The organism is Bacillus cereus (genome assembly GCF_002561295.1).
Classification (GTDB): Bacteria; Bacillota; Bacilli; order Bacillales; family Bacillaceae_G; genus Bacillus_A; species Bacillus_A cereus_S.
This window is the reverse complement of the sequence record NZ_NTUG01000030.1, coordinates 1-57,671: the sequence shown is the minus strand read 5'-3', so window position 1 is coordinate 57,671 and position 57,671 is coordinate 1. Positions and strand designations below refer to the sequence as shown.

The following is a 57,671-nucleotide window of genomic DNA, read 5'->3' as shown; positions in this document are numbered from 1 at the left end:
TCCTCCTTTATCCCGCATTAACGGGCAGTAATACCCCCACCTCAAAATTCGGCGGGAGCACAGAAGTTAGGTGGGAGATAANNTTAAAGTTTCACTTTATTACACACCTTTGTATGCTTGCATATACACTTCTTTCAACTCCGAAATAAGCGGTAATTTGGGGTTTGCTGTTGTACACTGATCTTCAAAAGCTCTCTCTGCTAGCGTACCAACAACCTCTTCGAATACTTCTTGTTCTACACCTTGTCCAGCAATGCTCATATTAATATTTAATTCTTTTCCAAGCGCAATAATCGCCTGGACGAGTGATTCTACTCCTTCTTCCACTGTGCTCGCTGGAAGCCCCAGCATTCTTGCAATATGAGCATAACGTTCATCAGCAACAAAGTGCTCGTATTTTGGGAATAATGCATGTTTTCTCGGTTTAATTGCGTTATAACGAATAACATGTGGCATTAAGATTGCATTGGCACGTCCATGCGGAATATGAAATTCCGGGCCGATTTTATGTGCCAAGCTATGGTTAATGCCAAGAAATGCATTGGCAAACGCCATTCCAGCAATCGCAGAAGCGTTATGCATTTTCTCACGCGCCTCTTCGTCATTGCCATCTTTATATGCTCTCGGTAAATATTTGAATACGAGATCAATCGCTTTTAATGCTAAACCATCTGTATAATCATTTGCCATAATAGACACGTATGCTTCAATTGCATGCGTTAATACATCCATTCCGGTGTCTGCAGTTACATGTGGCGGTACTGTCATAACAAATTGTGGATCGACAATTGCTACATCTGGTGTTAACTCGTAGTCAGCTAACGGGTATTTTATGTTATTCTTTTTATCTGTAATAACTGCAAATGGTGTCACTTCTGAACCTGTGCCTGATGTTGTTGGAATCGCAACAAACTGCGCTTTGTTCCCAAGCTTTGGATATTTACATGTCCGTTTTCTTATATCTAAAAACTTTTGCTTAATCCCAAAGAATGTTGTTTCTGGGTGCTCATAGAAGAGCCACATTCCTTTTGCTGCATCCATTGCCGAACCACCACCAAGGGCGATAATCACATCTGGCTTGAAGCTTCTCATCATTTCGGCACCTTTAAATACCGTTTCATCTGATGGATCTGGTTCTACTTCAAAGAATACTTCTACCTTTACATCATTTGTATGTTTACGTAAATAGTGCGTTACTGTATCGACATAACCATGCTCAACCATTCCAGGGTCCGTTACAATAAATGCGCGTGAAATATTCGGCATATTTGCTAAATATCCTGTCGCATGTTTTTCAAAATAAATTTTAGGTGGTAATTTGAACCATTGCATATTCTTTTTTCTACTTGCAAGTCTTTTTATATTCAATAGGTGTGTTGCCGTTACGTTTTGAGAAACAGAGTTCTTTCCATATGAGCCACATCCAAGTGTAAGCGATGGAATAAACGCATTATATATATCACCAATTCCACCTTGTGATGATGGTGCATTTACAATAAGGCGGCATGCTTTCATACGTAAACCAAATTGTTTTTGTACTTCTTTATTTGTAGAATGAATAACCGCTGAATGCCCTAGGCCACCTAGCTCCAACATTCCTTCACAATATGCAAATCCTTCTTCAAGTGAATTTGCTTTTACACAAGCTAATACTGGACTTAACTTTTCACGAGATAGTGGATAATCCGCACCTACACCTTTAATTTCAGCAACGAGCATTTTTGTATCCTCTGGCACTGTAATTCCGACTAATGCTGCAATATAATACGCTGATTTTCCAACGATATCACTATTAACTACACATGTGTTTTCATTAATAACAAGCTTCTCTAATTTTTTCCGTTCATCTTCTGTTACAAAATAACAATTATTCGCTATCATTTCTTCTTTCACATCACTGTAAATTTCTTTGTCCACAATAATTGCTTGTTCAGAAGCACAAATCATACCGTTATCAAATGTTTTTGATAAAATTAAATCATTAACAGCACGTTTCACATGTGCCGATTTTTCCATATAACAAGGTACGTTTCCTGGTCCGACTCCTAGAGCTGGTTTACCAGTAGAATACGCTGATTTTACCATCCCTGCGCCTCCAGTTGCCAAAACGAGTGCAACACCTTCATGGTTCATTAATTGCTTTGTCGCTTCAACAGAAGGTTTTCCAATCCATTGAATACATCCCTTTGGTGCACCAGCCTTCACTGCTGCATCATATAACGTTTTAGCAGCTGCGACCGAACAGTTTTGTGCTGATGGATGAAACGCGAAAATAATTGGATTTCTTGTTTTTATTGCGATTAACGCTTTAAACATCGTTGTTGAAGTTGGATTCGTGACTGGTGTTACCCCAGCAACTACACCAACCGGTTCTGCAATTTCTATGATTTCTTCATGAGGATCTTCATGAATAATTCCTACCGTTTTGTCTTTTTTCATACTATGCCAAATATATTCAGTGGCAAAAATATTCTTGATGCATTTATCTTCATATACACCGCGCCCTGTTTCTTCAACAGCCATTTTTGCAAGTGGCATATGTTGGTCTACACCCGCAAGTGCCATTTCATGTACAATGTTGTCAATTTGCTCTTGTGTAAAATCCTCTAATGCTTGTAAAGCCTCCTGACCGTTCTTTACTAACGTATCAATCATTTCTGTTACTTCCTGCATTTCATTTACAACCTTCTCTTTGACTACCATGTGAATTCCTCCTATTCTGCTATAGGGTCTATAATTGTCCCTAAGGGTCTAAATAAGTCCCGATTAGCGTAAAAAAATAGAGTTACTTTTCCTACATGAATCCCATTTTTTGTGAAACATTTCACAAGCTTGTGTGTGAAGCATCATTTCTTGATTTCACTATACACGAAATATTTTAAATTGTGTGTGTCTAATTTGTGAATAATTTCATAAATTATATTTTAAAGAAAGGCACTGCCTTAGCAGTGCCTTTCCATTATGCCAATGCTTGCGCTAAGTCTTCAATTAAATCTTCGCCATCTTCAATACCGACAGAAATACGAATTAATGTATCTGTAATTCCTAATTCTCTGCGGCGATCCGCTGGAATGGATGCATGTGTCATTTGAGATGGAATAGAAATTAAACTTTCTACTGCCCCTAAACTTTCTGCTAGTGTAAAGTATTGCAGTTTCTCAAGTACTTTATTTAACGTTTCTTCACTATCTACATCAAATGAAATAATTGCACCATATCCACCAGCTTGTTCTTTTGCTAATGCGTGATTCGGATGAGATGTAAGACCCGGATAATATACTTTATTAATTTTCGGATGATTGTTTAAAAACTCAGCAATTGCGCGTGAATTTGTTTCATGTTCTTCCATACGAATTCCTAAAGTTTTCAAACCGCGAAGCAACAAGAAGCTATCTTGTGGTCCAAGAATACCGCCTGTTGAGTTTTGAACAAAGTGTAGGTCCTCTGCTAATTGCGCATTGTTTACAACGACTAAACCAGCAACAACATCACTATGTCCACCTAAATATTTTGTTGCACTGTGCAGTACAATATCTGCACCTAAAGAAATTGGTGACTGCCAGTATGGCGTCATGAATGTGTTATCAATAATTGTTAGTAAACCTTTCTCTTTTGCAAACGTGGAAATTTGCTTAATATCAGTAATTTTTAATAGTGGGTTTGTTGGTGTTTCTACATAGATTGCTTTCGTATTCGGACGAACTGCTTCTGTGACTTCATCTAGATTTGTTGTATCTACAAATGTATGTTCAATACCGAATCGATTCAATATTTTTGTAATCACACGATATGTTCCGCCGTACACGTCATCTGTTAAAATAACATGATCTCCTTTAGAGAATAGCATAATCGTTGCTGTAATCGCAGCCATCCCTGAACCAAATGCAAATCCTGCATGACCGTTTTCTAATACAGCAATCATTTCTTCTAATGCTGCACGCGTCGGATTTCCTGTACGTGAATATTCGTATCCTTGATGTTTTCCAACTGCTTCTTGCTTGTACGTACTTGTTTGATAAATCGGCACGTTTACAGATCCAGTTGAAGGTTCTCCTATGCGAATACCATGAATTAACTTTGTCTTTGCTCTCATTTTTTATTCCCACCCTTTGTATATATCTTTACTTAAGTAACGTTCACTACTATCTGGAAAAATCGTTACGATATTTGTACCTGGTTTTGCCTTTTCAGCTTCTAATAAACTGGCATGAAATGCTGCTCCTGAAGAACTACCAACAAGAAGTCCCTCTTTCTGCGCTAACTCTTTTACACGTTTAAACGCATTCCGGTCAGAAATCGTATGAATTTCATCAAAATACGACGGTTTTAAAAATGGTGGAATAAATTCTAAACCAATTCCTTCTGTTTCATGTGAACCTGCCTCACCACCATTTAAAATAGAGCCTTCTGGTTCTACAATCACCGTTTTTATTTCACGATTTTGTTCTTTTAAATACGATGCAGTCCCCATAAATGTACCGCCGGTACCTGCACCTGCGACGAATATGTTAATCTCTCCATTTAGCGCTTCCCACAGCTCTGGTCCTAGTGTTTTGAAATAAGCGCGTGGATTTGCTTCATTTGCAAATTGACTTGGAGAGTATGAGTTTGGAATTTCTTTTACTAATTCTTTTGCCTTCGCAATTGCACCTGTCATTCCTTGTGCAGTTGGTGTATGCACTACTGTTGCACCAAGTGCTTTCATTAATTCCTGTTTCTCAACACTGAATTTTTCTGGTACACAAACAATAACGCGTAAATCATGTTCTAGCGCAGCAAGTGCCAGTCCAATTCCAGTATTCCCAGCAGTTGGCTCAATTAGTGTCCCACCTTGTGTTATAAGCCCTTTTGCTAGTGCATCTTCAATCAGTTCTCTTCCTAAGCGATCTTTCACGCTTCCACCTGGATTATAAAATTCAAGCTTTGCAAATAAACGAACGCCCTCTGGAAGTGAAAAACGAGTAATTTCTACAATCGGTGTATGACCGATTAATTCATGAACCCCACGATACACCTTCATCGTGTTCTCCTCCTTATTTGCCAATAAAGAAAAGGCAACTGTATGTATTTTCTTTATATGAGACAGTTGCCTTTTTGTTACATTACTTTAACTCTTCTAGTACTTTTACAATAAAGTTTGTAGAATGAAGAGCTGCTTGATCTAAAAATTGATCAAATGAAACGTTTGACTCTTTACCAGCAATATCAGAAAGTGCACGAATAATTACAAATGGAACTTTATATTGATGGCAAACTTGCGCAACCGCTGCTGCTTCCATTTCTACTGCGTAAAGATTTTCAAATTTATCACGGATTGCTGCAACACGGTTTGGATCGCTCATAAACGAATCACCTGTTGCAATCATTCCTTTTACAACTTGAATATTCTCTTCTGCCTGCATGCATTTTTCTGCTAATGTAACTAATTCTTCGTCAGCTTTAAATCCTGGCGGCATACCTGGCACTTGACCATATTCATAATCAAATGCAGTTACATCTACATCATGATGACGAACTTCTGTTGAGATAACAACATCACCAACATTTAGAGATTGGTGGAATCCACCAGCTGAACCTGTATTAATTACTTTTTCAGGCTTATATCTCTCTAATAAAATTGTCGTTGACATAGCTGCATTCACTTTACCAATACCAGATTTTAACAAGATCACTTCATGTCCTGCTAACATACCCTTCGTAAATTCACAACCTGCAACAGTTTCTGTTTCTGCCTGTTCTAATTTGTCACGTAAAATACGTACTTCTTCTTCCATTGCTCCGATTACAGCAATTCTCAATCTAATCCCTCTTTCTATTGCTTAGTTGCCTCCATTACCCACACAAAATGATTTAATCTCGTAAATGTTACATGGAAGCCATTGTTTTCAAAAATAGATTGCATGATCGGAATACGTGTGTAGTATTCTGTTTGCAAATCGTTGGCTAACTGATGAAAACCTCTTTGTTTTGCAGTTTCAACAGTTTTATCATACGCTTCTTGATCTGCAAATATCGTATCAGCAAACACTATTTTACCACCTTTATGAAGCAATTGACTATACTTCGCAATTGCCACATTTTTTTCATCATCTGTTAGATGATGAAACGCATAGGTGCTTACAATTGTATCAATAGAACCCGGAACATCAAAAGAAAGAAAATCTCCTTCTGTAATTGAAAATCCTTCTGGCAACTTTTGCTTTGCGATTGTACGCATTTCACGTGATGGCTCTATTCCATAAACAGTATGGCCGGCAAGTAGTAACTTATTTGTTAGATTACCAGTACCAACACCAAATTCTAATACATTTCCAAATGATTTCTTTACTACATCCTCTAAAATTTCCTCATAATGGGCGAAAACTTCTTTATATTGTATATCTTCGCCTTGTACGAATGAATCGTACGTATGAGCCCACTCATCAAATAAACCGTTAAATTCTGTACCCATGTGAAATTCCCCTTTTTCTTATCGGTTTTATCAGTATGATATGCTTTCTTTTCAAAAATGTCAATTGAAACGAAAATGGTATTTCCTTCTTTTCTTTGTTACACTTAACTTGATTATATGGAGAGGAGCGTTTTTTGTGTCATTTACATTTGAAATGCTAGAAGACAAAGTAGAATTTTTTGAAGCACCAAACTTAGTTTCCTTAGAAAAGAAAATTAACGAACAAATCGACAATAATAAAGCACTTATGCTTGAAGTTCATCATATTTCTCATCAAATGGTTATGGATCCCGAGAGCAAAAGACCATATTACAGCGCGGTTGTTCATTTCAAACTTAAAAAATTGCGCTAACTAAAAAAGAGAAAGGTTNNAACCTTTCTCTTTTTTAGTTTAGAGTTTGAACAAGCACTGGTTTCCAGCCCTCATTTTCTACCCAATCAATATTTACGTAATATTTTTTACCGGTTTGTTTATCTTGTACATTACCGTATGCTTTTTGCTGACCGTTGTTTCCAATGCGGTGAATAACCAACTGTTCCACTGGAATTTCAATCGCAGTGGAAATTGCTTGTTTCATCTCATTCCAATCTGCTGTCCCTTGTTGAAACGTCATCGCTGGTGTTGCGCCTTGCGTTGTACCAATCGGCTTCCAAGAAGATTTTGTATAAGCATCAGTTGCTTTAGGCTGTGTTTTTTCAGCTGGTACTTTTTCATTCGCTTTCGCTTCTTCCTCAGCTTTTTTCTTCTCCTCTTCAGCCTTTTGCTTCTCTTCTTCCTCTTTTTTCTTTTGCTCTTCTAGTTTTGCTTGCTCTTCTTTATCTTCCTTTTTCTCAGCTTTACTTTCTTTCTTCGTTTCCTGAGATACTTTCTTTTCTTGAGAAGACACTTGCTCTGTTGTATTAGGAACAAATAGTTGATACGCAACAATAGCTACTGCTAGTAATACGATAGCTATTGCGATATTTAAAACACCGTTTTGACGACGTTTTTGTTGTTTCTTTTGAAATCTAGATCCTCCTGCCATTCTTCAAACCTCCATGCAGTTTTTGCTACTTGCTATTGTAACATTAAATCTTAAAAGGTTGAACAACTACAGTAATATTTTCATGAAATGAAAACATTTCATAATAAATTGCAAGATTACTTTTTGTTTTCCAAACGGGAAATCTCTTCTACAAATTCTTTAAAAATCGGTGTTACAGTATTTTCTTTATGATTCGTTTCTAAATCAACAACTACTAGCGCATATCTTGGGTTTTCGTACGGAAAATAACCGGCAAACCAACGATTTACACGATCCTCTTTTCCTGTTTGTGCCGTCCCAGACTTTCCAGCAACCGATAATGGTAATGACTGAAACCCAGCACCTGTTCCATTCTCCATTGTTACTACCTTTCTTAATAATGATTGCACCTGTTTCACTGTATGATAAGAGAGTTGTTGACCTTCCAATTTATGGTCTTTAAAACTGAAAAATTTCGTTCCATTTTTGTAACGTATTTCTTTTACAGCTTTTACTTCCCTCTTTTCACCATTCCTCGCAATCGTCGCCATCATATTCGCCACAGCTAAAGGGGATATTCTTACATCTTTTTGTCCAATCGCGGTTTGCGCAATTGCTTTGTGACTTCTCTTGTTTTCTTCCTCATTCCAAACGATTGCTTTTTTTTCTTCTACTAATTGTTTAAACATAGGTGTATGAAACACTTGCCCTTTCCATCCTACCGCCCTACTTGCTCCTAACGCCTCTAAATACGTTTCTATTGCATCTTTGTCCTTTTGTATTAATTCATTACCAAGCACGGCAAATGTCCTGTTACAGCTCCTAGCAAAGCTCTCTGTAAAGCTTAACTTCCCCATCATAACCTGAGGGGTATTTTCACCATATGGATCTGTATCACAGTTAAACTTACGATTTGGTTGAATCATACCATTATCAATTGCAGCAGCCGCAATAACTGTTTTAAAAACGGAACCAGGAAAATGCGGTATCAGCATTTGGTTTTCCATTCTTTTTTTATATGTATTTTGATTATTCATCTGCAAGGACGGTTTACTCACTATTGCTACAATTTCACTTTCCTTTACATCAAGTAATACTAATCCCCCTTTCTTGATCCCATGTTTCTGCACAAGTTCTTCTGCTTTTTGTTGTAACGACTTTTCTATCGTTGTTTGAATCGTAACGGGATAAAAGGGATTTCCAGGAGATGTATATTTTGCACGTTTTCCAAAAATCGGTTCTCCTTGCCTATCTACTTGATACAATACTTTCGTGTCACCATCGGTCATTAAAAATTCATCAAAGGATTGCTGTAACCCTGAAATACCCACAGGTGTTTGACTCGATATTTTTTGTAGTTTCTCATATCTTTTTTTAAATTCTTTCTCATTTTCCCCAACTACACCGATAAGATGTTCTGCTTCAGATGGTTGCTTCATTCTTACTTCGGTTGCCACTATACCTAACATATCAGCACGATTTACCTTTTCCATCTGTTCTTTCGTTAATTGAAACGGTTTATCACCTCTTTGAAATATAAATGGTTTTCGCTTTTTTTTCATTTGCAGATTTATGTCTTGCCTTGACACACCAATGATATGCGATATTTTCTCTAACATGTCATTTTTTATTTGTAGGAATGGAAAAATAATTAAAACTGGGTATCTTTCTTCTCCAAGATTTTCTCCATTCCGGTCAACAAAATGTCCCCTACCATCATCCACTATGACTGCTTGTGTACGCTGGGTGACACTCTTTTCAATTAAATTTATATGTCTCTTCGTAAATGATTCCGTGGCTATAAGTTGTATTTGTGCTAGCCTGCCAAGTAGTAATAACATAATACATGTAAAACAGAGTAAAATAATCGTAATTCTCCGCTTCATTTTCATCACAACACCTCGTCTTTTCAGTTTAGACGAGGTGTTGTTCCTTTTATACAAAACGTATATATTCCGCATGAACGGAGGAAAAGAAAGAACTCAATAAAAAAAGTTCACCCCTAGGAGTGAACTTTTTTTATTATTTTACAGAGATAATCTCTACTTGCATTTCTCCGCCTGGTGTTTGAATTGCTACTTTTTCACCAATTTGCTTACCTAATAAGCTTTTTGCAATTGGAGAGTCGTTAGAAATTCTTCCTTCAAATGGATCAGCTTCTGCACTACCTACGATTGTGTAAGCTTCTTCATCCCCATCTGGTAATTCTTTAAACGTTACAGTTTTACCTAATGTTACAACTGTAGATTCTTCGCCAGTATCTTCAATGATTACTGCGTTACGAATCATGTTTTCTAGTTGTGTAATACGTCCTTCTACGAATGCTTGTTCATCTTTCGCTGCATCGTACTCTGAGTTCTCAGAAAGATCACCGAAGCTACGTGCGATTTTAATACGCTCTACTACTTCTTTACGTCTTACTGTTTTTAATTGCTCAACTTCATTCTCTAGCTTTTGTTTTCCCTCAAGTGTCATAGGGTATGTTTTTTCTGTTGCCATGTTTTCCACTCCTTTTATATACCAATCCCCCGAAAAAAAGAGGAGTTCAATATGAAAACTCCTCCGCTGTGTTAAATAGCGGAGGTTTCTAGCGTAATCACACACCAGTGGAGTTGTCACACACAACCCCGTTTTTTCCAATTCCTCTTTCTATAAAGAAGATATGTATGGAAATTTCATATAAATATGCCCCCACCTAACATTAGGTGAGGTTGCATGTTTCATTGTATTCGATAAGAAGGGAAAAAATCCCTTCCTATCGTATATCTTTTACTATGCTATTACAAATTCACTTTTTCTTCAAGAATTGTTGCAATTTTTGTAACCATAATATCAATTGCAACGTGGTTTTGTCCACCTTCTGGGATAATAATATCCGCAAATTTCTTAGAAGGCTCAATAAATTGATTATGCATTGGACGTACAACATTTACATATTGCTCAATAACAGAATCCATTGTACGACCACGCTCTTTTATATCACGTTGCATACGACGTAAAATACGAAGGTCAGCGTCTGTATCAACAAACACTTTAATGTCCATTAAATCGCAAAGACGTGGGTCTTCTAAGATGAGAATCCCCTCTAAAATAACTACATCTTTCGGTTCTACTGGAATAGTTTCTTCTGAGCGTGTATGCAATGTATAATCATATACGGGTTTCTCAACCGGCTTATATGCAAGCAACTGATGTAAGTGCTCAATTAATAAGTCATTATCAAACGCTAATGGATGGTCATAATTTGTTTTTAAACGCTCTTCCATTGGCAAATGGCTTTGATCTTTATAATAATAATCTTGCTCCAAAATTAAAATGGAATGACCTTGAAATTGATCAAAAATCGATTTTGTTACACTTGTTTTACCTGATCCTGAACCACCAGCAATTCCAATTACAACCGGCTTATTCGTCCCCATTCGACTACCACTCTTTCTTATTGATGTATGCTTTTTCGCATCATATTATTCACATACACTGGTTGATCCACTTTGAATTTCACGATTTGCAACGGATGTCTCGCCGCATCTAATTCGTTTCCATCCTCATCCCAAATTTTCTCCACCGTTTGTGTAAAGTTTTCTATTTCTGGTCCAAAGAACTCGACTTCATGACCTGGCTTGAAGTGGTTACGTTGTTCGATTGTGACAATGCCCGTTTCTTCATTATAATCTAACACTAAACCAGCAAAATCATACGTTGTTTTCTTACTATGATTCCCGAACATTTGCTCTTTGTATCCTGGCACGCCTTCAAAGAATGCAGGAGCTGTATCACGATTTGCACATTTATCAAGCTCATCTAACCATTCTTGTTTAAACTCAAAGTTATCAGGGTCGGCACAATATGCATCAATTACTTTGCGGTATACAGTTGCTACTGTCGCTACGTAATGAATAGATTTCATGCGTCCTTCAATCTTCAAGCTATCAATTCCAATTTCGATCATTTTCGGAATCGAAAGAATCAAGTTTAAGTCTTTTGGACTCATTGCAAAGTGTGCATCGCCTTCTTGGAATAAAGGAAGTTCTTCTGCTTCTTTATGCTGTGATACTGTTTGAACTAAGTCATAATCCCAGCGACAAGACTGACAACAACCACCACGGTTTGAGTCACGTGCTGTCATATGGTTACTTAATGTACATCTTCCGGAGTATGCGATACACATTGCCCCATGGACAAACGCTTCAATTTCAATATCAACATTTTCTTTAATTTCCTTCATTTCTTCATAGCCGACTTCACGAGCTAATACAAGACGATGTAGACCTTCTTCTTTCCAATACTGCGCTGCTTTCCAGTTAGAAAGAGACTGCTGTGTACTTAAATGTACCTCAACAGAAGGTGCTACACGTTTACATGTCTCAATAATAAGCGGATCTGCAACGATAATACCAGTTACACCTGCTTTTTCAATCCCTCTTAAATAATCTTCTAATCCATCCATGTTTTCATTATGTGCAAAGATATTTGTTGTTACATATATTTTCGCGCCATATTTTTTTGCAAACTCTACACCTTCTGCCATGTCTTCTAGCGTAAAGTTCCCTGCATTTGAACGAAGACCAAATTCTTGTCCACCTAAATATACAGCATCTGCACCATAATGAATAGCTATCTTTAATTTTTCTAAATTACCTGCAGGGATTAACAGTTCAGGTTTTTTCACAATCACGCGTTTTCCATCGATTACTCGTGAAATTTCTTGTACAGTCATATCCTACACCCTCCTCATTTAATAAACCGTTTCTTTAAAGAAGAATCCTGTATCTAACGGACGATTTACTGGTTGTATTTCTTCTATCTCTTTATATAAATCATCTTTCACGTCATAATACGCATCGCGATCTTCTACACATAAATCAATAGCTTTACGATATTTCTTTGTTACCTCGATAATGTATTCAGAGCTTTTTAACACACCGTCAATTTTCAAGCTATCAACTTCAGCATCGATTAATTCATCTAACTCATCAATGAAACAAATATCATTTGGACTCATAATATGAGTACCATTTTCATCCTCATAAATTGGATATTTATTATTACGCTCCGGATCATGTAAGAACATATTCTCTTCATGCTTTTTCTTTTCAATTTCCAGATTACGATCTTGATACTCGAAGTAGTTTCCTACTAATGAACGCTTTGATTGGAACATGCATGTCATACCATGAATTTGTACTTCTACTTCAACTTCAGCGTTTTCTTTTAATTCCACAATTTCATCTAAACTTAATTCACGGGCAAGAACAGCACGTTTTGCACCTTTTCGACCCCAATAGTTACATGTGAACCAGTTTGTTGCTGTCGTTTCTGTATTCCAGTGCATTTGCATGTTTGGTGCTACTTCACGCACAGTCATTAATACTGCTGGATCTCCAAAGACAACGGCATCTACATGCACATCTCGCAGAAATGCAACGTAGTCTTTTAATTCTTCTACTTTGTCGTTATGGAACATAGCGTTCATCGCTACGTATACTTTCATACCATTTTCATGTGCAATGCTCACAGCTTGTGTTACATCATCACGTGAAAATTCCCCTGCTAAACGTAAACCAAATTTTTGTTCACCGATCATTACAGCACTTGCCCCTGCTTTTGCAAGAGGTTCAATATCCGCTACAGCTCTTGGCGTTACTAACAATTCAGGTTTTTTCATACCTTTGTCATCCTCTCTTTTTACTCACGGCTACTCCATCACCAATCGGGAAAATGGTTGTATCATATCCTTCATGATTCATAAGCCATTCATTGTACGTCTTAATACGACGAATCAAACCACGCGTACGTCTATTTTCAATTTTCTCTTTCGTCGTTACAAGTCCGTGATACATAACATTATCTGAAATAATGACACCACCTGGATTTAATAAAGGTTCATATAAATCAAAAAAGCGACGATATTGTCCTTTTGCGGCATCAATAAAAATAACATCAAACGTTCCATGCTCTTTCACTTGTTCACCTGTTTCTAATGCATCACCATAAATAACGGAAATACGTTCTTTTACAGGAGAACACTCTATATATTCAAGTGCTTTTTCATATCGGTCGCTATTGCGTTCCACTGTTACAATTCGCGAATTTGGAATAGCTTGCATCATACGAATACTAGAATAACCGATTGCTGTTCCAAGCTCTAATATACTTGTCGGTCCAATTAAACGTAAAAATTGCAACATAAATTCCATTCCAAGACGATCCATAATTGGCACATGATTTTCACTTGCATACTGTTCCATTTCAAGAATCAGTTCATCTTTTGGATCAATAAATGATAATAGATATTCGTTAACTGCATCCTCCATAAATAGTCCTCCTTATTTACATGGAGAAGTGCCTCTATGACGTGTCAGTCTTTATCTTTTCACACATAGAATGCAATAAAAATACAAGCCAGCTTCACCCTTAGCTTGTACGTCCCGTTTTGATATTAAAAACGATTCTTCTGCCAGTTTTTAACCCGATATATTTTATCATAAAAAAGAGGGATATGCGACCCTTTTCGCTCTCCCTCCTATTTTCATTTCTTTTGTGTAATATATTTTTGCTTTAATGCATTATGCTCTTCTAACGTTTTCGCATAATATACTTCACCGCTTGGCGCTGCTAAGAAGTAATAATAATCTGTTTGCGCTGGTTCTAACGCCGCTTGTACAGAATGCTTACTAGAGTTAGCAATCGGACCAACAGGTAATCCTTTTACAACATACGTATTATAAGGTGAATTCACCTTTAAATCCTCATACAATACACGTTGTTTATGCTTTCCAAGTGCATATAATACTGTCGGATCTGTTTGAAGTGGCATTCCCTTAGCTAAACGATTGTAAAAGACACTAGAAATTTTTTGACGATCTGTAAAACCTGTAGCCTCTTCTTCAATAAGTGAAGATAATGTTAAAAGCTGGTGAACATCCCAGTTCTTCGCTTTCATTTTCGCCTCGTTTTGAACAATGATTGCATTCGTTTTTTCAAGCATTTGCATTACAATTTCTTCTAAAGTTGTATCTTTTTTGTAGAAAGAATATGTTGCCGGATATAAATAACCTTCTAATGGATATTTAATGTTGGCATCAAAAATTTTGTCTGTTAATAATTTCGGATACTTCTGCTGCATCTTTTGAATAAATGCTTTATCGTTTAATTGACGCACGATATCATCTTTATTCCATTTTAGTTCTTTCGCAATGATATCGGCAATTTCAACAACTTGTGCACCTTCTTTAATCGTCATTTTATAGGCAACTGGACGATGTACGTTACCAGATGACAGTTGTTCCATTACGTCGTCCACATTCATTGAAGGGTTCAATAAGTATGTACCAGCTTGTAAATTTTTAGATTTTACTTTTGCATAAAAGCTAAATATTGTGCCGTTTTTAATCGCGCCTTTTTCTTCTAAAATCTCTCCAATTTTACTTGTAGATGAACCTTTTGGAATCTCTACTTCAACCTCTTTTTTATTTCCGCTATCAACTGGTCCTAACGCCGATGAAATATACGCATAGACTGACCCGCAGACTACGAGTAACGCAATAATCGCAATTAGAAAAACGCGTCTACGCTTCTTCTTCACTTGATTCTCTATCAAAATTCTTCCTCCTTATTCCATTGTAGACCATATGTACTCCCTCTATACAATGCCCTACAAACCTAAAGCAAAACTCATTCATTTGCAGATAGTTTTTTTATTTTATACAATCCGTCTCATTATACTATAAACAATTATGTAGTTTCGACAAAAAATCTGTCATTTTTCACGAGAATACAAAAAAAGATGGACTGTATGTACAGCCCATCTTTTTCACATAAATTACTCTGCGCCCTCTTCTTCTTCAGCAAGTGTGTTAAACATTTCTTGTACCATTTCCCACTCTTCTTCAGATTCGATTGGAAGTAATGTTCCACCTGACTCTTCTTCGTTTTGTTCGAAAGCCATCGCATCATAAATTTGATCGCCATCTTCGTCAACCTCACCGACTGGAGAGAAGACTACATAAGATTTTTTGCCAAATTTTTCAGCATCAAAAGTGAAAATAATTTCACATAAATGTTCATTTCCTTTTTCGTCTACAATTGTAATTTGATTTTCTTCCATTTTGGTCACCTCTTATTTACTGTCTAAATATCCTTGTAAAATCACGACTGCAGCCATCTTATCGATAACTTGCTTTCGCTTCTTCCGGCTCACATCAGCCGAAATAAGAAGACGTTCTGCTGCCATTGTTGACAGACGCTCGTCCCATAGTATCACTTCTAGTTGCAGAAGTTCACGCAAGCTTTCAGCATATTGCTGACACGCTTCACCACGCGGACCGATTGTACCATTCATGTTTTTCGGCAATCCTACTACTATCTTGTCCACATTATACTGTTTTACTAACTCAGAAACCCGATCAAAGCCAAAGATTTCTCGTTCTTCATTGATCTTAATTGTTTCTAAGCCTTGTGCTGTCCAGCCCATTTCATCGCTAATCGCAACGCCGACTGTTTTTGTTCCAACATCTAAACCTAATATCCGCATAAACTACTCCTCACGATGTTGTTTCAAATAAGACTTCACAAGTTCTTCAATTAGTTCATCACGTTCTAACTTGCGAATAATGCTTCGTGCATCTTTATGACGTGGTATGTATGCTGGGTCTCCACTTAATAAATAACCGACAATTTGGTTAATCGGATTGTAACCTTTTTCTTGAAGTGCATCATACACAGTTAAAAGTACATCATTTACATGGACACTCTGTTTTTCATCTTGAAAGTTAAATTTCATTGTTTTATCAAAACCGTCCATTTTAAGCACCTCACTTATAGGTAGTAGGTATAGGGAGAAGTATTTCTCCTCTCCCTACTATTGTACACTACTCTCTCTTTATTTTGAAACAGATTTAACGTACTCTTCTACAAATGATAAAGCTTCTTCAACTTGCGCTGGATTTTTACCACCTGCTTGAGCCATATCAGGACGGCCACCACCGCCACCGCCGCAGCGAGAAGCAACTTCTTTCACAAGTTTACCTGCATGGTAACCTTGACTAATTAAATCTTTCGTTACACCTGCTAGAATATTTACTTTATCATCATTTACAGCTGCTAATACAACAACCGCAGACTCAAGTTTATTCTTTAAGTCATCCATCATTGTACGCAGGTTATTCATATCTGCAACATTTACTTTTGTTGCTAATACATTTACTCCGTCCACTGTCACAACTGAATCTGTTAAGTTTCCAGCTTCGATATTGCTTAACTTCGCAGCAAGAGATTCATTCTCTTTTTGAAGTTGTTTCACCTCAGCAAACAGACCATCTACTCTTGTTAAAATATCTTTCGGATTTGTTTTCATTTTGCCTGCAGCTTCTTTTAATAGACCTACTTGGTCGTTCATTAATTCGTATGCAGATTTACCTGTCACTGCCTCAATACGACGTGTTCCTGCTCCAATACCAGACTCAGCAACGATTTTGAAAATACCGATAGATGCTGTGTTATCAACGTGACAACCGCCGCAAAGCTCTAAGCTATAATCGCCTACTTGAACAACTCGTACAACATCTCCGTATTTTTCACCGAATAATGCCATTGCACCCATTTCTTTTGCTTCTTCAATCGCTTTTTGAGAAATCTCAACATCAATACTTTCCCAAATTTTTTCGTTTACAATACGCTCAATTTTTTCTAATTCGTCAGCTTGTACTTGACCGAAGTGAGAGAAGTCAAAGCGTAAACGTTCTGATGTTACAAGAGAACCAGCTTGGTTAACGTGTGTTCCAAGCACATCTTTTAATGCTTGATGAAGTAAGTGAGTCGCTGTATGGTTTTTCACAACACTGCTACGATTTTTCGTATCAATAATAGCTTTTACAGCTGCTTCTTTTGTTAACGTTCCTTCCTCCACAACTACTTTGTGTAAGTTTTGACCATTTGGTGCTTTTTGTACGTCTTTTACAAGAACTTTCACACCGTCAGCAAGTAAGTAACCACGGTCTGCGATTTGCCCACCGCTCTCAGCATAGAATGGTGTTACATCAAGCATTAAGTGCCCTTCTTCGCCTGCTTGTAAGCCATCTGTGTACTCGCCATTCTTCACAAGTGCAACAACATTACTTTCTGTCGCAACTGTACCGTAACCAACGAACTCGCTCGCTACTTTAATTTCTCCAAGTACGCCGCCTTGAACTTGCATAGAATCAACGTCTTGACGAGCAGCACGTGCACGTTCACGTTGTTTTTCCATCTCCGCTTCAAAACCTGCATGATCAACTGTCATACCAGCTTCTTCTGCATATTCTTCTGTTAATTCAATCGGGAATCCGTATGTGTCATATAGACGGAACGCATCTACTCCAGAAATAACAGTTGTTTTTTCTTCTTTCGCTTTTGCAATAACCTCTGCTAAAATTGCTTCTCCATCATGAAGTGTTTCATGGAAACGCTCTTCTTCATTTTTCACAACTTTTGCAATGAAGTCTTTCTTTTCAAGAACTTCTGGGTAGAAATCTTTCATTACTTCGCCAACAACTGGTACTAATTCAAACATGAATGGACGGTTAATATTTAATTTCTTTGCATAACGTACAGCGCGGCGTAATAAGCGACGCAATACATAACCGCGGCCTTCATTCGAAGGAAGAGCACCATCACCTACAGCGAATGTTACTGTACGGATATGGTCAGCAATTACTTTAAACGCCATATCTTTTTCTACATCGCCATTACGATATTTCTCACCAGAGATTGATTCTGTTGCACCAATCATTGGCATAAATAGGTCTGTATCAAAGTTTGTAGGTACATCTTGAACGATAGATGTCATACGCTCTAGACCCATCCCTGTATCGATGTTTTTCTTTGGAAGTGGCGTATATGAGCCATCTGGATTATGATTAAATTGAGAGAATACAAGGTTCCATACTTCTAAATAACGCTCATTTTCTCCACCTGGATATAATTCTGGGTCACTAAAATCGTTTCCGTAAGCTTCACCACGATCATAGAAGATCTCTGTGTTCGGTCCACTTGGTCCTTCCCCGATATCCCAGAAGTTTTCTTCTAAACGAATAATGCGCTCTTTCGGAACACCCATTTTCTCATTCCAAATTGTAAATGCTTCATCATCTTCTGGATGGATTGTAACAGATAGTAATTCTTTATCGAACCCAATCCATTTGTCGCTCGTTAAAAATTCCCAAGCCCAAGTAATCGCTTCTTCTTTGAAATAGTCACCAATTGAGAAGTTTCCTAACATTTCAAAGAACGTATGATGACGAGCTGTTTTCCCAACGTTTTCAATATCATTTGTACGAATTGATTTTTGTGCATTTGTAATACGTGGATTTTGCGGGATTACACGCCCATCAAAGTATTTCTTTAATGTTGCTACACCACTGTTGATCCATAAAAGAGATGGATCCTCATGCGGAACTAATGATGCACTTGGTTCAATTGCATGCCCTTTTTCCTCGAAAAAGTCTAAAAACATTTGACGAATTTGTGCGCCTGTTAATTGTTTCATCTATATTTCCTCCTTTAAGAAATTCCATAAAAACAAAAAACTCCCGTCCCTATAAAAGGGACGAGAGTTAACTCGCGATACCACCCTAATTATGAACCGATCTTTATAATCTCGATTCATCACCTCATGGTGCCGTAACGTGGCAAGACGGCAGGGATTAGCTGCTCTCAGGATTAGCGTTCTGTCACCCTTCATTTAAAACTTCTTTCAGCCTTTGGAAGTTTCTCTCTAGAAATGGACTGTGACATACTCGTTCCGTCATCAATTTAAAATCATATACTATATACATTTATTATATAAACTTATGTAAGTTTATGCTATATGCCAAAATTGTAGCGAATCCGTTTCCATTTGTCAATGTTTCCATAGTGGCTTTATATGAACAATAACAGTTCGAATCACCGCTAAAATAGGAACCGCTATTAAAAGACCTACGATGCCACCTATTTCTCCTCCAATCAACAGAGCTAGCATAATAATAACAGGGTGCATACGTAACGATTTCCCAACAATATATGGAGAGAGGATGTTACTTTCAACAAATTGCAAAATAGCAAGTGCAATGCCTGCTTTAATGAACAGATTTGTGGATATCGTAGCTGCGATCATCAATGCCGGAATCGCTCCTAAAACCGGCCCAAAATATGGGATGATATCAGTCACTCCAACAATAATGCCAAGCAGTAAAGGATACTTCATACCGATAAACCAAAAAGCAAGTACGGACACCCCTCCTAAAACTAAACAAACGAATAACTGTCCCCGAATATAACTCCCTAACGACTTATCAATTTCTTTTGCTAGCACTTGCCCTGTGCTACGCCATTTATTTGGAACCATCTTCCAAAAGATATGATAAAACTCTCCGTAATCTTTCAGTATGTAAAATACAATAAACGGGATTAAGAAAATAATGAGCAACGAATCAAGTACACCACGCGCTGTACTCATCACTTTGTCTAAAAGTGTTTGTATCTTCATTTCAATGCCGGCAAATATTTGTTTTACTTTCTCATGAATAAACGATGGAAAATTGTCAGTCTGCTGTGTCACACCGTCCATCCACGAATCATACATTTTCATAAACTGCGGAAATTGCTTATTAATTTCTTGCAACTGGCTAATAACAACCGGTGTCCCTTTATAAATCCCATATCCGATACCACCGAAAAATAGAATATAAATAAGCAAAATAGCAAGTGTACGCGGCATCCCTTCTTTATGTAATTTTTCAATTAAGGGATGCAGTAAATACGCAATGAAACAAGCAATAAAAAACGGTGTAATCGCTACTTTAAAAACAAATATAATCGGTGCCCATAATGGTTTGATTTTTAAAAAAACGAGTAAACACAGAAACACCAATAGCAATAATCCTAATCGATAGATCCAAATAATTTTAAGATTCTTCACACGAAAAACCTCCTCCCTCCTTATTTTGAAAAGAAATAGAGAAGGTTATGTGCAAAACTTTCAAAAAAATAACCGGACTAAAATAAATTCATACAGACCATACTGTTTTAAAAAAACTTACATATATTTAACATCATATGGACAAGCATTTTGGTGAGGAGGGAGAAAATGGTTTGGTTCATGTTAATTCTGTCAGCTCTTTTTATGATACTAGAATGGATTTGCATTGGCTTTGGTATTTGGAAAGGTTTTTTCACACGTTCAGCGCGGAAGGAACGCGCGAAACAGTTATGGTATTACGGCATTCTCGGCGTTGGTTGTTATGGACTTTCTTATCTTTTTTCTGAAATTGGGCTCTTTTATTTATATACGGGCACATAAAAAAACTCCCTAGAAAAGGGAGTTTTTTCACTTTATAGAAAGAATTATAGATAAGACTTAATCATTTTACGCGCTCTTTTCATATTGCGTTTTGAAAACACATCTTGCTTACGCGCATATTGATATGCCGCAGCTCCGATACCTAATGCGATTAATGAATTGCGTACGTTCAAAGTAAATCCCCCTTTTGATTATCCGATGGTTCGTTCATTCTCATCAAATAAATCATCAAGAGAACTAAGCGAGCCATCTTCTTCTACTTGATGTGTATGGATTTTCCCCTTCGAAACCGATAATTCAATATAACAGTTCCAGCAATAAAATTGGTTGACACCTATTTTCCCAATGTCTTTCCCTTTGCAATTTGGACAACTGAACATATGGCTTTCATCTCCTTACAGTCTCCCAAGATTCTATTCGCCATTATGTCCAAACCGCATTCATTTATACCTACTAGAACCCCCTTACACTTTCAACATAACGCTCTCTATATTGAAAGTTTCACTATATAATCTCACCTTGCTACATAAAATCATACGGTGAAATGTTTTCCACATCCATCTCTTGTCCATCAATCGTTACCATTTGCACTTCTCCTTTGGATTCCTGCAAGCGACCAGCTAACGTCGTTTGCCGCATCGAATCATCAAGGCGATTCACACCAGATTGAAAAGCCGCTTCTTCCCCGCAAATAATTAAAAACTTTTTACTCCTCGTAATGCCTGTATAAATTAAATTCCGGCGCAACATACGATAATAACTCTTTACAATTGGCATGATTACAATCGGGAACTCACTCCCTTGTGACTTATGGATTGAACAACAATACGCATGTGTAATTTGATTTAAATCCGGCTTTATATACGTTACTTCAATTCCATCAAATGAAACGATAATCATATCTTGTTTCTCGACATTTTCTTTTGCATAAAAGACAGAAACAATTTCTCCGATATCACCATTAAACACTTGGCTTTCCGGCTGATTCACAAGTTGCAGCACTTTATCGCCCGTTCGGTACACAACATCACCGTAAGCAATTTCTTTACTCTTTTCTTTTTTCGGATTAAATACTTCTTGGAGTGCTTCATTTAACACATTAATCCCTGCTGGTCCGCGATACATAGGCGCTAACACTTGTACATCTCTAGCGCTAAATCCTTTCGTCTTTGCGTTTTCACATACTTGCTTTACAACTTCAACAATTTGAGCACCTGAGCAACCAATAAACGAACGATCTTGTTTATTTTGTGCTAAGTCTGGTGGAAGCGTTCCTTTTTTTATCGCATGAGCAAGCTGAATAACAGATGAGCCTTCCGCTTGACGGTAAATTTCTGTTAACTTCACTGTTGGAATCGCATGAGCATCTAATAAATCTTTTAATACTTGTCCAGGTCCTACAGACGGCAATTGATCTTCATCACCTACAATGATAACTTGAATATTTGTTGGTAATGATTTAAACAATTGATTCGCAAGCCAAATATCAACCATTGAAAATTCATCGATAATAAGGAGTTTTCCTTGCACAGGATCTGTTTCATTTCTCTGGAATGATCCTTCTGGCGTCCAACCAAGCAAACGATGAATTGTACAAGCAGAAAGCCCTGTAGACTCGCTCATTCTCTTCGCAGCTCGCCCTGTAGGAGCAGTTAAAAGAATCGGAAATGGATTATCATCACTGTAATCTTTTGGATTCAATGATAAACCATGCAAAGAGGCATACATTTCAACAATCCCTTTAATTACAGTTGTCTTCCCTGTACCGGGTCCACCTGTTAATAACATCATCGGTTTATGAAGTGCAGTTTGAATCGCTTCTTGCTGCAGCGGTGCATATTGTACTTTTAGCTGTTCTTCAATTTTCCCTAGTGTTAATAGTACTTCTGCTTCAGGAAATGAAGGTGTCTCTTCTTGATTCATGAGACGACGAATTGATTTGACAACACCCTTTTCAGAATAAAACAAAGAAGCCAAATAAATACGCTCATCTTCAATAATAACTTTTCCTTCTCCTTGCATCATTTCAATACACTGCACAATATCTTCTTCTGTCACACCGCCCTCTTGCTTATTTAAAAGTGACATCGTTTCTTGAACAAGTTGCTCTCTTCCCATAAATACATGCCCATCCTGCAGTGAAACATTCTCTAGCGTATAGAAACATCCAGCACGTACACGGTCATTATGATTTCCTGATATACCAAGCGCTCTCCCAATATCATCTGCTCTTCCAAATCCAATACCATCCACTTCCTCAATCAGCTGATACGGATTGTTTCGAATTACTTCAAGCGTCATTTCTTTATATTGTTGATAAATTTTAATTGAGAGCTTCGTACCAAAACCGTAACCATTTAAAAAGCTCATAACCTTTTCCAGACCTTGATGTTCAATAATCGTGTCGTATATTTCTTGCGCTTTCTGCTTATTTACAACACCTTCTAACGCTGATGGATCGTCCATAATTTTAGAAATCGCATGCTCCCCAAGGTGATCAACAATCTTTTCTGCGGTCCGTTTTCCAATTCCTTTAAACAAATCACTTGCTAAATATTGCACCATACCTGTTTTTGTTTGAGGTAATTCTTTTTTAAACGTTTCAACTAAATATTGCTTTCCATACTTTGGGTGGTCTTTAAAGTGACCTGTCAATGTAAATACTTCATCTTCATGCATACGGGGAAAGTGACCGTTTATCATCACTTTTTTTTCGTCGTATGTTTCATTTGTTTCAATGATTTTCATACTGACAACGGAATAGAGGTTTTCTTCGTTGTGGAAAATGGTATGAAGAACTTGTGCTTTTATAAATTTTTGCTCTTCCTCAAACAAATCCATTGCATGTTGGTTTCCCATCTTTTCTCTCCTTTCCGGTTTCCCTCACCCTAACGAGCAGTAAAACCCCCACCTCATTCCTTACAATGAGATGAAGGATAACTGCACGTTAAAGTACATCTTTTATTCAGCTTCTTGCTCTAATAAGCGAATGCCGTTCCCTGCTAAGAAGTGATCTGGTTGAATTTCAGTCGCCTTCTTAAATAAAGCAAGTGCCTTCTCATTATTTTCTTCAAATACATACACAACGCCTAAATTATAGTACGCATCTGCATGCTCTTCGTCCATTTGTAATACCTTTTCAAAATAAGGCTTTGCGTATTGAATATGTTCTAGTCGTGCAAAGCATAATCCGCATTGGAATACCGCTTCTACATCCATCTCATCAAGTTCAGCAGCCCTTTGTAAAAATGGCAATGCAAGACGATCATTCCCAAGTTGCACCTGTGTCATTCCAAGCATAAATGTCACATCTGCTGATTGTAAGCCAGCTTGCATCGCTTGCTCAAACATTTCTTTTGCTTCGTTAAACTGCTCTTGACTATAATATAAGCTTCCAAGGCCGTAATAGGCAGTAGCAGATTTTCCATCTAGTTCTAATGCACGTTTATAAAATAAAATCGCACGCTCACTATCGCCTAGTACATCTAATAGATTTGCAAAATTAATGTACCCAAGTGCATCTTTCGGATTTTCTTCAATTGCTTCTGTAAAGTTTTTAGCTGCTTCTTCCCAATTTCCTTCTTGCATATATTGAATGCCTGCTTCAAGCTTATTTGACATGTTCTTCACCTCTACAACAAATTATAACAAAGAATCTATTTTCCGAGCGAACAAAAATTCGCTCTTTAAGAAAGAAACCCCTGACCGCTAATCGGCAGAGGCTTCTCTTGTTTTATCCTAAATAATCTAATTTCTTACCACTACGATATACTTCATCAATTGTAGCTCCGCCTAGACATTCATCTCCATCATAGAAAACAACCGCTTGTCCTGGCGTAATCGCACGAATTGGTTCATCACAAAGAATACGAATTGTATTATCATCAACAATTTGAACTGTTACCTTGTTATCCTCTTGACGATAACGGAACTTTGCAGTGCACTTAAATCCCTTTTCTTTCGCTCTATTGCTTACCCATCCTACATTAGTAGCAATAACTTCATCACCGTATAGAAGCTCATTATGGAATCCTTGATCAACGTATAAGATGTTCTCTTTTAAGTTTTTCCCAACAGCAAACCACGGATCACCATTACCACCAATACCAAGGCCATGACGTTGTCCAATTGTATAGTACATTAAACCGTCATGTTTTCCTTTTACTTCACCAGATAATGTTTGCATCACACCCGGCTGCGCTGGTAAGTAGTTACTTAAGAAATCTTTAAAATTACGCTCACCAATAAAACAAATACCAGTGCTATCTTTTTTCGCCGCTGTTGCTAAACCAGCTTCTTTCGCCATTTCACGAATTTGCGGTTTCTTTAACTCACCAAGCGGGAACATCGTTTTGGATAGTTGCTCTTGGCTTAATTGGTTTAAGAAATATGTTTGATCTTTATTATCATCAACGCCGCGAAGCATTTTATATTCGCCATCAATATAAGCAACACGTGCATAATGACCTGTTGCTACATAATCCGCACCAAGCGCAATCGCATGCTCTAAAAAGGCTTTAAATTTAATTTCTTTGTTACACATTACATCAGGATTTGGCGTACGACCAGCTCGGTACTCATCTAAAAAGTACGTAAACACTTTATCCCAATATTGTTTTTCAAAGTTTACTGCATAATACGGGATACCAATTTGGTTACATACTTCAATTACATCATTGTAATCTTCCGTTGCTGTACAGACACCATTTTCGTCTGTATCATCCCAGTTTTTCATAAAAATCCCGATTACATCATAACCTTGCTCTTTTAATAAAAGAGCTGCTACAGATGAATCAACGCCACCGGACATCCCGATGACAACTCGCGTTTCGTGAGGTAGTTTGTTCATCATGTCACCTCCCATGCTAGTTTTGCGAGAATCGCTTCACGATTTTCACTGTTTCGTACGCTGCTTTTTCCACTTGCTCTTTCGTATTACCAAGTCCAAAGCTAAAACGTACGGATGAACGTATTTGATCGGAATCTTTTCCAAACATCGCTACTAACACATGTGATGGGTCAATAGAACCTGCTGTACATGCAGAACCACTCGATACGGCAATGCCTGCTAAGTCTAAATTTACAAGAAACGGCTCAATATTCATTCCTGTAAAACTTACGTTAAACACATGTGGTAAGCGATATTCTAAGTTTCCGTTTACCTCGAAAGTAATGTCTTCTTTTTGAAAGACAGATACCATTATATCCTTAAACTCTTCATATTGGGCAATTTTTTGCTCACGTGTTTCTTCAGCAAGCAAAATGGCATGCTGAAGTCCAACGATGCTAGGTACATTTTCAGTGCCTGCACGACGTTTTCGCTCTTGTTCCCCGCCCGTTACTAACGGCTCAAACTTAACTTGCGCACTAGCATATAAAAAGCCCACACCTTTTGGACCATTAATTTTATGCCCTGAGATTGATAATAAATCAATACCAGCACCTTTCACATCAATCGCTGTTAAACCATAGGCTTGTACAGCATCTGTATGAAAATATGCTTGATGCTCTTTTAACAGTTCCCCAATTTCTACAATCGGTTGAACTGTACCAACTTCATTATTCCCAAACATAACCGATACGAGAATCGTTTCATCTGTTAACGCCTCTTTCACATCAGAAACTCGAACGCGGCCCGTTTCATCAACAGGTAAATATGTGACTTCGAAGCCTTCTCGTTCCAACACTTCACATGTATGCAAAATAGCATGATGTTCAATTTGCGTCGTAATAATGTGATTTCCTTTATTACGGTTTGCACGTGCCACACCTAAAAGGGCTAAATTATCAGCTTCCGTACCACCGCTCGTAAAAATAATTTCATTTGGATTTGCATTGATGCTGCGTGCACAAACGCGTCTTGCTTCATCTACTGCATGGCGCGTTTGGCGTCCATAAAAATGAATACTAGACGGATTACCAAATATTTCTGTCATATATGGAATCATCTTTTCGACTACTTCTGGGTGAGTCGGAGATGTCGCAGCGTGATCTAAGTAAATGCGTTCCATCAGATCTCCTTCTTTCCAAATCGTTTCACAAGGAATTAAATGTAAAACATATAACCCCCATGATTTTCTTCCTCATAGCGTACTAAATCTTCTAAAGTTGTACTATCTAATACTTCTTGTACCGCATCACGAACACGCATCCATAACTGGCGCTGCGCTGGTTCTTCCTCTTCTATCATTTCGACAACGCTAATCGGACCTTCTAACACGCGAATTACATCCCCCGCTGTAATATTAGCTGGCTGGTCAGATAACACGTAACCACCATATGCACCACGCGTACTTTTTACAAGACGAGCGTTACGAAGTGGAGAGATCAATTGCTCTAAGTAATGTTCAGATAGGTCATGCGCCTGCGCGATTGATTTTAAAGAAATTGGGCCTTCACCAAATTTTTTCGCAAGGTCAATCATAATTGTTAAGCCGTAACGGCCTTTCGTTGAAATTTTCATCTATTTCGCACCTCTTTTCAAAATTTCACTTCTATTAGTTGAATCTTTATTCTTAAGAAAAGCACAATGTAAAAATCAAAATCCTATGAAATTATAGCATAATATAGTATTATAAGAAATTTCAACTTATGTATCAAAATGATAACATAAAATCACATTGAAAAACTCGGGAATTATTACAATTAAGAGAAAATTTAAAAAATTAAACTAAATCCTGTACAATTATTAACATCCTGTTGCAATTTTTTATCCAAAAGATGTTACCATAAAATAATATTATATGTTAAGGGAGACGGTTACAATGAAACAACCACTCGCACACCGAATGCGCCCAACAAATATTAAAGAAATTATTGGGCAAGAGCATTTAGTTGGTGAAGGGAAAATTTTATGGCGAATGGTTCAAGCAAACCATTTCCAATCGATGATTTTGTATGGCCCACCCGGAACTGGAAAAACATCGATTGCTAGCGCAATCGCCGGTAGTACAGGAACTCCATTTCGCCTATTAAACGCTGTTACTCATAATAAAAAAGATATGGAAGTTGTCGTGCAAGAAGCAAAGATGCACCGCCACCTTGTGTTAATTTTAGATGAAGTCCACCGCTTAGATAAAGCAAAGCAAGACTTTCTCTTACCACATTTAGAAAGTGGACTTCTGACCTTAATTGGCGCAACAACAAGCAATCCTTTCCATGCAATTAACTCTGCCATTCGTAGCAGGTGCCAAATCTTTGAACTACATGCACTAACAGAAGATCGTATTTTAATTGGTTTAAAACGTGCCCTTATAGATAAAGAAAAAGGCTTAGGTGAATATAATGTAACTGTTACAGATGAAGCCCTTCACCACTTCGCAAATGCTTCCGGCGGAGATATGCGCTCTGCTTATAACGCTCTTGAACTTGCAGTTTTATCTAGCTTTACAACAGATGATCAAGAAGTAGAAATCACATTAGACATTGCAGAAGAATGTTTGCAGAAAAAAAGTTTCGTTCACGATAAAGGTGGGGATGCTCATTATGACGTCCTATCTGCCTTCCAGAAATCTGTACGGGGTAGTGACGTAAATGCTGCACTTCATTATTTAGCGCGTCTTATTGAAGCTGGCGACTTACAAAGTATCGGGAGACGCCTGCTCATCATGGCATATGAAGATATTGGACTAGCTAGTCCGCAAGCCGGACCACGTACACTCGCCGCGATTGAATCAGCAGAACGCGTCGGGTTTCCAGAAGCTCGCATCCCACTTGCAAATGCAGTAATTGAGCTTTGTCTCTCTCCAAAATCAAACTCAGCCTACAAGGCGCTTGACGCTGCACTTCATGACTTACGGAACGGACAAACAGGTGATGTCCCAAGTCACTTGAAAGATAGTCACTATAAAGGCGCTGAATCACTAGGTAGAGGTATCGGATACTTATATCCACATGATTATCCAAATGGATGGATTGAGCAACAATACTTACCTGATAAAATAAAAAATAAACGATATTATAAACCGAAAACAACTGGCAAGTTTGAACAAGCACTTTCTACTGTTTATGAAAGATTACAAAGTTCGCATAAAAGCAAACCAAAAGGGTAATCTAAGCGAAAACGACATGATAATGGAGGTTTCGCTTATGAAAACGCGCCAAGATGCATGGACAGGAGAAGACGATCTCCTTTTAGCAGAAACCGTCTTACGACATATTCGCAGTGGCAGCACACAACTAAAAGCATTCGATGAAGTCGGAGATAAATTAAACCGCACTTCTGCCGCTTGTGGATTTCGCTGGAATGCTGAAGTTAGACAAAATTATGAGGATGCTGTCCAACTTGCTAAGAAACAAAGAAAAGAGTTAAAACGCTCTGAAGCACATGTGGAAAAAGAGCAACTATTAAAGCCCAAACCAAAACAAAAGATCATAATCGATGCTGAATTTTCCGAGGAACTTGTTTCTAATAAACACTCTCTTACAATGCCAGATGTAATCTCATTCTTGCAAAACTTAGAACACCATAATCCTGGATTAGAAAAGATGCAAATTGAAAATGAAGACTTGCATACAAAGCTTGCCTCCTTACAAAAAACAAACGATGAACTAGAGGTCAAACTAGCAGCTTTAACGAAAAAACAACAAGCAATCGAAGAAGATTATGCAATGCTTGTTCGAATTATGGATCGTGCGCGAAAACTTGTGCTAGTAGATGAACAAGAGGATCAAATTGCTCCTATTTTTAAAACCGATCAAAACGGAAATTTAGATATTATATATTCAGCTGAAAATTGAAATACTTCCCACCTTATATTACATGGTGGGAAGTATTTTTATGCATTCAAAACAAAATAAGGAAAAAAATAACTTTTATGTTATTATAAACCTAACGAAACATGTTATTGAAAGGAGAGGTTACCTATTTCATTAACAATTTTCAAAATTACACTTGGGGTTCTCGTTTTAATTTTAGGTTTCTTTACTATTAAAGGCTTAAAAAGATCTACTTCGTATCAATCGGACCAGTATGATCATTATTTATTCCTTTTAATTGCTTTAGAATCTGTCGTACTACCGATGTGGGTATTTCTCACCTAAACTCTTTATCCCAAATGAAAAAGCGTATATTCCTTAAAGAATATACGCTTTTTCATTTTTATTCTTGTCCTACACGCTTTACTTCTACATTTTTGATACGTTCACGCACAACGTGACTTGCCATAATTAAACCAGCCACTGATGGTACGAATGCGTTTGAAGAAGGTGGTAATTTCGCTTTACGAATTTTCGCATTTTCGTCTGGAACGATTTCTTTACGAACCTCTTCACGGATTACGATTGGGTTTTCATCAGAGAATACCACTTTTACACCTTTTTTAATTCCTTCTTTACGAAGTTTCGTGCGAATTACTTTCGCAATTGGATCTGTATGTGTTTTTGAAATATCCGCAATACGGAAACGCGTTGGATCCATTTTGTTTGCTGCGCCCATACTTGAGATAATTTTAATTTTACGACGTAAACATTGTTTAATTAAATGAATTTTGAACGTAATTGTATCCGATGCATCAACTACGAAATCTAAACCATGCTTAAAGAACTCTTCGTATGTTTCATCTGTATAGAACATTTCTAATCCAATTACTTCACAGTCTGGATTAATATCAGCAATACGCTCTTTCATTAATTCTACCTTTGAACGACCTACAGTAGAAAGTAATGCGTGAATTTGACGGTTAACGTTTGTAATATCAACAACGTCCTTATCAACTAATACAAGGCGTCCTACACCAGAACGTGCTAATGCTTCCGCTGCGAATGAGCCTACGCCGCCAATTCCTAAAATGCCAACTGTACTATTTTTTAATATTTCAAGACCTTCTTTTCCGAAGGCTAATTCATTACGTGAAAATTGATGTAACATTCAGTTCTACACTCCTATTACAAAAATGGTCTACCATGATGTATTCTAGCGTTTTTCCGACTATTTGTATAGAAAAAGTTATAGAATTCCTAAAAATGCATATTCCCAAAACATAATAAAGGAATCCGAATCGTTCTATGACTAGATGAAGTAAACTTAAAAATTTGTTTTAAAATCAAAACCCTTACGTTATACTGAAATAATATCTAAAAATATTAAGGAGATAACATGATGGATAGGAAAGAACAAAACGAAATTATTGCAAGTATTCCACAAAAAGGTTTTTTTGGACATCCTAAAGGTTTATTTACTTTATTCTTTACGGAGTTTTGGGAAAGATTTTCTTATTATGGAATGAGGGCCATATTACTTTACTATATGTATTATTCTATTGCACAAGGCGGATTAGGGATTGATCAAGCTACTGCCACCTCAATTATGGCAATTTATGGATCCCTATTATATATGTCCAGCATTATTGGTGGTTGGGTCTCTGATCGCCTACTGGGTTCAAGTAGAACTGTTTTTTGGGGCGGCATTTTAATTATGGTCGGTCACCTTATTCTATCGCTACCAGGTAGTATTACTACTTTATTTATATCGATGATCTTTTTAATATTTGGAACAGGATTATTAAAACCAAATATCTCTAGTATTGTTGGAAATTTATATAGTAAATCAGACGCACGTCGAGACTCCGGATTTAGCATTTTCTATATGGGCATTAATCTAGGCGCTCTTGTAGCCCCTCTTGTCGTTGGTACAATAGGTCAACAATATAATTTCCATCTTGGTTTTGGAATTGCCGCAGTTGGTATGATGATAGGCTTATTACTATTTGTGTTTACGAAAAAGAAGACTCTTGGTTTAGCTGGTACACAAATACCAAACCCTTTAACAAGTGCGGAACGAAAGAAAACACTTAAACAATTTAGCATAAGCATACTTATTATCGTCTTCTTATGTGCTGTTACAATACCCACTGGGTTATTAACGATTAATCGTTTTACTTTTTTAATAAGTATCTTAGGAATTATTATTCCTACTTGCTATTTCATTTATATGTATCGTAGTCCAAAAACTACAAAGGTTGAACGTTCTCGCCTTCTTGCTTATATACCGTTATTTATTGCAGCTACAATGTTTTGGGCTATACAAGAGCAAGGTGCCATTATTTTAGCTACCTACGCTGATCAACGGACCCAGTTACAATTTGCTGGATTCAAAATACAATCTGCATGGTTTCAATCATTAAGTCCTATATTTATAGTACTACTGGCACCATTATTTGCATGGGTTTGGATAAAACTTAACACACGCCAACCTTCTACTACAAAAAAGTTTGCTATCGGATTACTTTTTGCTGGATTATCATTCTTGATTATGATTATTCCTGCTTATATTAACGGTACAGATTCCCTAGTAAGTCCGATCTGGTTAGTTCTTAGCTTTTTATTAGTAGTAATTGGAGAAGTTTGTTTATCACCTGCAGGATTATCAATAACAACAAAATTAGCTCCAGCTGCGTTTTCAGCACAAACAATAAGTTTGTGGTTTTTATCTACTGCATCCGCACAAGCTATAAATGCACAGGTTGTAAAACTATACAATCCTGCAACAGAAATTATTTACTTTGGAGTTATTGGCGCTATATCTATCGTATTAAGCATAACATTATTTATGTTATCACCAAAAATTCAAAGCTTCATGAAAGGGCTCCACTAATATCCATTTGATTAAAACGAAAAGCTGGTATTGCACCAGCTTTTTTATTTTTACCTTTGTAAACTTACTATATACCATGAAAATTAAAACTCTCCCCTAAAAAAAGAATCCTAGATGGGTTCGTATAACCATCTAGGATCCGTTCTTACTTCTCTTTTTTTACGTTTAATTGTAAGTACAGCTCTTCAAGCTGCGCTTCAGCAACTGGGCTTGGCGCATCTGTTAATAAGCAGCTTGCACTCGCTGTTTTCGGGAATGCAATTGTATCGCGAAGGTTCGTACGACCTGCAAGTAACATTACAAGACGATCTAAACCTAATGCAATTCCGCCATGTGGTGGTGTACCATATTCGAATGCTTCTAATAAGAATCCAAATTGTTCTTGTGCTTCTTCTTGAGAGAAACCAAGTGCTTTAAACATTTTTTCTTGTACATCACGCTCGTAAATACGAAGTGAACCACCGCCAAGCTCATAACCATTTAATACAAGGTCATACGCTTGTGCACGCGCTTTTTCTGGTGCTGTTTCTAGTAATTCAACATCTTCACGGAATGGCATTGTAAATGGATGATGCGCTGCGAAGTAACGATCAGCATCTTCATCGTACTCAAGAAGTGGCCAGTCCGTTACCCATAAGAAATTAAATTTGCTTTCATCAATTAACTCAAGCTCTTTCCCTAATCGTAAACGAAGTGCACCTAAGCTATCTGCAACAACGCTTTTCTTATCAGCAACGAATAGTAATAAGTCACCAGGAGCCGCTTCTAATGTGCTCATTAGTACGTTTGCATCTTCTTCACCGAAGAATTTCGCAATCGGTCCTTTTAAGCCATCTTCTTCAACTTTTAACCAAGCTAAACCTTTTGCTCCGTATACTTTTACGAATTCAGTTAATGCATCAATATCTTTACGAGAATATTTGCCTGCCGCACCTTTTGCATTAATTGCTTTTACTTGTCCGCCACTTTCTACAGCACTTGTGAACACTTTAAATCCGCAACCTGCTGCGAATTCAGATAGGTCAGTAAGCTCCATCGCAAAGCGCGTATCTGGCTTATCAGAACCATAGCGAGCCATCGCATCAGCATACTTCATACGAGGGAATGGTGCATGAACCTCTACACCTTTTGCATCTTTCATAACTTTCGTCATCATGCGTTCCATCATCTCTAGAATTTCATCTTGTGTTAAGAATGATGCCTCGATGTCAATTTGTGTAAATTCCGGTTGACGATCCGCACGTAAATCTTCATCACGGAAACAACGCGCTACTTGGTAATAACGCTCAAATCCGCCAACCATAAGAAGCTGTTTAAATAGCTGCGGGGATTGAGGTAATGCATAGAATTCACCTTCATGCACACGGCTTGGCACTAAATAGTCACGCGCGCCTTCTGGTGTACTCTTTGTTAAAATCGGTGTTTCAACTTCTAAGAACTCTTCTGAATCTAAGAAGTTACGAATTGTTTTTGTTACATCGTGACGCATTTTAAATGTGTTATACATAACCGGACGACGTAAATCTAAATAACGATATTTTAAACGAACATCTTCTGATGCATCTGTATCATCTGCGATAATAATCGGCGTCGTTTTTGCTGCATTTAGTACATTAACTTTCGCCCCGTGTACTTCAATGCGTCCTGTTGCCATATTGTCATTAATTGCACCAGGACCGCGCTCAACAACTGTCCCTTCTACGTGTAATACGTATTCGCTACGAATTGTTTCCGCTACTTCTAGTGCTTCTTTAGATGTTTCTGGGTTAAATACAACTTGCACGATACCTGTGCGGTCACGTAAGTCGATGAAAATTAATCCACCTAAGTCACGGCGCTTTTGTACCCAACCTTTTAATTGAACCGTTTGCCCAACTGCTTCTACTGTTACTTTTCCACATGCATGTGTTCTTTCAGCCACTATAAGTTCCCCCTATATTAATTTCTCTGCTACATATGAAGCAAATACATCTAACGCTACCTCTTCTTGCTCACCTGTTGCCATACTCTTTAAGTTAATGATACCTTTATCAAGCTCATCTTCCCCTAATACAGCTACAAACTTCGCATTTAGACGATCTGCTGATTTAAATTGTGCTTTCATTTTGCGATCTAAATAATCTTTTTCAACTGATAATCCCGCTTTACGAAGATCGAATGCAACTTTCGCAGCGTGATCTTTCGCTTTTTCTCCAAGCGCTACAACGTAACAATCAATGCTATGTTCAATTGGTAATTCAATATTTTCAGCTTTCAGTGCCATAATTAAACGTTCGATACTCATTGCAAAACCGATACCTGGCATTTCCGGTCCACCGATTTCTTGTACAAGTCCGTTGTATCGACCGCCACCACTTAATGTCGTAATGGCACCAAATCCTTCTGCTTCACTCATAATTTCAAACACAGTGTGCTGATAGTAATCTAAACCACGTACTAGATTTGGATCTTTTTCAAATGGAACATCCATCATTGTTAATAACTCTTGTACTTTTTCATAATACGCTGTTGATTCTTCGTTTAAGTATTCTGTAATAGATGGTGCCGCGTTCATTAATTCATGACCACGATCCTTCTTACAGTCTAAAATACGAAGTGGGTTTTTCTCTAAACGAGATTGGCAATCAGAACAGAACTCACCGATGCGCGGTTCAAAGTGAGCAATTAACGCTTCACGGTGCGCTTGACGGCTCGCTGCATCTCCTAAGCTATTTAGTACAACTTTAATATTTTTTAAGCCCATACCACGGTAAAATTCCACAGCAAGTGCGATTACTTCCGCATCAATTGCAGGATCATTACTACCGATTGCTTCAATACCGAATTGTACGAATTGACGATAGCGACCCGCTTGTGGTCTTTCATAACGGAACATTTGACCGATGTAATATAATTTCGTCGGCTGCGTTGCATCACCATACATTTTGTTTTCAACGTAAGAACGTACAACAGGTGCTGTTCCTTCTGGACGAAGTGTTAAGCTACGCTCTCCACGATCTTGGAATGAGTACATTTCTTTTTGCACGATATCTGTTGTATCACCAACACCGCGTAAAAATAATTCTGTATGCTCAAAAATTGGTGTACGAATTTCTTTATAGTTGTAACGACGGCAAATTTCGCGTGCTTGCCCTTCAATATACTGCCATAGCTCTACACTACCTGGAAGAATATCTTGCGTTCCGCGTGGGATTTGAATAGACATATTCAGTTCCTCCTCAAATTGTTTTAATCTTATTAAAAATAAAAAAACTCCCGCCTCTACTGATTACACAGTAGGGACGAGAGTATGATACCCGTGGTGCCACCCTAATTGAAGCACGTATGCTTCCACTTTTTTAATAACGCTTAAATTTGCGTTCAATCTCTACTAAGCCTATAAACCGTTCAAGTTGAAACCTACAGAGTGTCATTCGATCAGTCATCATGTAGAAATGTTTTCAGCCTAGGACATTTCTTCTCTTTTCACGTGTATCTCATCTACTCTTCTCTATCATCGGTTCTCTTCATATGTAAATATAAAATTACTATACGTTTCTTCCTAACAGTTGTCAAGTCTCTTAGGAGCGTTCAATCTGTCTCTTCAACCGCTTAACATCTTGAAGGGAAATACCAAATTCAGAAGCGAGCTCCATAGAAGTATTGTTCTGTTCTTTATCGATAAATTCATGAAAATTCACGTTAAATAATTGGTTTGCACCATTTGTTACAGAATGCCCTTTTTCATTCATGCGCATACGTGTATCCCTCACAATCAATATGGATGTTTTTACTTCTATTGTTCCATATTGATAAGTTAGTTATACACCAATACAGCGGAGAATCTACAGTGCAGACTTTTTTATATTTTGACGATCATTTTTATTCATATCATTACACTTATTTTCCACAAAAATCCCTGTTATAAAAAAGAGAGAAACAAACAACGTTATATGTTTATAAAAAAACTAGTGAGATAGGGAGCTGATGTAAAATGGTAAATAGAATTTTATCAGCGATTCGACAAAGAATATCGGCCAAACGGCAAAAAACGACAAAAAGTAAAGGTCTACTTATCTTTCAAACAAGCTAAAAAAGAGAGGATTTCTCCTCTCTTCACCCTTACTTACTCTCCAAAATTAAGGTCACCGGACCATCATTAATTAAAGAAACATCCATCATCGCTCCGAATTGCCCCGTTTCTACGTGCAATCCTTGCTTGCGAAGTTCTTCATTAAAGAAATGGTACAAATGCTCTGCATAGTCTGGCTTAGCAGCATCCATAAAGTTTGGACGTCTTCCCTTACGGCAATCTCCGTACAATGTAAATTGCGAAATGGATAGAACTTGCCCCTCTTTATCAAGTACCGAATGGTTCATCTTCCCGTTCTCATCTTCAAAAATACGTAAATTTGCAACTTTTTCAGCAATGTAAGTTGCATCTTTTTCTGTATCTTCATGGGTGATGCCAACTAACAATGTTAACCCAAACGGAATTTGTCCTACAATTTCACCATCTACTGTAACAGACGCTTCCTTTGATCGTTGCAAGACAACTCTCATACTTTATACACTCCCTATTAATGCATCATACGGCGTACTGCATAAATTTCTGGAACTCGTTTAATGCGCTCTACTACCTTTTTCAAATGATGTAAGTTACGAATCGAAATTGACATATTAATTGTGGCCATTTTATTACGGTCACTTCTACCTGAAACAGCCGAAATATATGTTTTCGTTTCTGTAACAGCTTGTAGAACTTCATTTAATAAGCCACGGCGGTCATATCCAGAAATTTCAATATCAACATTGTATTCAATTTCTTTCTCTGGACTTCCTTCCCACTCTACTTCTAATAAACGTTCCTTCGCCTCATCTGTATGCACATTCACACAATCGCGACGGTGAATAGAAACACCTCGGCCTTTCGTAATATATCCAATGATATCGTCACCTGGGACTGGGTTACAGCATTTCGATAAGCGAATTAATAAATTATCAGCACCGCTTACTTTTACACCCGAATCCCATTTACGAATTTTCATCGGTTTACGAACTTCTTTTACTTCTACAATATCTTGCTCTTCTTCACGTTGTTTACGGAACTTGTCCGTTAGACGTGTTACAATTTGCGCAGCGGTAATACCGTTATATCCAACTGCCGCAAACATATCTTCTTCATTCGCAAAGTTGTATTTCTCAGCCACTCGTTTTAAATTGTCCGGTGCTAATATTTCCTTCATTTCATACTCTAAATTGCGCACTTCTTTTTCAACAAGCTCGCGACCTTTTTCGATATTCTCGTCTCTGCGCTGCTTTTTGAAAAATTGGCGAATTTTATTTTTCGCATGAGATGTTTGTGCAAGTTTCACCCAATCTTGACTTGGTCCATACGAATGTTTCGAGGTTAAAATTTCAATGATATCACCTGTTTTTAACTTATAATCAAGTGTTACCATTTTCCCATTCACTTTTGCACCAATTGTTTTATTTCCGATTTCGGAATGAACCCGGTAAGCAAAATCGATTGGAACAGAGCCTAGCGGCAATTCCATAACATCGCCTTTTGGTGTAAAGACAAACACCATATCAGAAAACAGATCGATCTTTAATGACTCCATAAACTCTTCTGCATTAGAAGTTTCATTTTGCCATTCTAATATTTGACGGAACCATGTTAATTTCTTCTCAAGGGTACCTGTCGCTTCGGCAGCTTTCCCCTCTTTATACGCCCAGTGCGCGGCAATCCCGTACTCTGCAATTTCATGCATTTCTTTCGTACGAATTTGCACTTCAAGTGGGTCACCTTTTGGGCCAATCACAGTTGTATGAAGAGATTGGTATAAATTTGCTTTTGGCATAGCAATATAATCTTTAAAACGACCTGGCATCGGTTTCCAACATGTATGGATAATACCGAGTACGGCATAGCAATCTTTAATACTATTTACAACAACACGCACAGCTAGCAAATCATAAATTTCATTGAATTGTTTATTTTGAAGTGCCATTTTACGATAAATGCTGTAAATATGTTTTGGACGTCCTGAAATCTCCGGTTGAATCGCTACTTCTTTCAGTTTGTCACGAATACCCGTCATAACTTCATCTAAATATTCTTCCCGCTCTGCACGTTTTCGCTTCATTAAGTTTACAATGCGATAGTATTGCTGCGGATTCAAATAGCGAAGCGACGTATCCTCTAGCTCCCATTTAATTGTATTAATTCCGAGTCTATGAGCTAAAGGTGCAAAAATTTCTAACGTTTCATTTGCAATACGACGCTGCTTTTCTTGAGGCAAATGCTTCAGCGTACGCATGTTATGAAGACGGTCAGATAATTTAATTAAAATAACACGAATATCTTGAGCCATTGCAATAAACATTTTGCGATGGTTCTCGGCTTGCTGCTGCTCATGGGATTTATATTTAATTTTCCCAAGCTTTGTAACACCATCAACAAGCATTGCAATTTCTTTATTAAATTCCCGTTCAATATCCTCTAATGTAACCTCGGTATCTTCTACTACATCATGCAAAAAACCTGCCGAAACTGTAGATGGATCCATGTGTAAATCAACTAAAATACCTGCAACTTGAATCGGATGAATAATATATGGCTCACCCGATTTTCTATACTGTTCGCTATGTGCATCACGTGCATATTCATAAGCACGCGCCACCAGCTCAATATCATCGTCCGCTAAATATTGACTTGCTTTCTCGAGTACCTGTTCAGCTGTTAGTACTTGCTCATTTGCCATCGAATCACCTTTTATTGAAAATTGACTTTTTCCTTACTCATTAGAATAAATTTTATTCTATCATTATAACCTAATGATTGTGAATTGTGAAAAGGAAAAGATTTTACTGATATTTCACCATACTTTTTTGTACAATGATACAAAAGTACCCGCTCCTCTCCAAGAGATTCACGGGTACTTTTTCTATCGCCGTAGTTTCACCTATATAAATAATTAGTATTTTTCTAACACTAATACATCATAACCGTCTAACATTTTGCGACCATCTAAGTAAGTAAGTTCTACTAAGAATGCAATCCCTGCTACAATTCCGCCAAGCTCTTCAACTAGCTTAATTGTCGCCTCAATTGTTCCACCTGTAGCTAATAAATCATCTGTAATTAATACGCGTTGTCCTGGTTTAATTGCATCTTTATGGATTGTTAAAACATCTTTCCCATACTCTTTACCATAGTCAACTGTAATGACTTCACGAGGTAATTTTCCTAATTTACGAACTGGCGCAAACCCTACTTCTAGTGCGTAAGAAACTGGACAACCGATAATAAAGCCACGTGCTTCTGGTCCTACTACAAGATCAATGTCTCTTTTTTTCGCATAAGCAACGATTTCATCTGTTGCTGCTTTGTATGCTTTCCCATCGTTCATTAAAGGTGTGATGTCTTTAAACACGATACCTTCTTTTGGATAATCCGGTACAATTGCGATATGTTGCTTGAAATCCATATTTCTGAATCCTCCTCAGATATAAAAGGTCTGTAAATACAAGGCCTTTACCCTAACTGTTCTACTTCTTTATGATTACGAATCGCTTCAAACCATGTATATAGTTGTTGATATGTGCTATAAACCAACTCTTTTTCTAATTGAAGGTGGTTCATTTTCTCACGATATGTGTTCGATTCAATTAAATCACGCTTTTTCATTTCTTCTGCCATAAAAATGACACCGTCTTTTATTGTAACAAATTCTAACTCAAAAAACACCTGTGTCATGAAATTTACTGTATCTTTTGACCAACCTTTATGACGACATAGTTGTTCCCCATGTTGTCTTAAAGAAAATGGTGCTTTTTGATGTAAAAAGGAATAGTACCATTTAAAATGTTCTCTTGTTGGAACCGTACTAAATAAATGGTTACTCTCTTGATAAAACAGCGTATAAATTCGCGCTGGGAAGCCTGCTTTAAATAAGTCACGTAATTCATCTGTTGCCTTTGGTAAATCTAACAAAACAATATAGCGATCATCTAGCTCATTCACTTCTGAAGCATGCATAAGTTGTTCTTTATATTCTTCTAAAGAAAATTTATTTAATACCTCTTCAGAAAAATACACCATTGTGATCTTTTCTCGTGAAAGTTCTGCTAAATTTGATTCCACATTACGCATACTACGCCAATCAAATAATTGCCATGCGTCTACCGCAATATCTTGAATCATAAGTTGCGGTTTTTTGAAATTATTCCACTCATTAATAGATGCCTCACCGACAACAGAAACGTGAGCAACTGGTGAAATTTCTTTCGCATAGGCTCCAAATCCGAATCCAATCGTATCTAACGTTGCCTGTCCACTGCGAAGTCCCATTTTTAAATGCGAACCATCAGATCCAATCGCACGAATACTTTCTAACTCTGCATCTCTAATTGCGATACGCGGCTTCGGATTACCAACGCCAAATGGCGCGAGTTTCTGCATTTCCTCAATCGCTGAGAGCGTCACATCCTCCACTTTACAAATCGCATCAACTGTTGTAATCGGTGTAAAATCTTCAGGGGTTAAGATCGCATCTGCTTGTTCATTTAAACGACGGCGCAGTTCCTCCACGTCATTCATATGAAGCGTCATTCCCGCCGCCATCGGATGCCCTCCAAAGTGCGGTAACAACTCCCTACAATCTGATAAGTTCGCAAACAAATCAAATCCCGCAATACTACGCGCAGATCCTTTTGCCGTTTGCTTCTCAGGATCAATACACAATACAATTGTTGGGCGATAGAAAAGCTCTACTAGTTTAGAAGCAACAATCCCTATCACACCTGGATTCCATCCTTCTTTTGCAAGGACTAATACTTTATTATCCTCTGGAGGATAGTTGTTTTCTACCTCTGCGATCGCTTCTTCTGTAATTTGCTTTACAATATCTTTTCGAAGCTTATTCATTTCATCGATTTCTTCAGCAAGCTCTTTTGCTTCTTCTGGATCCTCTGATAAAAGCAGATGAACAGCCGGTGCCGCATCTTCTAAACGACCAATTGCATTAATACGCGGTGCAATTGAGAAGCCAATGCTTTCTTCCGTAATCTCGCTTTGTGAAACATTCGCTACTTTAAATAATGCTTTTAAACCAATATTTTTCGTCATTCGCATTTGTTTTAAACCGCGCTGCACAAGCAATCTATTTTCACCATGAAGCGATACTAAATCGGCCACCGTACCAATCACTGCAATTTCTAATAAATGCTCTGGTACACGTCCAAGTAATGCATGCGCTACTTTAAATGCAACACCAACGCCCGCTAAATAATGAAACGGATACACACCGCCTTCTAGCTTCGGATGAATAATCGCAAGTGCTTCTGGAAGCTCTGGCGGTGGCTCATGGTGATCTGTAATAATGAGATCTATACCAAGGTCTTTTGCAACCTTAGCTTCATGAACTGCTGCAATACCTGTATCAACCGTAATGATAAGAGAAAATCCCGCACTATGTGCCCAGCGGAACGCCTCTTCATTTGGCCCATATCCTTCCGTAAAACGGTTTGGAATATAGAACTCAACATCCGCACCTAGTTCTTGAAGAGCAAGATATAACACTGTCGTACTGCTTACACCATCGGCATCGTAATCACCAAAAATTAAAATTTGTTCTCCATTTTGAATAGCTTGTTTTACACGCTCTACTGTACGATCCATTCCTTCAAGTAAAAATGGATCGTGAAATTCTTGTCTTTCTGTATTTAAAAAGTCCACAATCTTATCTTCTGTATCTAAACCTCTACCGAGGAATAACGAAGTAACAAGAGGTGATAATTGCAATTTACTTGCCAACCCACTTACCTGCTCTTCATTAAATGACTTTTCTTTCCAACGCGTCTTCGGTTGTAACACGAAATCACCCCTTAACCTGTCCATTATACAAGACAGATTAAGGGGTGACAATATGATACAAGTTCTATTAACTAAGATTGAATATCTCTATAAACAAATGTGCATTTACTCGGTTCATCTCAATCAGGAGAGTACGGATTAATATGAACAAACACATTCTGTACGTTATCTTGTTTCATCAGTACCTCTTTTACATGCTTCCCAATGCTATGCCCCTCTTCCACTGTGATATAGGGATCAACAGACACTTTAATATCAACAATAACGTAATGACCATGTTCTCTCGCATATAGGGAGCCGATTTTTTTCACACCATCTACTCCAAGAACTGCTTCTCTCAATGGAATAACATCTTCCTCATGGAGTACATGATCAAGCGTTGTATGGATTGCTTCTTCTCCAATACTCCACGCCATCTTTACAACAAGCAAAGAAACAAACAATCCCGCAACAGGATCAGCGTATACAAGCCAATCTAAACCTAATTTATCTCCAATAATCGCTGCACAAATCCCGATTAAAGCTGCAATTGAAGAAAACACATCTGAACGGTGCTCATATGCATTTGCAATAATTGCATCACTGTTTACCCGTTTTCCTAATCGATATTTATACCGAAACATACCCTCTTTTACTACGATAGAAAGAATCACCGCAAAAATTGTAATGCCCTTAGGTGGTTCAAGTTCCTGCGTAAAAGCTTTTATAGACGAGATCGCAATTTCAATTCCAACAATAAATAATAATACTGCCACAATAATCGCTGAAATCGATTCCGCTTTCCCATGTCCATACGGATGATCTTCATCTGGCGGTTGCTTCGCTGCGCGTAATCCAAAAAATACAGCTAATGAACCAACTACATCTGATGCTGAATGAACTGCGTCGGCTAAAAGTGCCTTACTATTCCCAATATAACCAATTACCGCCTTTACAATCGCTAAGACAATATTTCCAACGATTCCAACAATAGCACCAAACTCCGCCTGTTTAAAACGTTCATCTTTTTCCATAAATAAAATCCCTTCTTTTCTCAAACTCCCTTGTTATTCCGCATTCACTATGCAACTAACACCCCCCACTTTAAACTTTAGCAAAAAGCGCTAAAGGAAGTGTCACTTTACCCCGGTCTAAAGGACAGTAATCTGTTTGCTTATTCGAGAAGTTTCACTGTCCCTAAGACCCCGATTGGTTCCACTAACCTTTAGCAAACACCGCTAAAGGAAGTGTCACTTTAGTGTATCCGCAAACGAAAAAAGAGATGCCTCTAAAGAGGCATCATCTTTTTATATGTTTTTTTCTAATTTTTACACTTGTGGTTCTGTTACTTCATTTTCTACTTTCTTCTTGCCTTTTCCCTTTTTCAATCGGCGATTTTCAAGCATTAGCCAGATTTGAGAAGCAACGAAAATAGAAGAGTACGTACCTACAACTAATCCGACCATTAATGCAAATGAGAAGTTGCGGAGTGATTCACTACCAAAGATAAGCAGTGTAATAACTGGGAACAATACAGTTAGAACTGTATTAATAGAACGACCGATTGTTTGACGAATACTCGCGTTCACAATTTCTTCTAAATCTTTCAAGTCGCGAATGCGTTTTTTCTGTTTGTATAGCTCGCGGTTTCGGTCAAATGTAACGATCGAGTCATTAATAGAATAACCAATGATTGTTAATACCGCCGCAATAAATGTTAAGTCAACTTCCAATTGGAAAATACTGAACACAACAATCATAACAAACGCATCATGCAGTAGTGCAATTACAGCAGATAATGCATATGTGAAACGGAAACGAATACTTACATATAAAATGATAACCGCTGAGGCAATCATAACTGCGATAAATGCATTTTGTGCAATTTCTTTCCCAATTGTCGGAGAAACTGTACTTACATTCGGATCTGTACCGTATTTATCGTGGAAGAATGTTTTTGCCTTTGCAATTTCATCTTTCGATAAAACACCAATTGTACGAACGGCAAATCCTTTATTGTCATCTCCAGTTGGCACAATGTCCTCTTTTTTTACATCAATTTTCAATTCATGTAAATCTTTTTGAACTTGCTCTACACTAATCGCTTGTTTTGACTGCAAGTCCATACGTGTACCACTTGCAAAGTCAATTCCAAGGTTCAGTTTAAAAATTGGTAGTATAATTGCTCCAGCAATTACAACTACAATTGAGAATAAGAAGAACTTGTGACCGATGTTTACGAAATTAATACGGTCAAATCTCGTTGGTGCATGTTCCACACCTTTTGACAATGGAATGATTTCCTTCTCTTTCACTCCAAAGTACGATAATTTCTTATCGAAGTAACGGCTTTTCACAAGTAATCCAAGTAAGAAACGCGTACCGAATACGTTTGTAATAAAGCCAACTAAAATACTCACAATTAAACTTGTCGCAAACCCTTTTACAGAGCTTGTCCCATAAACAAATAATACTCCAGCAGCTGCAATTGTCGTAATGTTCGCATCTAAAATCGTTGCTAATGAACGGTGATTACCAGCGCGATATGCTGACATCATTGACTTACCAATTCGCAATTCTTCCTTCAATCGCTCGTATGTAATGATATTCGCGTCAACCGCAATACCAACCCCGAGTACCAATGCCGCAATACCTGGCAACGTAAGGACCGCATGCATCCAGTTAAAGACGAGCAATGTAATAAAGATATATAACCCTAACATAATTACCGCTACTAATCCTGGCAAGCGGTAGAATACTAGCATGAATAAGAAGATTATAGCAATCCCGATTACACTAGCAAAAATCGTTTTCTGCAATGCTTGTTCACCAAATTTTGCTCCAACAGATGTTGAATACATTTCTTTTAAATCAACAGGAAGTGCACCAGCATTTAATAAGTCTGAAAGTTGCTTCGCACTTTCAACCGTAAAGTTTCCACCAACGATGGATACTTCTTTTTGATTAAATACTTGATTTACTGTTGCTGCTGATAAAAATTTCGGATTTGGTTTTGCTGCTTCTGCTTTATAAGAATCTTTACCTTCTTCAAAATCAAGCCAAATCACCATTAAGTTTGTTGGTGGTGGCATTTTAGATACTTTTTCAGTTACTTCGCGGAATTTATCAGCACTTTTCAATGTAAGCCCAACGCTTGGTCGACCCTGCTCATCAAATGTTTGCTTCGCTCCTCCGCCCTTTAAATCCGTTCCATCCATGAGAAGATTATCATCTACATCACGGAATGTTAATTTTGCTTGAGTAGATAAGATCTCACGTGCCTTTTGCTGATCTTTGACACCCGCAAGCTGTACACGAATACGATCTTTTCCTTCAATTTGAATATTCGGTTCACTAACACCGAGAACATTCACACGATTTTCAAGAGCACCAACTGTACTTACAAGTGCAGCCTGATCAATCTTATCTCCCTTTTTCGCTGGCTTTACTTCATACAAGATTTCAAAGCCACCGCGAAGGTCTAGTCCAAGACTAATTCCTTTTGTTACGTTTTTTCCTGTCGCACCAATAATTCCACCGATTAACAATACGATGAGAAAGAACGCGACGATTCTAGTACTTCGCTTTGCCATATGTACCTTCTTTCTGCTACTAAAACCATAAACAAACCCTATCATTCATTTACGCTAGACAAATCCCTGTAACAATCATTCCTGTTTATTCACAGGTGTTCCTCTACCCTTATATGTTTGTCTAGTTAGTAGGCTTCCTTTCTGTGAATTTCACTTTTCTTACTAGCCATATAGGCAAATCTCGCTTCTACACTTTATGTGCTGAGACGCAGCCTATACCTTACCACCATTTTTTATAATTTCTACTTTCTACCTCCTTTACTTAAAATCTCTGACATATACATTCCTCTTTATCAATACTTATCATTATACTGCAAAAGGAAGAACAAACCAATTACAGCCGGTTATTTATTTTCATATTCGTCAAATGACCAAAGTGGTTCTTGATACGCTTCTACCGTTAAATATGTCATATACTCATTTGCTGATAATGTTAGCACATCATTCACAAGTTCATACAATCTAACGTCACTATCTACCTTTTTCCACTTTTTACTTTTTAAACATTTCCAAACATCCTCAGTCGTCACTCGGTCATAACCAATCATTTGAAATTCTTCTACTTTGCTTTCTAAAACGACTTGTAACTGTCCGCGGTAAGCTTCTACCAAATCTTCTTTCTCAATCATACATCACATCTCCTTTTTATTTCAGCACGAAAAGTCGCTTTTCATCCCGCTCTAATGGACAGCAATAACCACCTTTAAGAGTTCTATTTCAAAAGTTTCTTCTTAGTAGGATTGTTACTTTATATGTTCACCCTCTTAAATGCTTGTCATTCTTGTCTCATACGTGCATATAAATTATTGTAAATCATTCCATTGATTTTGAGAAGGTAGGAGAAGACCATGACGAGACAAAGCTTTTTACGAGGTGCATTTATTTTAATGATTGCCGGGTTTATTACGAAAATTCTCGGGTTCATAAACCGAATTGTAATGGCACGTATTTTAGGAGAAGAAGGTGTCGGTCTTTATATGATGGCTGTTCCCACCTTTATTTTAGCAATTACATTAACACAAATCGGACTTCCTGTTGCTATTGCTAAATTCGTTGCAGAAGCAGAAGCAGTACATGATAAACAAAAAGTGAAGAGAATATTAACAGTCTCCTTAGCGATTACATCCGTTATTAGTATTATCTTAACAATCGCAATCATGCTTCTCACCCCGATTTTAGCTGAAACTTTATTAACAGATAGAAGAACATACTATCCACTCATGGCCATTTTACCCGTCGTTCCTGTCATTGCTGTTTCATCTGTTTTGCGAGGATACTTCCAAGGAAAGCAAAATATGAAACCAAGCGCTTATGCACAAGTACTAGAACAAGTTGTCCGTATTACAATTATCGCAGTATGTATTCGTCTATTTTTACCTTATGGTGTTGAATATGCAGCTGCAGGAGCAATGTTGTCCGCTGTACTCGGTGAAGTAGCCTCATTATTATTTTTACTCACCCTATTCCAGCGTGAAAAACACCTCTCGATACGATCTGGCTTTATGAGCACCGTTAAGCAAAGTAAACATACATTTCATTCCCTTATGGAAATTGCCCTTCCAACTACAGGAAGCCGCTTAATTGGATCGGTTTCTTACTTTTTCGAACCAATTGTCGTTATGCAAAGTCTAGCTATTGCGGGCGTCGCCGCTTCAGTTGCTACGCAGCAATACGGCATATTAAATGGCTATGCTTTCCCGCTCCTATCATTGCCAGCTTTTATTACATACGCTCTTTCTACAGCACTTGTACCATCTATTAGTGAAGCAATGGCAAAAAGGCAGCATCGATTAGTAGAACATCGCCTGCAACAAGCGCTGCGTATTTCTTTAATTACCGGAGGCTGGTCTGTCGTTATTCTTTACGTATTCGCTTCACCTGTTTTAACTCTTATGTACGGTTCAGATAGCGCAACAGCATTCATTCAATTACTTGCACCTTGCTTTTTATTTCACTACTTTCAAAGTCCCCTTACATCTGTTTTGCAAGCTTTAAACTTAGCACGCGCCGCAATGATGAACACATTTATCGGAGCTATCGTAAAACTGCTCGTTATTTTCTTGCTCGCTTCACGTTCAGAATTTCAAATGATGGGAGTCGCAATTGCAATTGCAGCTAACATTGTGACAGTCACATTCCTTCACTATGCAACAGTCTTAAAAAAAATTTCATTTACAATTTACATGAGAGATTATATTTTTGGAGGGATTGCGATTGCCCTTGCAGGAACTTTCGGATTCTATCTTCACCAACACATTATTTTTTCACATTCACTCGGCATACAAACATTATGGGAAATCACACTCACCACTATCCTTTACATTGTACTGCTTCTTATTTTCAAACTCATCCGTAAAGATGAATTGCAACGCCTTCCTTTACTCCGAAAGCTATCATTTTTGAAATAACCACATAAGTAAGAAGTTTGCTTTTTCAATAGCAAACTTCTTACTTATCTTTTAAATCTACAAAAAACTTTCCGTTTTGAAAGCTACAATACGAAATTTCATTTACATCTCGATGTCCTATGCTCTTTAATTTTTTCACAAGCCATTCTTCTGACTGTTCAATCATATGCAAATGTGATTGTTGAATCTCACCATCAATAATTAACGGAAATGAAAAAACAAGCTTATCATCCTTATTTTTTTTACTCTTTTGCTTTTCAAATACAGATAATTTCCCTGAAGCTTCTAAAATTGCGTATTCAACATCTCGAATATCGCCAATCCCTTCTTCTCTTAACTGCATTAATAAATCGTCCATATTATAACGTTGCTTTCGCATTTGTTTCTCATCAATCTTCCCTCTCCGAACAAGAATAGCCGGTTCACCATCGATTAGATGACGTATCTTTCCACTTTTGAGCGAAGCATATGCTAATACAACTTGAATCACTACAATTACTATCATAGAGACAAGTTGATCCCACATAGGACGATCGGCTTCAATAATTCCTAATACAGCAAGCTCTCCTAACATGATGAAAACGACTAAGTCTAATATACTTAACTCTCCAATTTCGCGCTTTCCCATAACTCGAAAAATGATTAACATAATAAAATACAGTACCACCGTTCGTAAAGCAATTCCCCATAACCCCATCTTTAATCTCCTTTCTACATATTTCTTCTAAGGTGTAGTTTAACCAGCAAAAAAGAAACTAGTCTAACTTGCAAGAAATGAAAATATGCTTGTATTAAAAAGGAGGAATGCATAATGGATGGAACAAAAAAATTATCTACAGCAATCGGTTTTGGTATTATCACTTTATTAATCCTTGCCTCAGTTACAAGTATGATTGTTGCTCTATTATTAAAGTTTACAAATATTAGCGAAGGAACATTGACAGTAACCCTTTTCATATTCGCTATTCTTTCTATGCTCATCTCTGGCTTTGTTGCTGGTAAAAAAGCGCAAGGGAAAGGCTGGCTAGTTGGACTTACAACGGGGATTACCTTTACCATTCTTGTTTTTCTCGTTAGCTACTTAGGATTCTCAAATTCTTTATCTAAATCACAATTTCTCTATCAGTTAGCTTTAATGGGTGCAAGTACACTTGGGGGCATATTTGGTGTTAACATGACAAAACGTACAAATTAAAAGAAGCCCTGCATTTGCAGGGCTTCTACTTGTTAGTTCTTCACAACTTCACGAATCGCATTGCGATCGAATGTTAAGTGTGAACCACCAGATTTAACAACAATCTTAGTCTCATCTACTGACTCAATTGTACCGTGTAAGCCACCGATTGTTACGATAGCATCACCTTTTTTCAATTCACTTTGCATTTGAGCTACTGCCTTTTGACGCTTTTGTTGCGGGCGAATTAATAAGAAATAGAAAATCGCAAACATCGCAACAATCATGATGATATTCATCATACCTGGATTCATCTTTTGTTCCTCCTTTAATTATATGTATTAGAAGTTTTTAGCATTCGGTTTATTAAAGCCATATTGTTCAAAGAACTCTTCACGGAAATCGCCAAGACGATCTTCACGGATGGCTTGTCTCACCTGCTCCATTAAGTTTAACAGAAAATGAAGATTGTGATAAGACGTTAAACGAATTCCGAAAGTTTCATCACATTTCATTAAGTGGCGAATATACGCACGAGAGTAATTTTTACATGTGTAGCAATCACAATTTGGATCAAGCGGACCGAAGTCTCTTGCAAACTTCGCGTTTTTCACAACTAAACGACCCTGACTTGTCATACATGTACCATTTCGAGCAATACGAGTTGGAAGTACACAGTCAAACATATCGATACCGCGAATTGCACCGTCAATTAATGAATCTGGCGAACCTACTCCCATTAAGTAACGAGGCTTATTATCAGGAAGAAGCGGTGTTGTAAATTCAAGTACGCGGTTCATAATATCCTTTGGTTCCCCAACTGATAAACCACCTACTGCGTACCCTGGGAAGTCCATTGAAACAAGGTCTTTCGCACTTTGACGACGAAGTTCTTCAAACTCTCCGCCCTGTACAATACCAAATAAACCTTGATCCTGTGGACGCTCATGAGCTTTTAAACAACGCTCTGCCCAGCGGCTCGTACGTTCTACAGATTTTTTCATATATTCAAACGTAGCAGGGAACGGCGGGCACTCATCAAATGCCATCATAATATCTGAACCTAATGCATTTTGAATTTCCATTGCTTTTTCTGGCGATAAAAATAACTTATCTCCATTTAAGTGATTACGGAAATGAACGCCCTCTTCTTCAATACGGCGGAAGTCACTTAAACTAAACACTTGGAAACCACCAGAATCTGTTAAGATAGCACGATCCCAGTTCATAAATTTATGTAATCCGCCTGCCTCACGAACAATTTCGTGACCTGGACGAAGCCATAAATGATACGTATTACTTAAAATAATACCAGAGTCCATCGCCTTTAACTCTTCTGGTGACATTGTTTTTACTGTCGCAAGTGTACCAACTGGCATAAATGTCGGTGTATCAAATGAGCCGTGCGGTGTATGAACGCGACCTAAACGTGCGCCCGTTTGTTTACATGTTTTAATAAATTCATAACGAATAGCTGTCATAGATTTACTCCTTTTTATTTGTTTCCTACTTTAGAATGAGATGCAACAAACATCGCATCACCGAAGCTAAAGAAACGATATTTCTCTTTTACCGCTTCATTGTAAGCATGAAGTACATTTTCTCTATTTGCAAATGCACTCACAAGCATAATTAATGTTGATTTTGGTAAATGGAAGTTTGTAATTAAACCATCAATTGCTTTAAATTCATATCCTGGATACATAAAGATATCCGTCCATCCAGATGCCCCGCAAATCTTACCATCGTTATCTGTAGCAATTGTTTCTAATGTACGAGTTGACGTTGTACCAACTGTAATAATGCGGCCACCGTTCTCTTTTACACGATTTAACAAATCTGCCGTTTCTTCTGACATATGATAATACTCCGCATGCATATGATGTTCTTCAATTGTATCAGCAGAAACTGGCCTAAACGTACCAAGACCAACATGAAGCGTAATAAATGCTAAATGAACGCCTTTTTGCTTTAACTTCTCTAATAATTCTTCTGTAAAATGAAGTCCAGCTGTCGGCGCGGCTGCAGAACCAATTTCCTTCGCATATACCGTTTGATAACGGTCGCGATCTTCCAGCGTTTCTTTAATATATGGAGGTAGCGGCATTTCTCCAAGTTCATCCAAAATTTCATAAAAGATACCATCATACGAAAACTCAAGCTGACGACCACCTTGATCAGCTGTTCCGATGCAAGTTGCTTTTAGCTTTCCTTCACCAAAAGAAATGATAGTTCCTTCTTTTACACGTTTAGCCGGTTTCACAAGTGTTTCCCACTTATCTCCATCTTCTTGTTTTAAAAGAAGCACTTCAATATGTGCACCTGTATCTTCTTTCACACCATGCAAACGAGCAGGCATAACTTTCGTTTCATTTAAAACTAAACAATCTCCCTCATGTAAATAAGAAAGAATGTCCGTAAAATGCTTATGCTCGATATCACCTGTTTCACGGTCTAACACCATTAATCTTGATGTTTCACGCTCTTCAAGAGGCGTCTGTGCAATAAGTTCTTCCGGTAAATGAAAATCAAACAGATTAATATCCATAACTATATCCACCTATTTCTATTTAAATCGATTTATTATATACATAATAAAAGATAATACAATACTTAACACAATACATGTAATGACCGGAAAATAAAAGGTAACGTTTCCTTTTTTCACAAAAATATCGCCTGGAAGCCTTCCGATGAACTTCCAAGCTAAGCCGATAACAATGAGAAGAATACCCGCCGTGATAAGCAGCTTCGGTATATCTGTCATACCTTAGGCATCTCCATTCCAAAATGTTCATACGCAAGTGGCGTTACAATTCGGCCCCTTGGCGTCCGTTGTAAAAATCCGATTTGAAGTAGGTATGGTTCATATACATCTTCAATTGTAGTGGATTCTTCTCCGATTGTTGCTGAAACTGTTTCTAACCCAACTGGACCACCGCGGAACTTTTCAATAATTCCAAGCAGTAATTTATGATCGATATGATCAAGACCTAGTTTATCGACTTGTAGGAGCTCTAATGCCATTTGGGTAATTTCCATCGCAATTGTTCCGTCACTTCGAACTTGCGCGAAGTCACGTACACGTCTTAGTAAACGGTTTGCAATACGCGGTGTACCACGTGCACGCCTCGCGATCTCTAAAGCAGCTAATGAATCTATTTCAACTTCAAACACCTCTGCTGTACGCTCCACAATTGCTGATAGTTGATCTACTGTATAGTACTCTAATCGCGATAACACACCAAAGCGGTCTCGAAGCGGTGCTGATAATGCACCAGCGCGCGTGGTCGCACCAACTAGCGTAAATGGAGGTAAATCCAGACGTACAGATCGTGCGCTTGGACCTTTACCGATGACAATATCAAGACAGAAATCTTCCATCGCTGGGTATAACACCTCTTCAATTGATCGGTGCAAACGATGAATTTCATCAATAAATAATACATCGCCAGGCTGAAGTGCAGTTAACACTGCCGCTAAATCTCCTGGACGCTCAATTGCTGGACCTGACGTTGTTCGAATATTAACACCCATCTCATTAGCAATAATATTCGCAAGCGTTGTTTTACCAAGCCCTGGCGGCCCGTATAATAGTACGTGATCCAATGTTTCCTCACGCATCTTCGCCGCCTCAATAAACACTTCTAAATTATGTTTTGCCTTATCTTGGCCAATATACTGACGGAGCGTCTGTGGCCGTAACGAATATTCTAAATCCGCATCTTCATATGCGGATTCTCCTGAAAGGAGGCGTTCGTCCATTCTACTCACCTCTTACCATTTAGTAAAAGACTAAGTGCCTTTTTAATATATTGATCCGTCGTAAGTGATTCTTTTAATAACTCCGGTATAACGCGATTTACTTCTCGTTCTGCATAACCAAGTGCACGCAACGCTTCAAGCGCTTCGTCAAGCTCAGCCGATGAGCCTTTCTCCTCGTCGAAACGTTCTACATCTGAGAATAAATCAACAAATGCATCTGGTACAACATCCGCTAATTTTCCTTTTAAATCTAAAATCATTTGGCGCGCTGTTTTCTTTCCGACTCCTGGGAATTTCACTAAGAATTTTTCATCCTCATGTTCAATCGCTTGTACAACCTGTCCGGTTTGACCAGAAGCTAAAATGGCAAGTGCACCTTTTGGCCCAATCCCTGACACACCTAACAGTTTTGTAAATAATAAACGCTCCTCACGTGTCTTGAATCCGTAAAGCGCCATAATATCTTCTCTCACATAATGATATGTATATACACGAATTTCTTGCTTACTTCTTTGGAATACATACGGATTTGGCGTGAAAATTTGATAGCCAATTCCATTATGATCAAGAACGACATATTCCGGCCCTACATATTCCACATAGCCTGTAACATATTCAAACAAAATACGATCTCTCCCTCTTAAATCATGTATTCCATTTTAACATATTTAATGATAGAAAAGCGAGACTGCCCCAACAAATGTTCTCTGTTTAGATTTTCCATTTCTTTAATGTTGACAGAATGATATAAAGCAAATTAATATTACAATTGCGATAATGATTATCAATACTAATTAAAGGGGTTACATACAAGATGAAACGCAATTTATCTATTCTACTTACTCTTATTCTTGTTGTTCTTGCCATCGTTGGTTGCTCTTCTAAAAAAGAAGAATCACAGGCGAAAGAACAACCGAAAACAAAAGTTGTCAAACACGCTAAGGGAGAAGCTACAATTCCAGTAAATCCAAAAAGAATTGTTGATTTATCTGGATCATCTGAAGAACTATTACTTCTTGGTCATAAACCAGTTGGTACTGCCAACACGTATAAAGATAAAATCCAAAATCATTTACAAAAAGAACTAGAAGGTGTAAAAGCAGTTGGTTGGTACTGGGCACCTAAAGTCGATTTAGAAGCAGTTACTGCTTTAAAACCAGACTTAATCATTTTAAACAACCGTCAATTAAAAATTTATGATCAACTATCAAAAGTTGCACCTACAGTTGTCCTAGAAACAAATTTAGAAGACTGGCGCGGTAAATTTAAAGAAGTAGGCAAGCTATTTGACGAAGAGAAAAAAGCTGATAAATGGATTGCAGACTACGATAAAAAAGCTGCGTCCTTATCTAAAAAGATTAAAGAGAAAACAAAAGATGAGAACTTTATGTTCCTTGCTGTAACACCGCAAAACTTCCGTGTATATGGTAGCTTTGGTTATGGTGATATTCTCTTTAACGATTTAAAACTTCCTGCAACGAAAGGTACAGATTTAAAACAAACGATGGCACAAGTATCATTAGAAGGCCTTGTTGCATTCCAGCCTGATCAAATGTTTATCGTAAACTTCGGCGGCGAAGCAGATAAAGTTTATGATGATTACAAAAACAGCGCCGTTTGGAAAGATAACAAAGCGGTAAAAAATAACCACGTTTACGAAGTAAGTAATGAAGTCTTTAACACACAAGCATTCAACCCAATTGGAAAAGATATGCTAATTGATGAAATTGCAAAACAAATTTTAGATAAAAACAAATAAGAAAAATAGCAGCTNNAGCTGCTATTTTTCTTATTTTGTACTGCATACTGCCTCATTTTCTCAATCGTCTTCACAAAACGTTCTTTTGACTTGATGCGAATACCGCGTTTTAACTCTGCTCGTTCATAACTTTCTAGCTTCTTCATATCAATTTGAAAAAAGGAATGAATCGCATTATCTTCTTGTGGCACACCATTAAAAATTTGCAGTATCCCCTCATTAGAAACACCAAAATATCCACTCGTTTTAAGTAGTGGTGAAATATCATCTACCTTTTTTTGCAATACAATTTGTGTATCATCTCGATCAACAAGTTGCCATTCTTTGTACTGCTGAAGAAACTGTTCTAAGTTTGCTACTTTTTCAGTGAAAATTTCCTCACTTACTTCTCCATCCACATACATACGCTCTAATAAAATCGTAACTTGAGGTTCTTTTTGTGTGACCTTTGGTGCAGGAACCGCAGCTATCACACTCGATTCATGATATAAACAAAACATAGCGATTACAACTTGAACTGCAACCATCATGAACTTCATTTCCGCTCACCTCTTCTAGGCAATATAGAACTTCCATTTGTAGTTTTGCCGGAAATGGGTGTTTTATCCATGATAACAAGAATAGTTATTTTTATTGAAACTAAAAAATGCAGATAAGGTGTAACCCTACCTGCATGAATCGTTTTCTATCATATAATAAGAAAGACGCCTGCATAGCAGGCGTCTTGATGCGTTTACGGCGAGAGACCAGGCGACCACATTCGCGTGTTTAGCACTTAAGCATATCTCTCGTCTTACGTAAATTAGCTCATCGCTTTGCTAATATAACATTAATAGCACCGAAAAGCAACATAATAAATAAAAATATTTATTACCTTTTTACACCAGTACTTATTCCTACAGTCCATTTAGTAATATATAAGTTAATTAATGCAATATATATGTTACACTTAATATGAGTGAACTGAAAAATTTGATGAACAGGGGTGAGTATATTGAAAAAAATAAAAGATGAACGTTTAATCCTTCAAAATTTAAAGAACATTCGCATTGCTTTTCTATTTCAATCCATTGGTATAATAGGCATCCTAGGATATATCGGCTTCAATGAAGGAATCGATCAAATTACAAAATCTCCACTATGGTTATTATTTATGTTAACAAGTATACTTCTAGCCTATTTACAAATGGGAATCTCTGTTGATGCAGAAGAAAATGAAAAGGGAATGAAAGTCACTCCTTATTACAAACTTGTTTTACGCTCTGCTATTGTAGGAATTATCTTTGTTGTTATTTATGTTATCTTCAGTCCTGAAAGACCATTATGGGAAGCACTTCTTATTGGAAGTATTTTTTTCTTATGCTTCTTATCTTCTTATTCCATTGGCTACTTTATTAAGAAAAAAAGGTTACAGGATATGGATGAATAATCTTCTATGTATCCTGCTAATACTTACGATAACAAAAAAGGAAAGGCGGAAACCTTTCCCTTTTTTGTTATCTCACTGTACCAGTTACACCAGCACGAATATCTCGGACCAAGTTTTCTATATCACGGTTTAAATCATTTGTAACTGTTCCATTACGCAGACGTGTATTCATTGTATCAACACGATTAAACATATCATTTTTCACAGTTACATACACATTACGATTTTTCACTTCATTGGTAACAGCTTGACGAATTTCATTTGCCATCGCTGCTTCATCTGTTACTGCATTACGTGGTTTTACCGCAATTACTACATCATTTCCACGTACAACAGTAGAAACACGATCTACGTTATTCATACGCTTAACACGATTTGTAATTTTTTCTGCAGTTTTACCATCGTTGTTCACGTATGAATTGTTCATTGTAATGTTACGAGTTGGATAAGGATTTGCAATTTGACCGTGGTAATTTACATCACGGTAATAATTATATCCAACATCATTACGACGATCGTATACATTATCTGTAACTCTATTCCCATTTCGATATGTGACATAATCGGTATAAGGGTTTGTACGTGTTACATTATTTCCATATGGTTGGTTATCATAATAAGATGTACGTTCATAATTATAATTCGCATTACGTTCATCCATCGCATTTTTATCATTGGGTGTACCACATGCAACTAATGCACTGGTAACTAACAAAGAAGCGGCAATCACTTTAATCTTTTTACTCAATATAAAAACCCCCCTTGTTAGGCTTAAACTTCTCTCTCGAAAAGCTCCTTCTTATAGTGGGTAACAAAGGGGGGTTTTACACTTGTTAATATTTCACTAGGAATTTTCTAACACAATTTCTTTTCATCGCTAACATACCCCAAATTATTCCTCATCTTCTGCAAAGGACTCCCCAAAAATTTTTGGCGGGTCTTGTTGATAATTCATCATACCTGGCTGCGGTGCATATGCAACTTGGGCCCCTGAATGGTATGGAGAATTAGGATAATATGGGCCACCTGGTTGCGGACTATATAGGTTTCTTTCCTCACCACATCCACAATCTTCCTCTTTTTGCATCATCGGTGGCATATTATTCTCAGTTTGTGGTTGATACGGCATTGAAGTATGTTGCATCGGCATTTGCTGCGGCATCATTGGTACCCCTTGTGTATATGGCATTTGATAATATGGATTTTGCTGTTGTTGATATGGCATTTGATAATATGGATACTGTTGTGGCATCATCTGTGGTTGATAGGGCATAGGTATTTGTTGCGGCATCATGTTTGGCATTTGATTATTATCCATCATCGGCATCATGTTCGGCAT

At 37.6% G+C, this 57,671-nt stretch carries 54 protein-coding genes, 1 pseudogene and 2 other annotated features; of the genes and pseudogenes, 9 read left to right on the top strand and 46 right to left on the bottom strand.

Translation table 11 applies throughout. The annotated features are described in order from the left end of the window. Window positions 1-99 precede the first annotated feature (99 nt). The 5 genes from adhE to CN373_RS16725 all read right to left on the bottom strand — a co-directional run bounded on the left by adhE (window position 100) and on the right by CN373_RS16725 (window position 6,451). Window positions 100-2,703 (bottom strand): bifunctional acetaldehyde-CoA/alcohol dehydrogenase, encoded by a 2,604-nt coding sequence (gene adhE, locus CN373_RS16745; RefSeq protein ID WP_098359755.1) that lies wholly within the window; start codon window positions 2,701-2,703, stop codon window positions 100-102. Window positions 2,704-2,959: 256 nt separating this feature from the next. Next, the gene (locus CN373_RS16740) at window positions 2,960-4,093 is read right to left on the bottom strand and encodes a bifunctional cystathionine gamma-lyase/homocysteine desulfhydrase (protein ID WP_001201898.1); all 1,134 of its coding nucleotides are present in this window, start codon (window positions 4,091-4,093) and stop codon (window positions 2,960-2,962) included. Window positions 4,094-4,096: 3 nt separating this feature from the next. Beyond that, on the bottom strand, window positions 4,097-5,020 hold the full coding sequence (locus CN373_RS16735; protein ID WP_000870450.1) for an O-acetylserine dependent cystathionine beta-synthase: 924 nt from the start codon (window positions 5,018-5,020) through the stop codon (window positions 4,097-4,099). Window positions 5,021-5,102: 82 nt separating this feature from the next. Beyond that, the gene (gene mtnN, locus CN373_RS16730; RefSeq protein ID WP_001217035.1) at window positions 5,103-5,798 is read right to left on the bottom strand and encodes a 5'-methylthioadenosine/S-adenosylhomocysteine nucleosidase; all 696 of its coding nucleotides are present in this window, start codon (window positions 5,796-5,798) and stop codon (window positions 5,103-5,105) included. A 14-nt stretch (window positions 5,799-5,812) separates the two neighbouring features. Further along, window positions 5,813-6,451, bottom strand: coding sequence for a class I SAM-dependent methyltransferase (locus CN373_RS16725; protein WP_000536330.1), 639 nt, complete (start codon window positions 6,449-6,451; stop codon window positions 5,813-5,815). 136 nt (window positions 6,452-6,587) lie between these two features. On the opposite strand from CN373_RS16725, the gene CN373_RS16720 reads away from it, so the two are divergent. Next, window positions 6,588-6,803 (top strand): YrzA family protein, encoded by a 216-nt coding sequence (locus tag CN373_RS16720; protein WP_000010988.1) that lies wholly within the window; start codon window positions 6,588-6,590, stop codon window positions 6,801-6,803. A gap of 34 nt (window positions 6,804-6,837) precedes the next feature. Here CN373_RS16720 and CN373_RS16715 read toward each other — a convergent pair whose 3' ends face one another. The 13 genes from CN373_RS16715 to CN373_RS16655 all read right to left on the bottom strand — a co-directional run bounded on the left by CN373_RS16715 (window position 6,838) and on the right by CN373_RS16655 (window position 20,392). After that, entirely contained in the window at window positions 6,838-7,476 is a 639-nt protein-coding gene (locus CN373_RS16715; RefSeq protein ID WP_000897085.1) for a YrrS family protein, read from the bottom strand. Window positions 7,477-7,592: 116 nt separating this feature from the next. Then, a complete protein-coding gene (locus tag CN373_RS16710) occupies window positions 7,593-9,347 on the bottom strand; it encodes a peptidoglycan D,D-transpeptidase FtsI family protein (protein ID WP_098359754.1) in 1,755 nt (584 codons plus the stop codon). A 130-nt stretch (window positions 9,348-9,477) separates the two neighbouring features. Beyond that, on the bottom strand, window positions 9,478-9,954 hold the full coding sequence (gene greA / locus CN373_RS16705) for a transcription elongation factor GreA (protein WP_000179962.1): 477 nt from the start codon (window positions 9,952-9,954) through the stop codon (window positions 9,478-9,480). A 281-nt stretch (window positions 9,955-10,235) separates the two neighbouring features. Continuing rightward, window positions 10,236-10,874: a uridine kinase gene (gene udk / locus CN373_RS16700; protein ID WP_098359753.1), complete on the bottom strand. Its 639-nt coding sequence runs from the start codon at window positions 10,872-10,874 to the stop codon at window positions 10,236-10,238. Window positions 10,875-10,891: 17 nt separating this feature from the next. Next, window positions 10,892-12,172, bottom strand: a complete 1,281-nt coding sequence (locus CN373_RS16695) for a peptidase U32 family protein (protein WP_000217959.1) — start codon at window positions 12,170-12,172, stop codon at window positions 10,892-10,894. An 18-nt stretch (window positions 12,173-12,190) separates the two neighbouring features. After that, entirely contained in the window at window positions 12,191-13,120 is a 930-nt protein-coding gene (locus tag CN373_RS16690; RefSeq protein WP_098359752.1) for a peptidase U32 family protein, read from the bottom strand. A gap of 7 nt (window positions 13,121-13,127) precedes the next feature. After that, window positions 13,128-13,769, bottom strand: coding sequence for an O-methyltransferase (locus tag CN373_RS16685; protein WP_000389086.1), 642 nt, complete (start codon window positions 13,767-13,769; stop codon window positions 13,128-13,130). 215 nt (window positions 13,770-13,984) lie between these two features. After that, window positions 13,985-15,055 carry an endolytic transglycosylase MltG gene (gene mltG / locus CN373_RS16680; RefSeq protein WP_098359751.1) on the bottom strand — a complete coding sequence of 357 codons (1,071 nt, stop codon included), beginning with the start codon at window positions 15,053-15,055 and terminating at the stop codon, window positions 13,985-13,987. Window positions 15,056-15,277: 222 nt separating this feature from the next. Next, window positions 15,278-15,562: a DUF1292 domain-containing protein gene (locus CN373_RS16675; RefSeq protein WP_098359750.1), complete on the bottom strand. Its 285-nt coding sequence runs from the start codon at window positions 15,560-15,562 to the stop codon at window positions 15,278-15,280. 12 nt (window positions 15,563-15,574) lie between these two features. Then, a complete protein-coding gene (ruvX, locus tag CN373_RS16670; protein ID WP_017150706.1) occupies window positions 15,575-15,988 on the bottom strand; it encodes a Holliday junction resolvase RuvX in 414 nt (137 codons plus the stop codon). Between the two features lie 3 nt (window positions 15,989-15,991). Continuing rightward, a complete protein-coding gene (locus tag CN373_RS16665; protein WP_000348589.1) occupies window positions 15,992-16,258 on the bottom strand; it encodes an IreB family regulatory phosphoprotein in 267 nt (88 codons plus the stop codon). A gap of 78 nt (window positions 16,259-16,336) precedes the next feature. Next, complete coding sequence (gene alaS / locus CN373_RS16660) at window positions 16,337-18,979, bottom strand: alanine--tRNA ligase (protein ID WP_098359749.1); 2,643 nt, start codon at window positions 18,977-18,979, stop codon at window positions 16,337-16,339. Between the two features lie 53 nt (window positions 18,980-19,032). Further along, window positions 19,033-19,250, bottom strand: a binding site (T-box leader). An 83-nt stretch (window positions 19,251-19,333) separates the two neighbouring features. After that, entirely contained in the window at window positions 19,334-20,392 is a 1,059-nt protein-coding gene (locus CN373_RS16655) for an AI-2E family transporter (RefSeq protein ID WP_000793119.1), read from the bottom strand. A gap of 168 nt (window positions 20,393-20,560) precedes the next feature. On the opposite strand from CN373_RS16655, the gene CN373_RS16650 reads away from it, so the two are divergent. Then, window positions 20,561-20,773 carry a hypothetical protein gene (locus tag CN373_RS16650; RefSeq protein ID WP_000262080.1) on the top strand — a complete coding sequence of 71 codons (213 nt, stop codon included), beginning with the start codon at window positions 20,561-20,563 and terminating at the stop codon, window positions 20,771-20,773. Window positions 20,774-20,817: 44 nt separating this feature from the next. On the opposite strand, the gene CN373_RS16645 is transcribed toward CN373_RS16650, so the two are convergent. The 7 genes from CN373_RS16645 to cymR form a co-directional block, all read right to left on the bottom strand. Then, on the bottom strand, window positions 20,818-20,946 hold the full coding sequence (locus tag CN373_RS16645) for a YrzQ family protein (protein WP_001102898.1): 129 nt from the start codon (window positions 20,944-20,946) through the stop codon (window positions 20,818-20,820). Between the two features lie 18 nt (window positions 20,947-20,964). Next, window positions 20,965-21,153, bottom strand: coding sequence for a hypothetical protein (locus CN373_RS16640; RefSeq protein WP_000490499.1), 189 nt, complete (start codon window positions 21,151-21,153; stop codon window positions 20,965-20,967). Between the two features lie 142 nt (window positions 21,154-21,295). Then, window positions 21,296-23,632 (bottom strand): SF1B family DNA helicase RecD2, encoded by a 2,337-nt coding sequence (gene recD2 / locus CN373_RS16635; protein ID WP_098359748.1) that lies wholly within the window; start codon window positions 23,630-23,632, stop codon window positions 21,296-21,298. Between the two features lie 102 nt (window positions 23,633-23,734). Next, complete coding sequence (locus tag CN373_RS16630; protein ID WP_000066371.1) at window positions 23,735-24,394, bottom strand: tetratricopeptide repeat protein; 660 nt, start codon at window positions 24,392-24,394, stop codon at window positions 23,735-23,737. A 112-nt stretch (window positions 24,395-24,506) separates the two neighbouring features. Further along, entirely contained in the window at window positions 24,507-25,622 is a 1,116-nt protein-coding gene (gene mnmA, locus CN373_RS16625) for a tRNA 2-thiouridine(34) synthase MnmA (RefSeq protein WP_001037999.1), read from the bottom strand. Window positions 25,623-25,638: 16 nt separating this feature from the next. Beyond that, window positions 25,639-26,784 (bottom strand): cysteine desulfurase family protein, encoded by a 1,146-nt coding sequence (locus CN373_RS16620; protein WP_000439885.1) that lies wholly within the window; start codon window positions 26,782-26,784, stop codon window positions 25,639-25,641. A gap of 35 nt (window positions 26,785-26,819) precedes the next feature. Continuing rightward, a complete protein-coding gene (gene cymR / locus CN373_RS16615) occupies window positions 26,820-27,236 on the bottom strand; it encodes a cysteine metabolism transcriptional regulator CymR (protein ID WP_000704116.1) in 417 nt (138 codons plus the stop codon). A 301-nt stretch (window positions 27,237-27,537) separates the two neighbouring features. Between cymR and CN373_RS16610 the strand changes: the two genes are divergently transcribed. Beyond that, a complete protein-coding gene (locus tag CN373_RS16610) occupies window positions 27,538-28,824 on the top strand; it encodes a replication-associated recombination protein A (protein WP_000812904.1) in 1,287 nt (428 codons plus the stop codon). A gap of 37 nt (window positions 28,825-28,861) precedes the next feature. After that, window positions 28,862-29,512, top strand: coding sequence for an RsfA family transcriptional regulator (locus CN373_RS16605; RefSeq protein ID WP_000857692.1), 651 nt, complete (start codon window positions 28,862-28,864; stop codon window positions 29,510-29,512). A gap of 361 nt (window positions 29,513-29,873) precedes the next feature. Here CN373_RS16605 and CN373_RS16595 read toward each other — a convergent pair whose 3' ends face one another. Next, window positions 29,874-30,641 carry a tRNA threonylcarbamoyladenosine dehydratase gene (locus tag CN373_RS16595; RefSeq protein ID WP_000903174.1) on the bottom strand — a complete coding sequence of 256 codons (768 nt, stop codon included), beginning with the start codon at window positions 30,639-30,641 and terminating at the stop codon, window positions 29,874-29,876. Between the two features lie 231 nt (window positions 30,642-30,872). Here CN373_RS16595 and CN373_RS16590 point away from each other — a divergent pair, with 231 nt between their 5' ends. Next, entirely contained in the window at window positions 30,873-32,366 is a 1,494-nt protein-coding gene (locus tag CN373_RS16590) for a peptide MFS transporter (protein WP_000375178.1), read from the top strand. Window positions 32,367-32,511: 145 nt separating this feature from the next. Here the strand turns inward: CN373_RS16590 and aspS are convergent, their stop codons facing one another. The 10 genes from aspS to CN373_RS16540 all read right to left on the bottom strand — a co-directional run bounded on the left by aspS (window position 32,512) and on the right by CN373_RS16540 (window position 46,426). Continuing rightward, window positions 32,512-34,287, bottom strand: coding sequence for an aspartate--tRNA ligase (gene aspS, locus CN373_RS16585; RefSeq protein WP_000840922.1), 1,776 nt, complete (start codon window positions 34,285-34,287; stop codon window positions 32,512-32,514). 12 nt (window positions 34,288-34,299) lie between these two features. Next, window positions 34,300-35,571, bottom strand: a complete 1,272-nt coding sequence (gene hisS, locus CN373_RS16580) for a histidine--tRNA ligase (protein ID WP_098359747.1) — start codon at window positions 35,569-35,571, stop codon at window positions 34,300-34,302. Between the two features lie 69 nt (window positions 35,572-35,640). Further along, window positions 35,641-35,872, bottom strand: a binding site (T-box leader). 54 nt (window positions 35,873-35,926) lie between these two features. Then, window positions 35,927-36,103, bottom strand: coding sequence for a hypothetical protein (locus CN373_RS25600; RefSeq protein ID WP_001242606.1), 177 nt, complete (start codon window positions 36,101-36,103; stop codon window positions 35,927-35,929). Between the two features lie 364 nt (window positions 36,104-36,467). Next, on the bottom strand, window positions 36,468-36,908 hold the full coding sequence (locus tag CN373_RS16570; protein WP_098359746.1) for a D-tyrosyl-tRNA(Tyr) deacylase: 441 nt from the start codon (window positions 36,906-36,908) through the stop codon (window positions 36,468-36,470). A gap of 17 nt (window positions 36,909-36,925) precedes the next feature. Beyond that, window positions 36,926-39,112, bottom strand: coding sequence for a GTP diphosphokinase (gene relA / locus CN373_RS16565; RefSeq protein ID WP_098359745.1), 2,187 nt, complete (start codon window positions 39,110-39,112; stop codon window positions 36,926-36,928). A gap of 213 nt (window positions 39,113-39,325) precedes the next feature. After that, window positions 39,326-39,838, bottom strand: a complete 513-nt coding sequence (locus CN373_RS16560; protein ID WP_000346223.1) for an adenine phosphoribosyltransferase — start codon at window positions 39,836-39,838, stop codon at window positions 39,326-39,328. 47 nt (window positions 39,839-39,885) lie between these two features. Continuing rightward, window positions 39,886-42,225, bottom strand: coding sequence for a single-stranded-DNA-specific exonuclease RecJ (gene recJ, locus CN373_RS16555; RefSeq protein WP_098359744.1), 2,340 nt, complete (start codon window positions 42,223-42,225; stop codon window positions 39,886-39,888). Between the two features lie 119 nt (window positions 42,226-42,344). Beyond that, complete coding sequence (locus CN373_RS16550; RefSeq protein ID WP_000409747.1) at window positions 42,345-43,238, bottom strand: cation diffusion facilitator family transporter; 894 nt, start codon at window positions 43,236-43,238, stop codon at window positions 42,345-42,347. A gap of 294 nt (window positions 43,239-43,532) precedes the next feature. Continuing rightward, window positions 43,533-45,797 carry a protein translocase subunit SecDF gene (gene secDF / locus CN373_RS16545; RefSeq protein ID WP_001129485.1) on the bottom strand — a complete coding sequence of 755 codons (2,265 nt, stop codon included), beginning with the start codon at window positions 45,795-45,797 and terminating at the stop codon, window positions 43,533-43,535. A 344-nt stretch (window positions 45,798-46,141) separates the two neighbouring features. Then, the gene (locus CN373_RS16540; RefSeq protein WP_000570309.1) at window positions 46,142-46,426 is read right to left on the bottom strand and encodes a post-transcriptional regulator; all 285 of its coding nucleotides are present in this window, start codon (window positions 46,424-46,426) and stop codon (window positions 46,142-46,144) included. Between the two features lie 219 nt (window positions 46,427-46,645). On the opposite strand from CN373_RS16540, the gene spoVB reads away from it, so the two are divergent. Further along, a complete protein-coding gene (gene spoVB / locus CN373_RS16535) occupies window positions 46,646-48,205 on the top strand; it encodes a stage V sporulation protein B (protein ID WP_000198307.1) in 1,560 nt (519 codons plus the stop codon). A 40-nt stretch (window positions 48,206-48,245) separates the two neighbouring features. Here the strand turns inward: spoVB and CN373_RS16530 are convergent, their stop codons facing one another. Next, window positions 48,246-48,902, bottom strand: coding sequence for a DUF421 domain-containing protein (locus CN373_RS16530; RefSeq protein ID WP_000524918.1), 657 nt, complete (start codon window positions 48,900-48,902; stop codon window positions 48,246-48,248). A gap of 114 nt (window positions 48,903-49,016) precedes the next feature. Here CN373_RS16530 and CN373_RS16525 point away from each other — a divergent pair, with 114 nt between their 5' ends. After that, the gene (locus CN373_RS16525) at window positions 49,017-49,400 is read left to right on the top strand and encodes a TIGR04086 family membrane protein (RefSeq protein ID WP_000349142.1); all 384 of its coding nucleotides are present in this window, start codon (window positions 49,017-49,019) and stop codon (window positions 49,398-49,400) included. Window positions 49,401-49,432: 32 nt separating this feature from the next. Here the strand turns inward: CN373_RS16525 and yajC are convergent, their stop codons facing one another. The 6 genes from yajC to ruvA are packed head-to-tail and all read right to left on the bottom strand — an operon-like array spanning window position 49,433 to window position 53,767. Further along, window positions 49,433-49,693, bottom strand: a complete 261-nt coding sequence (gene yajC / locus CN373_RS16520) for a preprotein translocase subunit YajC (protein ID WP_001068063.1) — start codon at window positions 49,691-49,693, stop codon at window positions 49,433-49,435. A 27-nt stretch (window positions 49,694-49,720) separates the two neighbouring features. Continuing rightward, on the bottom strand, window positions 49,721-50,860 hold the full coding sequence (tgt, locus tag CN373_RS16515; RefSeq protein ID WP_000125373.1) for a tRNA guanosine(34) transglycosylase Tgt: 1,140 nt from the start codon (window positions 50,858-50,860) through the stop codon (window positions 49,721-49,723). A gap of 14 nt (window positions 50,861-50,874) precedes the next feature. Beyond that, window positions 50,875-51,927, bottom strand: coding sequence for a tRNA preQ1(34) S-adenosylmethionine ribosyltransferase-isomerase QueA (gene queA / locus CN373_RS16510; protein WP_098359743.1), 1,053 nt, complete (start codon window positions 51,925-51,927; stop codon window positions 50,875-50,877). Between the two features lie 18 nt (window positions 51,928-51,945). Further along, a complete protein-coding gene (locus CN373_RS16505) occupies window positions 51,946-52,146 on the bottom strand; it encodes a DUF2905 domain-containing protein (RefSeq protein ID WP_098359742.1) in 201 nt (66 codons plus the stop codon). Continuing rightward, entirely contained in the window at window positions 52,143-53,144 is a 1,002-nt protein-coding gene (gene ruvB / locus CN373_RS16500) for a Holliday junction branch migration DNA helicase RuvB (RefSeq protein ID WP_000344447.1), read from the bottom strand. The genes CN373_RS16505 and ruvB overlap by 4 nt, the downstream gene beginning before the upstream one ends. A gap of 5 nt (window positions 53,145-53,149) precedes the next feature. Beyond that, the gene (ruvA, locus tag CN373_RS16495) at window positions 53,150-53,767 is read right to left on the bottom strand and encodes a Holliday junction DNA helicase RuvA (protein WP_098359741.1); all 618 of its coding nucleotides are present in this window, start codon (window positions 53,765-53,767) and stop codon (window positions 53,150-53,152) included. 191 nt (window positions 53,768-53,958) lie between these two features. Between ruvA and CN373_RS16490 the strand changes: the two genes are divergently transcribed. Next, window positions 53,959-54,903, top strand: coding sequence for an iron-hydroxamate ABC transporter substrate-binding protein (locus CN373_RS16490; RefSeq protein ID WP_098359740.1), 945 nt, complete (start codon window positions 53,959-53,961; stop codon window positions 54,901-54,903). A 17-nt stretch (window positions 54,904-54,920) separates the two neighbouring features. Here the strand turns inward: CN373_RS16490 and CN373_RS16485 are convergent. Continuing rightward, window positions 54,921-55,442, bottom strand: a pseudogene (locus tag CN373_RS16485) (BofC C-terminal domain-containing protein); the annotation flags it as partial. A 455-nt stretch (window positions 55,443-55,897) separates the two neighbouring features. Here CN373_RS16485 and CN373_RS16480 point away from each other — a divergent pair. Then, window positions 55,898-56,332, top strand: a complete 435-nt coding sequence (locus CN373_RS16480; protein WP_000721224.1) for a hypothetical protein — start codon at window positions 55,898-55,900, stop codon at window positions 56,330-56,332. Between the two features lie 67 nt (window positions 56,333-56,399). Here CN373_RS16480 and CN373_RS16475 read toward each other — a convergent pair whose 3' ends face one another. Further along, window positions 56,400-57,080, bottom strand: coding sequence for a YhcN/YlaJ family sporulation lipoprotein (locus tag CN373_RS16475; protein WP_000037689.1), 681 nt, complete (start codon window positions 57,078-57,080; stop codon window positions 56,400-56,402). A gap of 144 nt (window positions 57,081-57,224) precedes the next feature. Beyond that, a partial coding sequence (locus tag CN373_RS16470; RefSeq protein ID WP_240519114.1) for a spore coat protein occupies window positions 57,225-57,671 on the bottom strand: 447 nt, incomplete at its 5' end.

Coding starts and splice junctions, on each gene's coding strand:
- hisS (WP_098359747.1), bottom strand. CDS start 35,571: ATGTCTATTCAAATCCCACGCGGAACGCAAGATATTCTTCCAGGTAGT.
- CN373_RS16605 (WP_000857692.1), top strand. CDS start 28,862: ATGAAAACGCGCCAAGATGCATGGACAGGAGAAGACGATCTCCTTTTA.
- spoVB (WP_000198307.1), top strand. CDS start 46,646: ATGACGAGACAAAGCTTTTTACGAGGTGCATTTATTTTAATGATTGCC.
- tgt (WP_000125373.1), bottom strand. CDS start 50,860: ATGACAGCTATTCGTTATGAATTTATTAAAACATGTAAACAAACGGGC.
- mnmA (WP_001037999.1), bottom strand. CDS start 25,622: ATGAACAAACTACCTCACGAAACGCGAGTTGTCATCGGGATGTCCGGT.
- CN373_RS16550 (WP_000409747.1), bottom strand. CDS start 43,238: ATGGAAAAAGATGAACGTTTTAAACAGGCGGAGTTTGGTGCTATTGTT.
- CN373_RS16735 (WP_000870450.1), bottom strand. CDS start 5,020: ATGAAGGTGTATCGTGGGGTTCATGAATTAATCGGTCATACACCGATT.
- adhE (WP_098359755.1), bottom strand. CDS start 2,703: ATGGTAGTCAAAGAGAAGGTTGTAAATGAAATGCAGGAAGTAACAGAA.
- CN373_RS16590 (WP_000375178.1), top strand. CDS start 30,873: ATGGATAGGAAAGAACAAAACGAAATTATTGCAAGTATTCCACAAAAA.
- CN373_RS16490 (WP_098359740.1), top strand. CDS start 53,959: ATGAAACGCAATTTATCTATTCTACTTACTCTTATTCTTGTTGTTCTT.
- CN373_RS16620 (WP_000439885.1), bottom strand. CDS start 26,784: ATGGAACGCATTTACTTAGATCACGCTGCGACATCTCCGACTCACCCA.
- queA (WP_098359743.1), bottom strand. CDS start 51,927: ATGGATATTAATCTGTTTGATTTTCATTTACCGGAAGAACTTATTGCA.
- CN373_RS16505 (WP_098359742.1), bottom strand. CDS start 52,146: ATGACAGATATACCGAAGCTGCTTATCACGGCGGGTATTCTTCTCATT.
- CN373_RS16740 (WP_001201898.1), bottom strand. CDS start 4,093: ATGAGAGCAAAGACAAAGTTAATTCATGGTATTCGCATAGGAGAACCT.
- CN373_RS16640 (WP_000490499.1), bottom strand. CDS start 21,153: ATGTTCAGTTGTCCAAATTGCAAAGGGAAAGACATTGGGAAAATAGGT.
- CN373_RS16610 (WP_000812904.1), top strand. CDS start 27,538: ATGAAACAACCACTCGCACACCGAATGCGCCCAACAAATATTAAAGAA.
- recD2 (WP_098359748.1), bottom strand. CDS start 23,632: ATGGGAAACCAACATGCAATGGATTTGTTTGAGGAAGAGCAAAAATTT.
- secDF (WP_001129485.1), bottom strand. CDS start 45,797: ATGGCAAAGCGAAGTACTAGAATCGTCGCGTTCTTTCTCATCGTATTG.
- CN373_RS16525 (WP_000349142.1), top strand. CDS start 49,017: ATGGATGGAACAAAAAAATTATCTACAGCAATCGGTTTTGGTATTATC.
- CN373_RS16665 (WP_000348589.1), bottom strand. CDS start 16,258: ATGGACGGTTTTGATAAAACAATGAAATTTAACTTTCAAGATGAAAAA.
- greA (WP_000179962.1), bottom strand. CDS start 9,954: ATGGCAACAGAAAAAACATACCCTATGACACTTGAGGGAAAACAAAAG.
- CN373_RS16725 (WP_000536330.1), bottom strand. CDS start 6,451: ATGGGTACAGAATTTAACGGTTTATTTGATGAGTGGGCTCATACGTAC.
- CN373_RS16570 (WP_098359746.1), bottom strand. CDS start 36,908: ATGAGAGTTGTCTTGCAACGATCAAAGGAAGCGTCTGTTACAGTAGAT.
- CN373_RS16540 (WP_000570309.1), bottom strand. CDS start 46,426: ATGATTGAGAAAGAAGATTTGGTAGAAGCTTACCGCGGACAGTTACAA.
- CN373_RS16675 (WP_098359750.1), bottom strand. CDS start 15,562: ATGGAAGAAAATCAAATTACAATTGTAGACGAAAAAGGAAATGAACAT.
- ruvB (WP_000344447.1), bottom strand. CDS start 53,144: ATGGACGAACGCCTCCTTTCAGGAGAATCCGCATATGAAGATGCGGAT.
- CN373_RS16685 (WP_000389086.1), bottom strand. CDS start 13,769: ATGGAGGATGCAGTTAACGAATATCTATTATCATTTATTGATCCAAAA.
- CN373_RS16530 (WP_000524918.1), bottom strand. CDS start 48,902: ATGGGGTTATGGGGAATTGCTTTACGAACGGTGGTACTGTATTTTATT.
- CN373_RS16560 (WP_000346223.1), bottom strand. CDS start 39,838: ATGGATTTCAAGCAACATATCGCAATTGTACCGGATTATCCAAAAGAA.
- alaS (WP_098359749.1), bottom strand. CDS start 18,979: ATGAAACAATTAACAGGCGCACAAATTCGTCAAATGTTTTTAGACTTT.
- yajC (WP_001068063.1), bottom strand. CDS start 49,693: ATGAATCCAGGTATGATGAATATCATCATGATTGTTGCGATGTTTGCG.
- udk (WP_098359753.1), bottom strand. CDS start 10,874: ATGGGGACGAATAAGCCGGTTGTAATTGGAATTGCTGGTGGTTCAGGA.
- CN373_RS16650 (WP_000262080.1), top strand. CDS start 20,561: ATGGTTTGGTTCATGTTAATTCTGTCAGCTCTTTTTATGATACTAGAA.
- CN373_RS16715 (WP_000897085.1), bottom strand. CDS start 7,476: ATGGCAGGAGGATCTAGATTTCAAAAGAAACAACAAAAACGTCGTCAA.
- CN373_RS16710 (WP_098359754.1), bottom strand. CDS start 9,347: ATGAAAATGAAGCGGAGAATTACGATTATTTTACTCTGTTTTACATGT.
- ruvX (WP_017150706.1), bottom strand. CDS start 15,988: ATGCGGATATTAGGTTTAGATGTTGGAACAAAAACAGTCGGCGTTGCG.
- relA (WP_098359745.1), bottom strand. CDS start 39,112: ATGGCAAATGAGCAAGTACTAACAGCTGAACAGGTACTCGAGAAAGCA.
- CN373_RS16630 (WP_000066371.1), bottom strand. CDS start 24,394: ATGTCAAATAAGCTTGAAGCAGGCATTCAATATATGCAAGAAGGAAAT.
- CN373_RS16690 (WP_098359752.1), bottom strand. CDS start 13,120: ATGAAAAAACCTGAATTGTTAGTAACGCCAAGAGCTGTAGCGGATATT.
- CN373_RS16695 (WP_000217959.1), bottom strand. CDS start 12,172: ATGACTGTACAAGAAATTTCACGAGTAATCGATGGAAAACGCGTGATT.
- CN373_RS25600 (WP_001242606.1), bottom strand. CDS start 36,103: ATGCGCATGAATGAAAAAGGGCATTCTGTAACAAATGGTGCAAACCAA.
- cymR (WP_000704116.1), bottom strand. CDS start 27,236: ATGAAAATTTCAACGAAAGGCCGTTACGGCTTAACAATTATGATTGAC.
- CN373_RS16595 (WP_000903174.1), bottom strand. CDS start 30,641: ATGTTACATCAATTTTCACGTAATGAATTAGCCTTCGGAAAAGAAGGT.